General features: G+C 43.9%; 55 protein-coding genes (1 of these 55 only partly in view). 10 read left to right on the forward strand and 45 right to left on the reverse strand.

Annotated features, from left to right (window positions below; genetic code table 11):
* Positions 1 to 580, reverse strand: partial view of an ABC transporter permease gene (locus tag C1G49_RS07420; RefSeq protein ID WP_105125186.1) — the 5' portion only. The gene continues 458 nt to the left of window position 1, outside the view; only the first 580 of its 1,038 coding nucleotides appear in the window; it begins with the start codon at positions 578 to 580; its stop codon lies beyond the left edge, outside the window.
* Positions 577 to 1,311 carry an ABC transporter ATP-binding protein gene (locus C1G49_RS07425; RefSeq protein ID WP_105125187.1) on the reverse strand — a complete coding sequence of 245 codons (735 nt, stop codon included), beginning with the start codon at positions 1,309 to 1,311 and terminating at the stop codon, positions 577 to 579. Before C1G49_RS07425 ends, C1G49_RS07420 begins: the two co-directional genes overlap by 4 nt.
* A 61-nt stretch (positions 1,312 to 1,372) precedes the next feature.
* Between C1G49_RS07425 and C1G49_RS07430 the strand changes: the two genes are divergently transcribed.
* Positions 1,373 to 1,786, forward strand: coding sequence for an HIT family protein (locus C1G49_RS07430; RefSeq protein WP_105125188.1), 414 nt, complete (start codon positions 1,373 to 1,375; stop codon positions 1,784 to 1,786).
* A gap of 1 nt (position 1,787) precedes the next feature.
* Positions 1,788 to 2,081, forward strand: a complete 294-nt coding sequence (locus C1G49_RS07435; RefSeq protein WP_105125189.1) for a chemotaxis protein — start codon at positions 1,788 to 1,790, stop codon at positions 2,079 to 2,081.
* A 43-nt stretch (positions 2,082 to 2,124) separates the two neighbouring features.
* On the opposite strand, the gene C1G49_RS07440 is transcribed toward C1G49_RS07435, so the two are convergent.
* From C1G49_RS07440 to C1G49_RS07490, 10 genes are all read right to left on the reverse strand, one after another.
* Positions 2,125 to 3,357 (reverse strand): LCP family protein, encoded by a 1,233-nt coding sequence (locus tag C1G49_RS07440; RefSeq protein ID WP_105125190.1) that lies wholly within the window; start codon positions 3,355 to 3,357, stop codon positions 2,125 to 2,127.
* Positions 3,357 to 3,881 (reverse strand): GNAT family N-acetyltransferase, encoded by a 525-nt coding sequence (locus C1G49_RS07445; RefSeq protein WP_105125191.1) that lies wholly within the window; start codon positions 3,879 to 3,881, stop codon positions 3,357 to 3,359. Before C1G49_RS07445 ends, C1G49_RS07440 begins: the two co-directional genes overlap by 1 nt.
* The gene (gene tsaE / locus C1G49_RS07450) at positions 3,874 to 4,314 is read right to left on the reverse strand and encodes a tRNA (adenosine(37)-N6)-threonylcarbamoyltransferase complex ATPase subunit type 1 TsaE (protein ID WP_105125226.1); all 441 of its coding nucleotides are present in this window, start codon (positions 4,312 to 4,314) and stop codon (positions 3,874 to 3,876) included. Before tsaE ends, C1G49_RS07445 begins: the two co-directional genes overlap by 8 nt.
* 100 nt (positions 4,315 to 4,414) lie before the next feature.
* Positions 4,415 to 6,079 carry a DAK2 domain-containing protein gene (locus C1G49_RS07455; RefSeq protein WP_105125192.1) on the reverse strand — a complete coding sequence of 555 codons (1,665 nt, stop codon included), beginning with the start codon at positions 6,077 to 6,079 and terminating at the stop codon, positions 4,415 to 4,417.
* 2 nt (positions 6,080 to 6,081) lie between these two features.
* Positions 6,082 to 6,447, reverse strand: coding sequence for an Asp23/Gls24 family envelope stress response protein (locus tag C1G49_RS07460; protein WP_002939192.1), 366 nt, complete (start codon positions 6,445 to 6,447; stop codon positions 6,082 to 6,084).
* Positions 6,448 to 6,571: 124 nt separating this feature from the next.
* Complete coding sequence (locus tag C1G49_RS07465) at positions 6,572 to 7,474, reverse strand: ABC transporter permease (protein ID WP_105118296.1); 903 nt, start codon at positions 7,472 to 7,474, stop codon at positions 6,572 to 6,574.
* A gap of 13 nt (positions 7,475 to 7,487) precedes the next feature.
* Positions 7,488 to 8,444, reverse strand: a complete 957-nt coding sequence (opp4B, locus tag C1G49_RS07470) for an oligopeptide ABC transporter permease (RefSeq protein WP_105125193.1) — start codon at positions 8,442 to 8,444, stop codon at positions 7,488 to 7,490.
* A 1-nt stretch (position 8,445) separates the two neighbouring features.
* Positions 8,446 to 9,387, reverse strand: a complete 942-nt coding sequence (locus C1G49_RS07475; protein WP_105125194.1) for an ATP-binding cassette domain-containing protein — start codon at positions 9,385 to 9,387, stop codon at positions 8,446 to 8,448.
* Between the two features lie 3 nt (positions 9,388 to 9,390).
* The gene (locus C1G49_RS07480; RefSeq protein ID WP_105125195.1) at positions 9,391 to 10,389 is read right to left on the reverse strand and encodes an ABC transporter ATP-binding protein; all 999 of its coding nucleotides are present in this window, start codon (positions 10,387 to 10,389) and stop codon (positions 9,391 to 9,393) included.
* Between the two features lie 378 nt (positions 10,390 to 10,767).
* Positions 10,768 to 12,558, reverse strand: a complete 1,791-nt coding sequence (locus C1G49_RS07490; RefSeq protein WP_105125196.1) for an oligopeptide ABC transporter substrate-binding protein — start codon at positions 12,556 to 12,558, stop codon at positions 10,768 to 10,770.
* A gap of 211 nt (positions 12,559 to 12,769) precedes the next feature.
* Here C1G49_RS07490 and pbp3 point away from each other — a divergent pair, with 211 nt between their 5' ends.
* Positions 12,770 to 14,011: a D-alanyl-D-alanine carboxypeptidase PBP3 gene (pbp3, locus tag C1G49_RS07495; RefSeq protein ID WP_105125227.1), complete on the forward strand. Its 1,242-nt coding sequence runs from the start codon at positions 12,770 to 12,772 to the stop codon at positions 14,009 to 14,011.
* A gap of 1,074 nt (positions 14,012 to 15,085) precedes the next feature.
* Here pbp3 and sufB read toward each other — a convergent pair.
* From sufB to C1G49_RS07540, 8 genes are all read right to left on the reverse strand, one after another.
* Positions 15,086 to 16,501, reverse strand: coding sequence for a Fe-S cluster assembly protein SufB (gene sufB, locus C1G49_RS07505; RefSeq protein WP_002938151.1), 1,416 nt, complete (start codon positions 16,499 to 16,501; stop codon positions 15,086 to 15,088).
* Positions 16,502 to 16,850: 349 nt separating this feature from the next.
* Positions 16,851 to 17,291, reverse strand: a complete 441-nt coding sequence (gene sufU / locus C1G49_RS07510) for a Fe-S cluster assembly sulfur transfer protein SufU (protein WP_053867467.1) — start codon at positions 17,289 to 17,291, stop codon at positions 16,851 to 16,853.
* Positions 17,278 to 18,501: a cysteine desulfurase gene (locus tag C1G49_RS07515; RefSeq protein ID WP_105125198.1), complete on the reverse strand. Its 1,224-nt coding sequence runs from the start codon at positions 18,499 to 18,501 to the stop codon at positions 17,278 to 17,280. Before C1G49_RS07515 ends, sufU begins: the two co-directional genes overlap by 14 nt.
* A 3-nt stretch (positions 18,502 to 18,504) precedes the next feature.
* Positions 18,505 to 19,767, reverse strand: a complete 1,263-nt coding sequence (sufD, locus tag C1G49_RS07520; RefSeq protein WP_105125199.1) for a Fe-S cluster assembly protein SufD — start codon at positions 19,765 to 19,767, stop codon at positions 18,505 to 18,507.
* A 16-nt stretch (positions 19,768 to 19,783) separates the two neighbouring features.
* Positions 19,784 to 20,557: a Fe-S cluster assembly ATPase SufC gene (sufC, locus tag C1G49_RS07525; RefSeq protein ID WP_024376584.1), complete on the reverse strand. Its 774-nt coding sequence runs from the start codon at positions 20,555 to 20,557 to the stop codon at positions 19,784 to 19,786.
* A gap of 79 nt (positions 20,558 to 20,636) precedes the next feature.
* On the reverse strand, positions 20,637 to 21,824 hold the full coding sequence (locus tag C1G49_RS07530) for a glycosyltransferase family 4 protein (RefSeq protein WP_105125200.1): 1,188 nt from the start codon (positions 21,822 to 21,824) through the stop codon (positions 20,637 to 20,639).
* Positions 21,821 to 22,546 (reverse strand): adaptor protein MecA, encoded by a 726-nt coding sequence (gene mecA, locus C1G49_RS07535; protein ID WP_105125201.1) that lies wholly within the window; start codon positions 22,544 to 22,546, stop codon positions 21,821 to 21,823. The genes C1G49_RS07530 and mecA overlap by 4 nt, the downstream gene beginning before the upstream one ends.
* A 125-nt stretch (positions 22,547 to 22,671) precedes the next feature.
* Positions 22,672 to 23,508, reverse strand: coding sequence for an undecaprenyl-diphosphate phosphatase (locus C1G49_RS07540; protein ID WP_105125202.1), 837 nt, complete (start codon positions 23,506 to 23,508; stop codon positions 22,672 to 22,674).
* Between the two features lie 126 nt (positions 23,509 to 23,634).
* Between C1G49_RS07540 and C1G49_RS07545 the strand changes: the two genes are divergently transcribed.
* Both C1G49_RS07545 and C1G49_RS07550 read left to right on the forward strand, forming a co-directional pair.
* The gene (locus tag C1G49_RS07545; protein WP_105125203.1) at positions 23,635 to 25,200 is read left to right on the forward strand and encodes an ABC transporter substrate-binding protein/permease; all 1,566 of its coding nucleotides are present in this window, start codon (positions 23,635 to 23,637) and stop codon (positions 25,198 to 25,200) included.
* Positions 25,193 to 25,936 (forward strand): amino acid ABC transporter ATP-binding protein, encoded by a 744-nt coding sequence (locus C1G49_RS07550; RefSeq protein WP_105125204.1) that lies wholly within the window; start codon positions 25,193 to 25,195, stop codon positions 25,934 to 25,936. Before C1G49_RS07545 ends, C1G49_RS07550 begins: the two co-directional genes overlap by 8 nt.
* 102 nt (positions 25,937 to 26,038) lie before the next feature.
* Here C1G49_RS07550 and C1G49_RS07555 read toward each other — a convergent pair whose 3' ends face one another.
* The 6 genes from C1G49_RS07555 to C1G49_RS07580 form a co-directional block, all read right to left on the reverse strand.
* On the reverse strand, positions 26,039 to 26,248 hold the full coding sequence (locus C1G49_RS07555) for a hypothetical protein (RefSeq protein WP_009910800.1): 210 nt from the start codon (positions 26,246 to 26,248) through the stop codon (positions 26,039 to 26,041).
* Between the two features lie 83 nt (positions 26,249 to 26,331).
* Positions 26,332 to 27,237 carry an SPFH domain-containing protein gene (locus C1G49_RS07560; protein WP_105125205.1) on the reverse strand — a complete coding sequence of 302 codons (906 nt, stop codon included), beginning with the start codon at positions 27,235 to 27,237 and terminating at the stop codon, positions 26,332 to 26,334.
* Between the two features lie 9 nt (positions 27,238 to 27,246).
* Positions 27,247 to 28,497 (reverse strand): threonine ammonia-lyase IlvA, encoded by a 1,251-nt coding sequence (gene ilvA / locus C1G49_RS07565; RefSeq protein ID WP_105125206.1) that lies wholly within the window; start codon positions 28,495 to 28,497, stop codon positions 27,247 to 27,249.
* A 986-nt stretch (positions 28,498 to 29,483) separates the two neighbouring features.
* On the reverse strand, positions 29,484 to 30,506 hold the full coding sequence (ilvC, locus tag C1G49_RS07570; protein ID WP_105125207.1) for a ketol-acid reductoisomerase: 1,023 nt from the start codon (positions 30,504 to 30,506) through the stop codon (positions 29,484 to 29,486).
* 190 nt (positions 30,507 to 30,696) lie between these two features.
* Positions 30,697 to 31,173, reverse strand: a complete 477-nt coding sequence (ilvN, locus tag C1G49_RS07575) for an acetolactate synthase small subunit (protein ID WP_105125208.1) — start codon at positions 31,171 to 31,173, stop codon at positions 30,697 to 30,699.
* The gene (locus tag C1G49_RS07580) at positions 31,166 to 32,869 is read right to left on the reverse strand and encodes an acetolactate synthase large subunit (protein WP_105125209.1); all 1,704 of its coding nucleotides are present in this window, start codon (positions 32,867 to 32,869) and stop codon (positions 31,166 to 31,168) included. The genes ilvN and C1G49_RS07580 overlap by 8 nt, the downstream gene beginning before the upstream one ends.
* A 223-nt stretch (positions 32,870 to 33,092) precedes the next feature.
* On the opposite strand from C1G49_RS07580, the gene C1G49_RS07585 reads away from it, so the two are divergent.
* From C1G49_RS07585 to C1G49_RS07605, 5 genes are all read left to right on the forward strand, one after another.
* On the forward strand, positions 33,093 to 34,145 hold the full coding sequence (locus tag C1G49_RS07585) for a bifunctional glycosyltransferase family 2/GtrA family protein (protein ID WP_105125228.1): 1,053 nt from the start codon (positions 33,093 to 33,095) through the stop codon (positions 34,143 to 34,145).
* Positions 34,132 to 35,067, forward strand: coding sequence for a phosphodiester glycosidase family protein (locus C1G49_RS07590; protein WP_105125210.1), 936 nt, complete (start codon positions 34,132 to 34,134; stop codon positions 35,065 to 35,067). The genes C1G49_RS07585 and C1G49_RS07590 overlap by 14 nt, the downstream gene beginning before the upstream one ends.
* Complete coding sequence (locus C1G49_RS07595; protein WP_105125211.1) at positions 35,042 to 35,464, forward strand: hypothetical protein; 423 nt, start codon at positions 35,042 to 35,044, stop codon at positions 35,462 to 35,464. Before C1G49_RS07590 ends, C1G49_RS07595 begins: the two co-directional genes overlap by 26 nt.
* A 159-nt stretch (positions 35,465 to 35,623) precedes the next feature.
* On the forward strand, positions 35,624 to 37,339 hold the full coding sequence (ilvD, locus tag C1G49_RS07600; protein WP_105125212.1) for a dihydroxy-acid dehydratase: 1,716 nt from the start codon (positions 35,624 to 35,626) through the stop codon (positions 37,337 to 37,339).
* Between the two features lie 54 nt (positions 37,340 to 37,393).
* A complete protein-coding gene (locus tag C1G49_RS07605; RefSeq protein WP_105125213.1) occupies positions 37,394 to 37,780 on the forward strand; it encodes a DUF6176 family protein in 387 nt (128 codons plus the stop codon).
* A gap of 29 nt (positions 37,781 to 37,809) precedes the next feature.
* Here the strand turns inward: C1G49_RS07605 and C1G49_RS07610 are convergent, their stop codons facing one another.
* From C1G49_RS07610 to C1G49_RS07700, 19 genes are all read right to left on the reverse strand, one after another.
* Positions 37,810 to 38,151 (reverse strand): metal-sulfur cluster assembly factor, encoded by a 342-nt coding sequence (locus C1G49_RS07610; protein WP_105125214.1) that lies wholly within the window; start codon positions 38,149 to 38,151, stop codon positions 37,810 to 37,812.
* Positions 38,152 to 38,282: 131 nt separating this feature from the next.
* Entirely contained in the window at positions 38,283 to 38,735 is a 453-nt protein-coding gene (locus C1G49_RS07615; protein WP_105118318.1) for a pyridoxamine 5'-phosphate oxidase family protein, read from the reverse strand.
* A 264-nt stretch (positions 38,736 to 38,999) separates the two neighbouring features.
* A complete protein-coding gene (locus C1G49_RS07620; protein WP_105125215.1) occupies positions 39,000 to 39,671 on the reverse strand; it encodes an amino acid ABC transporter permease in 672 nt (223 codons plus the stop codon).
* A gap of 91 nt (positions 39,672 to 39,762) precedes the next feature.
* Complete coding sequence (locus C1G49_RS07625) at positions 39,763 to 40,641, reverse strand: transporter substrate-binding domain-containing protein (protein ID WP_105125216.1); 879 nt, start codon at positions 40,639 to 40,641, stop codon at positions 39,763 to 39,765.
* A gap of 127 nt (positions 40,642 to 40,768) precedes the next feature.
* Entirely contained in the window at positions 40,769 to 42,217 is a 1,449-nt protein-coding gene (locus C1G49_RS07630; protein WP_105125217.1) for an amidase, read from the reverse strand.
* Between the two features lie 20 nt (positions 42,218 to 42,237).
* On the reverse strand, positions 42,238 to 43,263 hold the full coding sequence (locus tag C1G49_RS07635) for a lipoate--protein ligase (protein ID WP_023369321.1): 1,026 nt from the start codon (positions 43,261 to 43,263) through the stop codon (positions 42,238 to 42,240).
* Positions 43,254 to 44,150, reverse strand: coding sequence for an SIR2 family NAD-dependent protein deacylase (locus C1G49_RS07640; protein WP_105125218.1), 897 nt, complete (start codon positions 44,148 to 44,150; stop codon positions 43,254 to 43,256). Before C1G49_RS07640 ends, C1G49_RS07635 begins: the two co-directional genes overlap by 10 nt.
* Positions 44,128 to 44,949: a protein-ADP-ribose hydrolase gene (locus C1G49_RS07645; RefSeq protein WP_105125219.1), complete on the reverse strand. Its 822-nt coding sequence runs from the start codon at positions 44,947 to 44,949 to the stop codon at positions 44,128 to 44,130. Before C1G49_RS07645 ends, C1G49_RS07640 begins: the two co-directional genes overlap by 23 nt.
* Positions 44,942 to 45,274, reverse strand: coding sequence for a glycine cleavage system protein H (locus tag C1G49_RS07650; RefSeq protein WP_053864394.1), 333 nt, complete (start codon positions 45,272 to 45,274; stop codon positions 44,942 to 44,944). Before C1G49_RS07650 ends, C1G49_RS07645 begins: the two co-directional genes overlap by 8 nt.
* Positions 45,271 to 46,266: an MsnO8 family LLM class oxidoreductase gene (locus C1G49_RS07655; protein WP_105125220.1), complete on the reverse strand. Its 996-nt coding sequence runs from the start codon at positions 46,264 to 46,266 to the stop codon at positions 45,271 to 45,273. Before C1G49_RS07655 ends, C1G49_RS07650 begins: the two co-directional genes overlap by 4 nt.
* The gene (locus tag C1G49_RS07660; protein WP_105125221.1) at positions 46,256 to 47,458 is read right to left on the reverse strand and encodes an NADH-dependent flavin oxidoreductase; all 1,203 of its coding nucleotides are present in this window, start codon (positions 47,456 to 47,458) and stop codon (positions 46,256 to 46,258) included. Before C1G49_RS07660 ends, C1G49_RS07655 begins: the two co-directional genes overlap by 11 nt.
* An 8-nt stretch (positions 47,459 to 47,466) precedes the next feature.
* Positions 47,467 to 48,294 carry a lipoate--protein ligase family protein gene (locus C1G49_RS07665; RefSeq protein WP_105125222.1) on the reverse strand — a complete coding sequence of 276 codons (828 nt, stop codon included), beginning with the start codon at positions 48,292 to 48,294 and terminating at the stop codon, positions 47,467 to 47,469.
* A 127-nt stretch (positions 48,295 to 48,421) separates the two neighbouring features.
* Positions 48,422 to 49,558: a molecular chaperone DnaJ gene (gene dnaJ, locus C1G49_RS07670; protein ID WP_105114409.1), complete on the reverse strand. Its 1,137-nt coding sequence runs from the start codon at positions 49,556 to 49,558 to the stop codon at positions 48,422 to 48,424.
* 729 nt (positions 49,559 to 50,287) lie between these two features.
* Positions 50,288 to 52,111 (reverse strand): molecular chaperone DnaK, encoded by a 1,824-nt coding sequence (dnaK, locus tag C1G49_RS07675; protein WP_002943084.1) that lies wholly within the window; start codon positions 52,109 to 52,111, stop codon positions 50,288 to 50,290.
* 225 nt (positions 52,112 to 52,336) lie between these two features.
* Positions 52,337 to 52,849: a nucleotide exchange factor GrpE gene (gene grpE, locus C1G49_RS07680; protein ID WP_105120421.1), complete on the reverse strand. Its 513-nt coding sequence runs from the start codon at positions 52,847 to 52,849 to the stop codon at positions 52,337 to 52,339.
* 12 nt (positions 52,850 to 52,861) lie between these two features.
* A complete protein-coding gene (hrcA, locus tag C1G49_RS07685; protein ID WP_105125229.1) occupies positions 52,862 to 53,896 on the reverse strand; it encodes a heat-inducible transcriptional repressor HrcA in 1,035 nt (344 codons plus the stop codon).
* Positions 53,897 to 54,065: 169 nt separating this feature from the next.
* Positions 54,066 to 54,566, reverse strand: coding sequence for a DUF2812 domain-containing protein (locus C1G49_RS07690; RefSeq protein ID WP_079267735.1), 501 nt, complete (start codon positions 54,564 to 54,566; stop codon positions 54,066 to 54,068).
* Positions 54,553 to 54,843: a PadR family transcriptional regulator gene (locus tag C1G49_RS07695; protein ID WP_050573140.1), complete on the reverse strand. Its 291-nt coding sequence runs from the start codon at positions 54,841 to 54,843 to the stop codon at positions 54,553 to 54,555. Before C1G49_RS07695 ends, C1G49_RS07690 begins: the two co-directional genes overlap by 14 nt.
* A 77-nt stretch (positions 54,844 to 54,920) precedes the next feature.
* Positions 54,921 to 55,154 (reverse strand): DDE-type integrase/transposase/recombinase (locus C1G49_RS07700; RefSeq protein WP_010722260.1); only part of this gene is annotated, 234 nt, incomplete at its 5' end.

Raw genomic sequence — 55,154 nt, forward strand, 5'->3', positions numbered from 1 at the left:
CGGTCGCACTAATTCCTTTAACGGTCGTAAAAAGAGCAAAGAAGCGCAGGATAGTTTGCTTTCTCTTCTGCTCATCCTGAATGGCTGTTGACCAGTTCAAAACACCTTGTTGCTGGTAGGTTGCTAGCTGGTATTTTACTAGAAAATACTTGGCAACAAGCAAGACCACTATATAAACAACCACCATCCAGATTTCCAAACCCAGCTTCAGATAAATGGGTAAGAGCAGAAGCTGGAGCAAGACCTGCAAGCCAGACCATAGCAGATAAGAACGACGACTTGCAGCTACCAATTCTTCCAAGACTTCCTTCTCCCTAGTTAATAGGAAAATCTGGTCAGCTTCTTCCAAATAAGTCGCCATTCTACCTGAAAACAAAATCAAGAAACTGATGGCAAGAACAATCAGAATAATGGGCCAGGTATTTTCAGGAAAAGCTATCAAGAGTTGTCGATACTGCAAACTCAAGAAGCCCAAAAAGACCATGAGAACCAAGACAAAATGGTCATTCAGAACATAGCGCAGGTACTTGGAACACCGTTCTAGAAAATCACGTCTGCGTTTTTGGAACAATCCTTTCATCCAACTGCTCCTTCTTGGGTCAAGGCTAGGTAAATATCATTCAGACTAGCACCTGCCATGCCAAATTGGCTCTGCAAGTCTGCCAAATTCCCTGTCGCTCGCACCTGTCCTTGGTGCAAAATCACAAAAGAATCACACATTTTTTCCGCCGAGTCCAAAACGTGAGTGGACATGAGGATAGAAGTCCCCTTTGCCTTTTCCTCTTCCAAGAGAGCAATCAAATCTGCAATGGCAACTGGGTCCAAACCCAAAAATGGCTCATCAACGATTAACAAGCTCGGCTCTACCAGGAAGGCACAGATAATCATGACCTTTTGCTTCATGCCCTTGGAAAAGTTGACCGGATACCAATCTAATTTCTCATCCAAACGAAAGATTTTCAGCAATCTCTCTGCACTCTCCCAAGCAGCTTCCCATGGCAAATCGTAAGCCATTGCCACCACTTCCAAGTGCTCTTTTAGCGTCAACTCCTCGTATAAACTAGGTGTTTCAGGGATAAAACCAATCTTCTTCCGATAAATTTCAGGAACCTGAGCTAGCCCTTGGCCATCAATCAAAATCTGACCTTGATAGGGCGTCAATAGACCGATAATTTCCTTGATAGTGGTTGATTTCCCAGCACCATTTAGACCAATCAAGCCAACCAATTGACCATTTTCAACCGTGAAGGTAACATCTTTCAAGACAGGGATATTGACATAGCCCCCTGTGACATTTTTAACTTCTAACATACATTTATTCCTATAATTTGATATAATTATTATAACAGAAATCCTAGAAAGAGGGCGTATTATGTCAGATTGTATCTTTTGTAAAATTATAGCTGGAGAAATCCCAGCTTCCAAGGTCTATGAAGATGACCAAGTTCTTGCCTTTTTAGACATTACTCAGGTCACCAAGGGACATACCCTAGTCATTCCAAAAAAACACTATCGTAATGTCTTAGATATGGACGCCGAGGCAGCTGGACAACTCTTTACTGCCGTTCCAGCTATTGCCCGTCAATTGAAGGAAAAATTGGGCGCTAGCGGTTTAAATATTGTCAACAACAATGAAGAAGCAGCTGGACAAACCGTTTTTCACACCCATATCCACCTCCTGCCTCGCTTTGACCAGAACGATGGTCTGGATATTCAATTTAAGGTCAATGAACCTGATTTTCCTGCCCTAGCCAATTTGGCTCAAGAAGTCTATCTAGGAGAATAAGATGAAACTTCGCAACCTCCTCTTAGCCCTATCTGCTGCTAGTGCTACCTTTCTGGCCATATCCAACCGAGAAAAAATTGCCAAAGAAGTCAAGGATACCAAGCAAATTATGACTGATATGGAAACAAGCAAAGCCAATATCCAGGAACAACTTGCCATCATCCAAAATTTCAAAGAGCCACTAGAAAGTCTAGCAAATGATTTACAGTACAAAAGCCGCGTCTATCAGCAAAGTATTACAGGAAATCTGGAAGAAATCCAGAAAGTAATGGCAAAATATAAAAAAGAAGACTAAAGTTAGGACAAAGAAAATGAGATTGGAAATCCAACCTCATTTTTTATTGTCCTTCTTCTGTTTGTGTTTCTATTCCAACTTCAGTCGTTTCAGTTCCTTCTAGTTCAGAAGAATTTGATGGTAGGTTTGGCGAACTTGCAGTCCCTTCTGGCAAATCGCTGGCAGATGTCCCTGTAAAAGCCTCAATATCAACCGCTTCCGCCAACGGATCTGCTTCAATCTCCAAAAGTTCGGTATAAGCATTATACACATCGATGGTGCTAGGCAGACCGACCTGTCCCTCATATACCTTGACATTGGTTGTAAGATCTGTCTTAGCGTCCAAACCAATAGAAGTTCTCAAGACATTTTGCATTTCCAATAAATGCTGGGTCGGAGGCAACTGGTAGTAAACCTCCTCAACTAGCTCATCCAGCCCCCTCAATTGATAGGAATGCAAATTCTTGATCGAATCCTTATAGCCCAACAACTCTGGAATGGTTACTGTGCTAATTTCAATATTGGTCCGCATATTGTTGGAAATAGCTGTTAAAATCTTCTTGTATTGAGTAAAACCATCTAGTTGCAAGAGTTTCTTGACAATAGCAGTAATAACCTCACGCTGACGACGTTGGCGACCAATATCTCCTTCTGGATCGTCGTAACGCATGCGAGCATAGACCAGAGCCTGGTCCCCATTTACCAGACGTTTACCAGTTGGAACAATGGATGTATAAGCGGGTTCATATTCTGAAATAGAAATTGGGAAGCCTAATGTGTTATTAACTTCAATCCCACCTACTGCATCAACTAGCTCGACTAGACCGTCCATATTGATTTCAATGTAACGATCAATGTTGATGTCCATCATTTTTTCAATGGTAGCAATAGCCATAGGAGCCTGCCCGTAGCTATAGGAGTGGTTAAGTTTTTCTACCGTTCCTGTTGATTCTCCATTGGCTTCAGCGATCTCCACCATGATGTCACGTGTCAAACTCATCATCGTGGTTTCCTTAGTTTTGGGATTGACCGTCACCAAAATCATGGAGTCACTTCGACCTTCCTCCCAAACGCCACCACGAGTAGCCTGGTCCATATCCACCCCCATCAAAAGAATGGTAAGAGGCTCCGTTGCATCGATAGGCGTAATTTCCTCTTCTCCATCTAACTGCCTAAAGGTTTTTGAAATCGCATCTGTCGAAAAGTTTAATAAACTAATCCCATAGGCAAATCCAGCTCCAAGTGTCAGAACTATAATCGCCAACGACATTAAGACTATTTTTTTTCCAATTGTCATCATTCACCAATCAGCCTGCCCATGTAATAGAGGTCAAGCCATTCCCCTTCATCTGTTCTAGCCCCTCTCACCTGGGTCCCTTCAATCACAAAGCCCATCTTCTGATAGAGGTGGACTGCCGCTTGATTGCGCACCTGAACAGTTAATTCCAGACGCTTGAGGAGGTCCATTTCCTGAGCCCACTCGATGACCTCATCCAGTAAAATGGTCCCCAAGCCATGTCCCCAGTAATCTTTTTTTATCGCAATGAAAATATTTCCGATATGGCTGATCCGAAACTGCTTAGAAGACTTGACTGAGATGGCACCGATAACCTCCGAACCAACTTTTGCCAGCAAACACAGTTCACCAGGATTTTCAATGCCAGCTTCAAATATTCTTTCCATCTCTTCCGGACTAAAACGAAAGCCTGATTCATCCATGACCAGATAATCCGTTTCGCTAGCCACTTGGTTCATAAAATCAATAAAGGCTACCGCATCAGCTGGCTCAGCCTCGCTAAAATATACTTCTTTTTCAGTCATTCTGTATTTCCTCAGCTAACCTTTGACTCTTAGACCCATGAGCCTCAAAAGTCAGACGACGACCGTCTTCTTCCTTTTCGATACGAACGAGCAAATAGTCATCCAATAGGCTTGCATCCAACAATTCTCCCCATTCGATAACCGTCACACCACCACCATAGAGAAAATCATCTAGATCAATAGAATCCGGATCGTCACCAATCCGATAGACATCCAAGTGATAGAGAGGCATTCGACCTTCATACTCTCGAACAATAGTATAGGTCGGACTTTTAATCATCTGGTCAATATCCAAACCCTTAGCCAAACCCTTGGTCAAAGTGGTCTTGCCTGCACCTAAATCGCCCGACAGGACTAGCACTTGATTGGCCTTACAAGCCCTACCAATTCGCTCACCGATTGCAATCAATTCATTTTCATTTTGACTATACATACTTGTTATTATACCATAGCCATTCGGCTTTGTCATAGGTCTACTGGAAATTGTAGACAAATCTACAGAAAAAATCGCAAGCCTAGGCCTGCGATTTTGTTTATTCTACGCTAAAAAGATATGGATAAACCGGTTGATTTCCTTGATGGATTTCAACCTCGATATCTTCAAATTGTTCTTCTAGCTGTTCAGCAAGTGTCTGTGCCAATTCTTCATCACCATCTTCACCGATATAGATCGTTACGATTTCACTATCTTCATCCAGCATTTTCTCAAAGGTAGCAACAAGTGTTTCCATCATTTCTGGATTGGACACCACAATCTTGCCATCAACCATACCAAGGTTATCATTCTCATGGATTTCAAGACCATCGATGGTTGTATCACGGACCGCAGTTGTCACGCTACCGCTTTTCACCTCTGTAAGAGATGCCGTCATAGCCTCAAAGTTGCTGTCCAAATCACGACTTGGGTCAAAGGCAAGCAAGCTAGTAAAACCTTGTGGTAGGGTCTTGGTTTCTACAACCTTAACTGCCACTTCTGCCACCTCAGCAGCCGTCTGAGCCGCCATCAAGATATTCTTGTTGTTTGGCAACAAGATGACATTGCGGGCATTGACCAATTCAATAGCATTGACAAAGTCTTCTGTTGATGGGTTCATTGTCTGACCACCTGAAATCACATAATCAACGCCTTGTGATTTGAAGATCTCTGTCAATCCTTCTCCAGCTGCAACGGCAATAATACCATATTCTTTTTGCTCAGCTGGTTTTTGGAAAGCTTCTTCTTTTTCAACTTGCGCTTCATGTTGTTCACGCATGTTGTCCACTTTTACCTTGACCAAGCTACCATATTGAAGACCTGCCTGCATAACCAAACCTGGATCTTCTGTATGGACATGGACTTTAACGATTTCATCATCGTTGACAACTAGGAGAGAATCCCCAAGATCGTTGAGGTAGTTACGGAATTCTTCATAATCAAAGTCTTTAACGTAAGTAGGTCCTTGGCGAAGGGCCACCATGATCTCAGTACAGTAACCGAAGGTGATGTCTTCAGTCGCTACATGGCCGGCTACAGACTTGTGATGCTCTGCATTGATCATTTCTGTCATAACAGCTGGTGTCGCTTCAAAATCCTCTGAAGCAATGTATTCACCAGTCAAAGCTGACAAGAAACCTTCGTAGATATAAACCAGACCTTGACCACCCGAATCGACAACCCCAACCTCTTTCAAGACTGGCAACATTTCAGGAGTTTTCTTGAGGGCACGGTTGGCACCTTCAAGGGTTGCACGCATAACTTCAACCGCATCATCAGTTTCTTCTGCTTTTTTTAGGGCCGCTGTTGCAGCTCCACGAGAAACTGTCAAGATAGTTCCTTCAACTGGTTTCATTACAGCCTTATAGGCCACTTCTACACCGTGTTGGAAGGCCTGCGCCAAGTCTTTACCGTCCAATTCAATCTTGCCTTTAACAGACTGACCGAAGCCACGGAACAATTGCGACGTAATAACACCAGAGTTTCCGCGAGCACCCATAAGCAAACCTTTTGACAAGATTTGAGCGACTTCACCAACCGTATTTGCAGGCTTGTCTGCCACTTCTTTGGCACCATTGGTGATGGTCATGCCCATGTTGGTTCCCGTGTCGCCATCTGGAACAGGAAAGACGTTTAATGAGTTTACATATTCGGCTTGTTTATTCAGACGAGTAGATGCTGCCTGCACCATTTCTTGAAATAAACTTGTTGTAATTTTAGACACAATTATTCTCCTACGACTTTAATATTTTGGATAAAAACATTAACGGCATCAACAGAGATACCCAATTGATTTTCCAAGTTGAATTTCACACGTTCTTGGATATTGCGAGATACTTCACTGATTTTCACACCGTAACTCATAACAGTGTAAACATCGACTGCAATGCGACCATCTTCCAAGGTCTTAATAACAACACCTTTGGAGTAATTTTCCTTGCGTAAAAGGGCCTGAAAATTATCCTTAATCGCAGACTTACTAGCCATACCAACAACACCGAAAATCTCAGTCGTAGCACCACCGACAACTGTGGCAATCACGTCATCAGTCAATTCAATCTGGCCGTCTTTTGTATTGATTTTTACAGTCATAATTCCTTACCTCAAATAGTTTTATCACTCCATTTTACCACATTTTCTGTATTCTGTAAAAGACAAGCTTGTGACAGCTGAAAGGAAGAGAAAAAGAGTTCCCGAAGGAACCCTTATATGTTTGTTAACCCAAACGTTGTTTTGCATCGGCAGCACGTTGGAAGGCTTGACCGACATAGTTGATACAAAGCATCATAACAAGGATAAAGATAGCTGCTGGCAACCAAATCCAAGTCTTGTTTTCCAAGATGTCTGCATTACGGGCATTTGAAATCAAGGTACCCAAACTTGGAACTGTCGACGGAAGACCGAAGCCTAGATAAGTCAATGATGTTTCGATACCAATATTTCCTGCAAAGTTGAGGGTCAAGTTGACAATAATCAAAGAACTCAAGTTAGGCAAAATCTCACGGAACATGATCATAAAGTCACTTGTTCCAAGTGTTTTCGATGCATTGACATAATCCAAGCTAGCCTCAGACAAGGTTCTTGTACGGAAAAGGCGGGCCTTAGCTGTCCAATAGAAGGCACTCATGATTAGGATAAAGTGATAAATGGTATAGTTTTTGATAACCGTTACGAAAACGATAATGAGCATCGTAACAGGTAGAATCATAATGAAGTCTACAATCCGCATCAAGAAACCATCCAAACGACCTCCATAATAGCCTGAAATCAATCCGACCGAGATACCAACAATACTTGTAATAATGGTAATAGTAAAACCGATAACAATGGAGTTTCGAGCACCAATAATCAACTGACCAAAGATATCTTTACCACCTTCATCCGTTCCCAAGATATAACCATCAACTCCAGGTTCCAAGTAACGTCCCAAAAGATTGACTTTCATCACTTGCTCTTGATCCAAGACCAGGGCACCGATGAAAACAGTCAAAAGAACTGTCACCAAAATGACCAAGGAAGCTAAAGCTAATCTATCCTTCAAGAACTCCCGCGCAATAACGCGAAAACCACCTGGAGGAGTTGAAGCTGATTGTACTTGTTTTTTGTTTTCTTTACTCACCTTACTCCTCCTTCTATTTCACACGGATACGTGGATCTACAATACTCATGATAATATCTGAAATCAAGGTTCCCAACAAGGTTCCCATACCAAAAATTAACAAGAGCGCTAAGATAACACTATAATCACGGCTAGAAATCGAGTTGAAGAACAATTGACCGATACCAGGATAGGTAAAGATATTTTCAATAAAGATAGACCCACCAATCAAACCTGTCAATTCATACCCCAAGAATGATGCAATTGGCAAGATTGAGTTACGGAAGATGTGACGGTTGTATACCACACGCTCAGGCACACCTTTGGCACGTGCTGTACGAACATAGTCCTGACTCTTGGCATCAATAATACCTGTACGAAGATATTGGATAGTTACTGTTGTTGATAGAATAGCCATGGTAATCGCCGGCAAAATCATATGGTGAAGACGACTAAAGATAAGTGACAAACCTTCCACATCTCCGCCAACTGATCCACGTGTTGGGAACCAACCTAAAGTAAAACCAAACAACCACAACATAAGAATAGCAAATACAAATGTTGGAGTTGAAAACGTTAGGAAGTTATATACTCCAATCACCTTATCAGCTAGAGAGTTTTGGTAGCGACCAGCAATCATCCCCAAAGGAAGAGCGATAGCATAGGTCAAAATCATGGTCAAGAGCGACAACCAAATAGTATTGTTCAAGCGTTGCATGATAACATCCAAAACTGGTTGCTTAAAGAGGAAACTCTGACCAAAATCACCCTGCAAGAGGTTACCAACCCAGCGGAAGTATTGAATATGAATTGGGTCATAGTACCCTGCTGCAATCCGTTTTTGTTCGATAATGGCTGGATCGATATTGGGATCAATCATACCCGTAAAAGGATCCCCTGGCATCATCTTAGCCACGAAGAAAGCGATAATACTCAAAATGATAATTTGAGGAATCATCATGAGCAAACGACGTAAAACTGTTTTCCACATCTTAGTTCTGACCTCCTTTTGGAAGGGCTACCTGATGAGTTGCTGAGAAGGTTTGTAAATCGTAAACTCGACCATTTTCATCATAGTATTGACCTTGTTTTTCTTGATACTCTTTTTCAGCAACCAAGCGTTTTTCCTTGTTTTTCAAACGATTAACTGGATCAATCGATGGAATAGCTGACAAAAGACGTTTGGTATAGATATGCTGTGGATTGTTATAGATGTCCTGCTTGTTACCCGTTTCTACGAAGCGACCACGGTACATGATAAACAATTCGTCACACATATGTTGCACAACACCAAGATCATGAGAAATAAAGAGGTAGCTGAGTTTAAACTCATCTTGGATACGTTTCATATAGTTCAAAACCTGAGCTTGAACAGACAAGTCCAAGGCAGAAACAGGCTCATCGGCAATAATGAGACGCGGATTACTTGCTAGGGCACGGGCAACGCCGATACGTTGACGCTGACCACCTGAAAATTCATGTGGATACTTGATCAAGGCTTCTTCGTTCAGACCGATGGTATCCAAAAGTTGAAGGACTTTTTTCTTCTCCTCATCTGGAGAAAGACGGTCAAAGTTACGAATAGGCTCAGCAATAATGTCTAAAATACGTTTTTTAGGGTTGAAACTAGAAAGCGAATCTTGGAAAATCATTTGGACATCACGATTAAAGTTACCTTTTTTACTGCGTGATTTGTTGGTCACATCCTGACCCTCATAGATGATTTGACCAGATGTAGCCCGCTCCAAACCAATAATTGCCTTACCAATTGTTGACTTACCAGAACCTGACTCGCCTACCAAACCATAGGTTTTTCCCTCTTCAAACTCGAGATTGACACCATCCACGGCATAAACATGGTCTGTGACACGGTTAAAGAAGCCACTTCGAATTGGATAATGGACTTTTAAATCTTTTACTTCAATAAATCCCACTATTTAGGCCTCCTCTTCAAAATAGAATGTTTCGTGACAAGTACAACGCACAAAGTGGTTTGGTCCTACTTCATGCATACCTGGATTTTCCTCGTGAGCACTTGCTTCAATCCAAGGAATACGTGGTGCAAAACGGCAACCTTGACGCAACATTTTGGTAATCGGTGGTACGATACCTTCGATAACGTGAAGATCCCCACCTTCGCCACCTGATTGCGGATTTGACTTCAAGAGCGAACGTGTATATGGATGTTTTGGATTGGTAAAGAGTTCCTCAACAGGAGCCACCTCAACAAACTGACCACCATACATAACGGCTACACGATCAGCCGTTTCTGCCACTACACCCAAGTCGTGGGTAATCAAAATAATACCAGAACCTGTTTCTGCTTGAATGTCGTTCAAAAGATCCAAGATTTGGGCCTGGATGGTCACATCCAAGGCTGTCGTTGGTTCATCTGCAATAATAATCGGAGGTTTACATGATAGAGCCATGGCAATAATGATACGCTGACGCATACCACCTGACAATTCATGTGGATACTGTTTAAAAGTCCGCTTAGGATTTGGAATACCAACTTGGGCAAGGAGTTCCAATACACGCTCTGTACGAGCCGCTGTATCCAAATCAGTATGATAGAGGAGTGCCTCATCAATCTGCGCACCGATGGTCATCAAGGGATTCAAAGAAGCCAAGGGATCTTGGAAAATCATCCCAATATCATTTCCGCGTACTGTATTGTACTTAGCTTCATCCATCCCGATCAACTCCATGTCGTTGTACTGGATACTTCCTGTTATTTTTGTGTTTAATGGATTGTGCAAGCCCATAATGGTCGTTGCCAAAGTAGATTTACCACATCCTGATTCTCCAACGATTGCAAGAATCTCATTCTTCTGCAATGAAATATCAACGCCATCAACAGCATCAAAATAATCATCAGCAATACGGAATCCGACGTGTAAATCTTTAATATCTAAAAGCGGTTTTTCAGTAGCCACGCTTCGTCCTCCTTTGTCTATCGGCTAATCAAGCTCAATCATTTCGAACTCTATAATATCAACATCATCCAGTCTTTGATTAACCAATTCATATATTAAAAAGCAAATCACTCTTTTTTGTGTACTGGTTCTACTATACCATAATTATCTGAAAATTCCAATAGCCATCTGAAAAAAGGGAGTGGGAAAGAACTCGACTAGTATAAAAAGAGTTCGTCTTCCCACCCCCGCACAATTGATTAGAGCAGATTTGGAGCGTGAAACACGAACAAATCTGCCAATCAACCACTGCGCTGAGATGTTGACACGAACTCTGAAAAGCGAGGCTGGACTTTCTGCCCAGCCTCTTTTTCAGATTCTATTGTTATCTACTACAAATTATTCTGCTGCTACACCTTTGTCAGCTGTCAATTCGATATTTTCAAGTGCAATACCTTTTCCTGAAGCTGAACCGTAGTTAGAATCGTAGTTCTTCACGCGCTTGTTAAGTGCTGTGATTTCTTCAGATTCAAATGTTGGGATCGCAAATGCTTGTTCAGCAGCATATTTTTGCCATGCCTTGTAGCTTTCAAGGTTTTTCTTCTCATCAAATGATTCAACTGAGCCGATTGCATCCAACAATTTAGTGTTTTCTTCAGATACGAAACGTGACATGTTGAATGGAGCAACTTCTCCCCAAAGTCCGTTAGGGTTTGGATCGAAACCTGTTGACCATCCACCAGCATACATATCGATAGCAGGATCATTTGCTTGAATCGCATCGTAGAATGTATTTACTTCAACAGTACGACCAGTGTACAATTCAACATTCAAGCCAACTTCTTTCCACCAAGCAATGTATTGTTGTACGAGGGCTTCGTTAGCTTCTGTACGTTTACGAGCTGCGAAAGTGATCTTGAATTCTTTACCGTCTTTGCCTTCACGGATACCGTCGCCGTTTGTATCTTTGTAGCCAGCTTCATCCAAGAGTTTTTTAGCTTTTTCTGGATCGTAGGTATAACCTGCTAATTCAGAATCATGAAGATCGCCAAAGAATGAGATAATCAATGATTTTGCTGGGTGGTACAAACCGTTGTACAATTTCTCACCAGCTGTCTTGGTATCAATTGCATAGGCAATCGCTTGACGAAGTTTCACATCGTTCATCTTAGCGTTTTCGTCCATAACGTTTTTGCCCGCTGCTTCATCAAATTTACCAAGGTTGAATGAAATATATTCGTAAGCTGAGTTAAGTGAACCAACGATGTTCAAGTTAGACAAGTCTTTGTATGAATCCAATTGGTCAACTGGCATTTCAGCGATATCGTAGTTACCAGCCTTCATCTCAGAAACGATTGTATCAGGTGATACGATATCGATCTTCAATGAGCTTGTTTTTGGAGTTGTTCCCTTGAAGAAGTGTTCGTTTGGAACGTAAGTGATAGACTCACCGTTAACGATTTCTTTAATCTTCCATGGACCCATACCTACAAGTTTAGCAGTACGTGAGTACTCGCTCTTTTCCCAATCAGCCACAGGAATATCTTTATAGATGTGTTCTGGCTGGATATAGGCAGGTACATCACCACCAGCATACATCATAGAAGGTGACATTTCTTTCACAGTCAATTCTACTGTGTAGTCGTCAACTTTCTTGATACCAGAAATATCAGATGCTGTTCCAGCCACAAATTCTTCCATACCAACGATGTTCAAGAATTTATCATCAAAACGCACACCTGTATAGTCTTTGCTTGCCAATGACTTGATTGTGAAGATGTAATCATTGATTGTGAATGGCTGACCATCAGACCACTTGTAGTCTTTGCCTGTCAAGCTAACAGTGATTTTTTTGTTTTCGATATCAAATTCAGCCTTAGCAAGACCTGAATCGTCCAATTTACGATTTCCATCATAACCGAACATTGAGATATCGACCATTCCACCAAAAGTTGAGTCTGTGTTATTCTCAGTCAATTCATCAATCAAAAGACCTGATGAGGTTGTTGGCGACACCCAAGCGTATTTCAACTGTGCATCAGCCACAGCAGTTCCGTCTTGTTTCACTTCTGACGGGAATGACAAGTTTTGTTCTGTTGAGCTTGATGATTTAGAACCACAAGCAGCAAGTACAGATGCAGAAAGAAGAGTCACACCTGCAAGTGCAAAGAGTTTTGTTGTCTTTTTCATAAAACACCTCTGTTTTCTTTTTGTTTGACACATAATTGTATGTCTTATAAAATTCATTATATCATAATTTTTTCTTAAATAAAGTCTTTTTGTCAGAAAATTTTGTAAAAACATAAATTTTCGTTATTTTCTATTATTTTTCACGTTTTTTCCTTATTTTTCTTACAAACCATGTGATATAATGGAAGAAATGACAGACAAAGGAATGTTTATGCGTAAGTTAATACTTCTATTATTGGCAACCTTTAGTTTTCTTATCGGAGACCCCGCTGTCCTAGCGGACGATTTCTCGGTAGCAGCTAAACATGCTATCGCGATTGAGGTTGATTCAGGAAAAATCCTTTTTCAACAAGATGCTGAAACCAAAGCCAGTGTCGCCTCCATCAGTAAGCTCTTAAGTGTCTACATGGTCTACGAAGCCTTGGAAAAAGGCGAAATCAACTTGGATACCATGGTGGACATTTCAGACTACTCCTATAGCTTGACTGCCAATATCGAACTCAGTAACGTCAATTTGGATGAGCGCACTTATTCTGTCCGTGATCTATTGAATGCCTCTCTCATCACTTCATCCAACAGCGCCATCATTGCTCTGGCTGAAAAAATAGCGGGTAGCGAAGCCGCTTTTGTAGATCGAATGAAGGCAAAAGTTCAGGAATGGGGCATTACAGATGCTAAAATCGTTAACGTTTCTGGATTGGATAATGCTGATTTAGGAGGTAATATCTATCCTGGTTCCAGTCCTGAAGATGCCAATCACTTTTCAGCACTCGATATGGCTACTATTGCACGTCGGCTCATTCTTGACTATCCGCAAGTCCTAGAGATTACCTCACTCAACGCCTATGACTTTGGTGGCTATACCTACTATAGCACCAACCAAATGCTGAGTGACGGAACCCATGCTCGTGGGGGAGTGGATGGGTTGAAAACAGGGACCTCAAACTCTGCTGGTTCAGGTTTCTTGGCCACAACCCAACAAGCTGGTATGCGTATCATTACAGTAGTCCTCAATGCCACGGACGGTTTGGCTATGCCTGATAATCGTTTTGTTGCAACCAATGATTTGATGAACTATGTCTATGCCAATTTTTCACGGGTTGCAATTGCCGAAAAAGGAAAAACCTACAACAATAGTAAAATTAAGGTCTTTAACGGAGAAAAGGAAACCAGTCCCGTCGTTGCTGCTGCAGACCTATACATCGTTCAGCGCAACCAGGCGGAAACAGCTGCTACTGCAACCTTTATTCCAACTACAAATGAAATCGACGCACCCTTGACTGCTGGTAGCGTTGTTGGAAAACTACAATTAAAAGACCAAGACTTGATTGGAAAAGGTTATATTGGAGAGCAAGCCAGTGTGGAAATGGTCCTCCCAAATGATATGAAAAAAGCTCCTTGGCCAGTTTCCTGGTGGAATAACTTCGTTCGATATGTGAACGAGAAATTATAATACAAAAATACTATGCCAGATAAGCACTCGGCATAGTATTTTTATGTTATAGGCTTGTAGAGTTCCTGCAGGGAGCAACATCAGTGAGGTAATCTAATCTCCCAGACTAGTTTGCTAAATTTACATAGTAGAGCGACTGCCATCGCTCCTCATCTCCAACCTCGGTTGGTGAGAGCTCCTGCGGAACTCCTCACTACATATCGTTTTCTTACAGAAAACGACGAGCGTGGAAGGAATAGGATTTTTATAAGATTACAAAGAAGAGCGACTGCCGTCGCTCCTTATCTCCAACCTCGGTTGGTGAGAGTTCCTGCGGAACTCCTAGCTACATATCGTTTTCTTACAGAAAACGACGAGCGTGGAAGGCACGGAATTGTGATAAGGTTATTAAAATTACAAAGAAGAGCGACTGCCGTCGCTCACTATTTCCAACGTCGGTTGGAGATTGAGTTGGAGGGAGTTCCTGCGGAACTCCTTATTACATATCGCTTCCTGTAAGGAAGCGACGTCAGTAGGATAATCTAGTCTCCCAGACTATGTTATTTATAGAAAAGAGCGATTTCCATCGCTCCTTATATCCAACTTCAGTGGGGAGTTTGACGGGCTTGAACAGCTTTAAGGCTGTTTTTGTCTGAATTACAAAGAGGAGCGACTCCCGTCGCTCCCTATTTCCAACGAGCGTTGGTATTTTAATGTAGAGTAGCATTCGCTACTCCCTATCTCCCACCTCGGTTGGATAGTAAGTTGGAGAGAGTTCCTACGGAACTCCTTACTACATATCATTTTCTTGCAGAAAATGACGAGCGTGGAAGGCACGGAATTGTGATAAGGTTATTAAAATTACAAAGAAGAGCGATTTCCAACGTCGGTTGGATAGTAAGTTGGAGAGAGTTCCTACGGAACTCCTTATTACATATCGTTTTCTTACAGAAAACGACGAGCGTGGAAGGCACGGAATTGTGATAAGGTTATTAAAATTACAAAGAAGAGCGATTTCCATCGCTCACTATTTCCAACGTCGGTTGGAGATTTTTGGGCTTTTAGCAAACTCATGTTTGCTAAATTGCCAAAAATCTAACCAACCGACCCCTCCATTTCATAGGCAATCAGTCTGTTGAGTTCGACTGCATATTCCATTGGGAGTTCTTTGGTGAATGGTTCGACAAAGCCCATGACAATCATCTCTGTGGCTTCGGATTCGGATAGGCCACGGCTCATGAGGTAATAGAGCTGTTCTTCTGAGATTTTTGATACTTTGGCTTCGTGTTCCAATGCCACTTGTGAGTTGTGGATTTCATTGAATGGGATGGTATCTGATTTGGAAATATCATCCATGATAATGGTGTCACACTCAATGTGGCTGATTGACTTGGCTGAGTTTTTAGCAAAAGTCACTTGGCCACGGTAGTTGACTTCTCCACCGCCACGGGCAATGGATTTGGATACGATAGACGATGAGGTCCGTGGTGCATTGTGGATCATCTTAGCACCGGTATCCTGTACCTGACCCTTGTTGGCAAAAGCAATGGACAACATAGTTCCACGAGCTCCTTCGCCTTCTAGGTAAACCGCCGGGTATTTCATAGTCGTCTTAGCACCAAGGTTTCCGTCAATCCACTCGACAGTGGCATTTTTCTCCGCACGAGCACGCTTGGTTACCAGGTTATAAACGTTGTCTGACCAGTTTTGAATAGTCGTGTAACGCATGTAGGCACCTTCGTGGGCAATGATTTCCACAATAGCTGCGTGGAGGCTGGCTGTTGAGTAAGTCGGAGCGGTACAGCCTTCTACATAGTGAACACTTGCTCCTTCATCCACGATGATGAGGGTGCGTTCAAACTGACCTGTTCCTTCGTTGTTGATACGGAAATAGGTTTGGAGTGGAATATCCAGCTTAACACCTTTTGGTACATAGATGAAGGTCCCACCTGACCAAACCGCTGAGTTGAGGGCAGCCAGTTTATTGTCTGACGGCGGAACGAGTTTTCCAAAGTATTTTTTGAAGAGTTCTGGATGTTCCTTGAGAGCCGTGTCGGTATCTGTAAAGATAATACCGTGCTTATCGTACTCTTCCTTCATGTTGTGGTAGACCACTTCTGATTCGTACTGGGCAGAAGCTCCTGCCAGGTAAGCACGCTCAGCTTCTGGAATACCGATGCGTTCAAAGGTTTCCTTAATTTTGTCCGGTACATCATCCCAGCTACGTGCTGGCTTATCCGACGGTTTTTGATAGTAAACAATATCATCAAAATCCAGTTCAGACAAGTCGGCTCCCCAAGTCTGCATCGGCATTTTCTTGAAGGTTTCGTAGGATTTCAAACGGAATTCCAACATCCATTCAGGCTCGCCTTTGATACGGGACATTTCACGAATAACTTCTTCGTTCAACCCCTTACCAGTCGAAGCCACCAGTTCCACGTTTTCATCATGGAATCCAAATTTGTATTCCCCAAGATCAATCGGGGTTGGTTCAATTCTTTCTTCTGACATAATATAAGATACTAAGCCCCTTAAGAAAGCAAATGAAAAATAGAGAATTGATTTCGTGTGCAAACACACAAGGAGATTTATCTTTTTTCAACAGCTTTTAGGGCGAGTTCAATTTCAATTCCAATCAGAAACTGAACAATCCTTTCTGTATGATTTTCGTTTTTGTTATTTTATTGGTTTTCAGTCAGCACTGTCACTGCGTTCCAGTGCTTTCTTCAAGACACTAAACTTGGTTGGGACTAAAGTCCCTAACCAAGTAACGCAAGGTTCTAATCAACCTTGCTAAGTGGCTTACTAACTCGCTGATTTTGGTATTATCGACCAAAATCGCTCATATCGCAGTCCCCCTTCATTCAGCACTGTCACTACGTTCTAGTGCTTTTTTCAGGGCATTCCATGGTAGTGTGGCACATTTGATGCGTTGGGGGAATTTGGCAACGCCTGCGAGGAGGGAGGCGTCTCCCAGTTCCTTCTGGCGTGCATCTTCTTGTCCTTGGACCATTTGTGAGAAGATTTCTGCCAGTTCTTGAATCTGACTGATTTCTTTACCAAGGACTGCCTCGGTCATCATAGAAGCCGATGCGGTTGAAATGGTGCACCCAACTCCGTCAAAAGCAATGTCGGTAATCACATCTTTTTCAATCTTGACTGACAGTTCAATCACATCGCCGCAGGTTGGGTTGTGGAGTTCTAACTTTTCCACTCCGTCCAAGCTCCCGCGGTGACGAGGCGACTTGGAGTGTTCAGACACAACTGCCATATAAAGAGAATCTAATCTAGATAGGGCCATTGAAAAACTCCTTTGTCTTGATGATTGCTTCAACCAACTTATCACAGTCAGCCTTGGTATTGTAGATGTAAAAACTTGCTCGTACAGTAGCAGGCACCTGCAAATATCTGAGAAGTGGTTGAGCACAATGGTGACCGGCCCGCACAGCAACCCCTTCATAGTCCAGAGCAGTTGCCACGTCATGTGGATGCAAGTCGTCCAAGTTAAAGGCGATAACCCCCGTCCGCTTGGACAGGTCCTGACTGCCATAAATGGTCAAGCCTAGAATAGCCTGCAATTTTGGAAAGACATAGTCAACCAGTTCCGCCTCGTGGGCCTGGATAGCGTCCATACCAATTTCGGTCAGATAATCAATGGCCGCTCCCAGCCCAATGGCACCTGCAATATTAGGCGTTCCTGCTTCAAACTTCCAAGGCAATTCCTTCCAAGTGGCTGACTGCTCATAGACAAAGTCAATCATCTCGCCACCGAATTCAACAGGCGACATGAGATTGAGCAATTCTTCCTTGCCGTAGAGAACACCAATTCCTGTTGGACCTAACATCTTATGACCTGAAAAGGCATAGAAGTCCACGTCTAATTCTTGCACGTTGACAGTCATGTGGGGAACGGACTGGGCTCCGTCCACCACCAAGTAGGCACCGACTTGATGCACCAGCTCTGCTATTTCCCCAATAGGAGCCACGCTGCCTAAAACATTGGATACGTGTGCTAGGGAGACGAACTGGGTCTTAGAAGATAGTAGTGACCGCAGGTGGTCCATGTCCAGCTCGCCGTCTTTTAGGGTCACATAGCGGAGCTTAGCACCTGTTTGCTGACAGGCTTGCTGCCAAGGGATGATATTGGAGTGGTGCTCTTGAACCGAGATGATAACTTCCTGGTCTGGCTGGAGAATTTCCTTTGCAAACTGAGCCACCCAGTTAAGACCGGTGGTCGTTCCTCTGGTAAAGAGAATTTCCTTACTAGACTTGGCCTGGATAAAATCTGCCACCTTCTGCCGAGCCGCTTCATAGCGAGCCGTTGCCCGTTCCGACAGGGTATGAACGCCACGATGGACATTGGCATTGTCTTTCTGGTAATAGTCTGCCAACACATCCAGTACCTGCTGCGGTTTTTGAGTGGTGGCCGCATTGTCCAAATAGACCAGCGGCTCATCGTTAACAACTTGGTCTAGGATTGAAAAATCCTTGCGAATGCGTTCCAAATCCATATCTTATCTCTTTGTTAGTTTTTCTTCAATTACGGCAATCAGTTGGTCACGAACTTCCTTGACAGGAATTTCGGTAATGACTGCGCCAAGGAAACCGCGAACAACCAAGCGTTCAGCAGTTGCTCGGTCCAGACCACGACTCATGAGGTAGTACATATCTTCTGGGTCAACCTGACCGATTGAGGCTGCGTGTCCAGCTGTGACCTCATTCTCATCGATAAGGAGAATTGGGTTGGCATCGGAGCGAGCTTTATCAGACAACATAAGAACACGGCTTTCCTGCTGAGCATCCGCGCCTTTGGCACCACGAACAATGTGTCCGATACCATTGAAGGTCAAGGTTCCGCTTTCTAAGATAACCCCATGTTGCAGGATGTGACCGACCGAATTATGACCGTAGTTGGTCACGCGGGTGTCGACACCTTGTACCTGACGACCAGATGAAAGGCCGACTACTTTGAGGTTGGCATGACTGCCGTTTCCTTTCAATTCGCTGTCCAAATCGGCAACTACATTTCCTTCATTGAGCAGACCAATCGCCCAGTCAATCGTTGCATCGTTTCCGAGATAGCCACGGCGGTTGAGGTAGGTATCCAGGTGCTTACCAAGGCGGTCAATGGCCGCAAACTTAATTTGGCTGCCTGCAAGAGCAATCACTTCCACAACAATATTGGCTGAAGTCGCTACTGCTCCATTACCTAGACTTTCAAAACGTTCCAGGTAATTAAATTTAGTATTTTTCCCAGCGATGATGAGAACACGCTTGTTAAAGGCAACTGGACTAGTGCTGTCTTGGTAGAAAAGGGCCTCAACTGGCTGGTCGATTTCAACATTATCTGGTACGTAGAGGACAGCTGTTGCGTTAAAATAGGCTGTGTTGTAAGCCGCTAATTTGTGCTCATCGTAGGCTACGGCAGTACCAAGGTATTTTTCAAGCACATCTGGAATGACATCCATAGCCGATGCGAAGTCAGTAAAGACTACACCTTTCTCTACAAGGTCAACCGGCAACTGTTCTAGAACCGTTTGGCTGCCAACTTGAACCAGCATGGGATTGTCACCGATAGCTGTGAAATCTGGAACAGCCCCGATTTCATCATTTGTGGCTAGGCTTCCGTCACCCAGATTCCAACGGTGAAATTTGACCCGCTCGATAACCGGCAAGTCCAGCTCTGCTATTTTGTCAAAAGCCTTAAGACGCAGGTCTGTCAACCAAGTTGGTTCTGCCTGCAAGGCTGAAAATTCTTGAATTTTATCTTTGGTCATAGGGTCCTCCAAAGACTTAAATGTCATCTTCTTTGTAGTCGATGCCAAGCTCAGCTGCGACTTGGACATAACCTTCTTTTTCCAAGCGTTGTGCCAATTCTGGTCCGCCTGAAAGCACGACACGGCCTTCCATCATGACATGGACAACATCAGGAGTGATGTAGTTGAGCAAGCGTTGGTAGTGGGTGATAATCATGGCACCAAAACCTTCACCACGCATAGCATTGATACCTTTTGATACAACTTTAAGGGCATCAATATCCAAACCTGAGTCAATCTCGTCAAGAAGAGCGAAAGTTGGCTCTAACATGAGCAACTGGAGAATTTCATTGCGTTTTTTCTCACCACCTGAGAAGCCTTCGTTGAGGTAACGCTCTGCCATTTCCTCTTTCATGTTGAGGAGTTCCATCTTTTCATCCAACTTGGTAATGAAATCGCGGACAGAAATCTTGTCTTCATCTTCCTTGCCAGCGTTCATTGCGGCACGAAGAAATTCCGCATTAGTAATCCCTGGAATTTCTGACGGGTATTGCATAGCCAAGAAAAGTCCCATACGAGCACGCTCGTCCACTTCCAACTCCAAAATATTAACACCGTCAAAGAGAACTTCCCCTTGTGTTACTTCGTAGCTTGGATTACCCATGATAGCTGCGGAAAGGGTGGACTTGCCTGTTCCGTTTGGTCCCATGATGGCTGCAATTTCACCTGTTTTGAGGGTCAAATTGACACCTTTGAGGATTTCCTTACCTTCGATTTCAACATGAAGGTCTTTGATTTCTAATACTGACATCGTATACTCCTTTATTTATTATCTTTCTCATTATATCAAAAAAAGAGCCTAAGGGCTCTCTTCTTGTTTAGAAAGATTCTTATTTTCTTTTCTTGGCTTGCTGCTTACGAAGACAGCGCTTTTCCTTACAATCCGCTATGCGTTCCTGACGATAACTGCTATTTCCAATGAAACGAAGGAGATTGAGCAGGGGCATGCGATTTTCACCAAAAATACCTATCAACTCACATAAGACCTCTACACCCAGTCCCATGGTTAGAACCAAGAGAACACCACCTAGACGACTGGAAACATTGAGCAAGAGCGAGGTTAAAGAAAATAGGAAGGAAATGGCATAGATAACTAAAACTGTACCACGATGGGTCAAGCCTAGAGATAGCAAACGATGGTGTAAATGCATCTTATCCGCCTCTGAAATTTTTTTTCCAGACAATTTTCGACGGATGATGGCTACAACCGTATCTGTAATTGGAACCCCCAATATAATCATGGGGGTAACTACCGCAACAGCTGTAGAATTTTTCAATCCTTGGAGTGACAAAACTCCAATCATGAAACCAATAAAGAGAGCTCCGGTATCACCTAGATAAATAATAGCTGGATTATAATTATAAGGTAGAAAGCCTATAATAGCGGCCACTAAAATAAAAATAGTCAGGGTCAAAAAGATATTGCTATCATGTAAGAAAAAGTAGGAAACAATTCCCATGGTCGTCAAGGAAATGATAGACACCCCTGACACCAAACCATCCAGACCATCGATCAAATTAACGGCATTAGTAATTGCCACAATCCACAAGACAGTTAAAAAGAAGGATAGCCAGCTTGGAAAAATGAGCAAGGGCCCACCGAATGGGATCTTGAAGCTATCAAAGTGGAATTCCGTAAAAAACCAGATCAGGGTTGCTGCAAGAACAATTCCAAACATCTTTGGAGCTGGACCCAACTCCTTCACATCATCAATATAACCTGTAATAATAATGATAAGCGAAGACAAAATCAAGGGTAGGACGTAGTGTAGATACGTTCCATGGTAGTTGACATGGGTAACAATTCTAGGCAAAAATACCAGACTTGCCAAAGCGAATGCTATAAAAATAGCCAAGCCACCGGCCGATGGCATAGGCACCTTATTGATCCTACGGGCGTTGGGATTGTCGACTGCACCTACTCGAAAGGAGAGGAACCTGACCAAGGGCGTAACAACTGCAGCTACAACAATGGTCGAAATAATGACCATAATATATTTTAAAGCGAAAGGAATCATGCCAAGGATACCTTTCTAAGTTCCTCAAGTGCAGCCATTGGCAAAATAGTCACTCCATGTTCCTGTAAGACTGGTCTGGTCAATTTGGTATCGTTGGCAAATTCTAACATCCGTGACAAAAGGTAGTCTGGATAGCGTTTGGAACGTTCCTCAACGTTGATCAAGACAGTCATATAATAATGTCCGTCCATCTTATAGAGCTCTGATTCTTCAATAGGATAATCTACCGTTCCTACAAAAGTCATCAACTCATCCATATTAGGAAAATCAAGGATGTAGTAGATATAGCCCTCTGTTTCCTGCTCCTCAGCTTCTTCCTCAGCTTTTTCGACTTCCTCTAAGTGACGAACAGCGGCCATATCCTTATTACTATGTTCTCTAACTGTCTGCTCCAAGCTCTTAAAAAACTCATCTGGACTCATGCTTGAAACATCCCCTAAATCAGACAAATCTGCGAACTCGTCAAAATTCAAATTCTGATCCAAGTCCGACTTGGTCACAAAAATATCCACCCTATCTGGTTTAGGAGTGACACGAAAACTGAGCATGCCACTTTCGCGGAAAGTTAAAGGCAACTCCAACTCGTCTAAAACTGTATAGAAAAATTCTTCTGTCTTTTCTTGAGGAATAAGAAAATCTGCCAATTCCATCCCTCTCTCTTCCAAATCATCCATTTGAATAGTGATTTTCAAGGTTGAATCACTAATTTGTTTTACTTTCATACTTACCTCTTATTCATGAACAGCTCTCGAAAAATTTACCATTCATTTTCAATTCTCATACATATCTCTTTCCATTATACTAAATGACCGCTTGAAAGACAAAAGAAAAGCAGGTCCCCCTGCTCTTAAAATAAAAATGTGATAAAGGAATAGACTAGCAGAATCGCTCCCAAGATAATGCGATAGTAGCCAAATACGGTGAAATCATTTTTCTTAACAAAGTCCGTCAAGAAGCGAATCACCACCAAGGAAACAAGATAGGCTGTCAGACTGGCAACCAAGAGAATGAGACCTTGCTCCAGGTTTAAACTGTTTCCATCCAAGAAATACTTGACCGCCTTTAGACCACTATAACCAAACATGGTCGGGATTCCAAGGAAAAAGGTAAAGTCAGCAGCAACTGTTCGACTGGTCCCCAGAATAATCGCACCCAGAATAGTCGCACCTGAACGGCTGGTCCCTGGTACAATACTCAAGACCTGAAAGCAACCGATTAGTAGGGCTGTCTTATAAGACATTTTCGCCAAGTCTGTCACCTGCGGCTCTACATCCTTATTGCGTTTCTCAATCCAGATAAATGCAATACCGTAGACAATCAAAGCAATGGCAATAGGCACCATAAAGTTAAAGTGTGCTTCAAACCAACTATCTAAAGGGACAGCTATTAGAATAGAGGGAATGCAGGCTATGACAACCTTTGCCCACAATTGCCAGGTCAACCGTATCTCACGCTTGGTCTTACCCGGCTGGAAAGGATTTAACTTTTTGAAGTAGATGGTCATAACCGCAAGGATGGCTCCCAACTGGATGACAATATTGAACATCTCTACAAAGCTAGCACTTTGGTTGAGTTTCATAAATTCTTGAACCAAGATCAAATGCCCTGTAGATGACACTGGCAACCACTCGGTCACACCTTCGATAATCCCTAAAAAGATGGCTTTTAGTAATTCGAGTAACATATTACACTCCTTTATTGTAAGTCTTTTTATTATATCATAAAAAAAGTTCCTTTCATAGTACAAGGATATTGAAATTTGTCAGAATTTTTAATAAAATGGTGTAATACCATTTAATAAGGAGAAATCATGAAACATAAATTTAGTATCTTTCTGCTGACACTGGTTGCTATTTTTTCTATGGCAACAGGCGTAAAAGCAGATGAATACCTCCGAGTCGGTATGGAGGCTGCTTATGCCCCTTTTAACTGGACTCAAGAGGACAACAGTAACGGAGCTGTTCCGATCGAAGGAACCAACCAGTACGCTAATGGTTACGATGTTCAAATCGCTAAAAAAATTGCCGAGTCCTTGGACAAGGAGCTCTTAGTAGTTAAAACCAAGTGGGAAGGTCTTGTTCCAGCTCTTACTTCTGGCAAGATTGACATGATTATCGCTGGTATGAGCCCGACCGAAGAGCGTAAGAAAGAAATCGCATTCTCAGATAGCTACTACACTTCTATTCCGACCCTTGTAGTTCGTTCAGATAGTGAGTACGCCAATGCAAGTAGCCTAGCTGAATTTTCCGGCGCGAAGATTACTGCCCAACAAGGGGTCTACCTCTACGACTTAATCGACCAAATCCAAGGTGCTGACAAACAAACGGCCATGGGAGACTTCTCTCAAACCCGCCAAGCTTTAGAATCTGGTATTATCGATGCCTACGTTTCTGAGCGTCCCGAAGGCCGAACAGCCGAAGCTGCCAACAAGGTCTTCAAAATGGTGGAATTAACAGATAGTTTTGAAACCAACGCTGAAGATGTGACCATTGCAGTCGGTATGCGTAAGGACGACAGCCGTATCACCCAAGTCAATCAAGTCTTGGCGACTCTTTCTGAAGAAGAGCAAATCGCTCTTATGGACAATATGATTGAAAACCAGCCTGTCGAAGAGGCAAGCGAAGAGGAAACACCAAGTTTCTTTGCCCAAGTGTGGAACATCATCGTCAACAACTGGCAACAATTACTTCGTGGCACTGGAATGACCTTGCTGATTTCTATCTTAGGAACTGTCATCGGTACCCTTATCGGTCTTCTAATCGGTGTCTTCCGTACTGCTCCAAAAGCTGCCAACAAGGCTCTTGCTATTGGTCAAAAAGTTCTCGGTTGGTTCATCAATATCTATATCGAAGTGTTCCGTGGCACACCAATGATTGTACAATCCATGGTTATCTACTACGGTACTGCCCAAGCCTTCGGACTCAATCTTGACCGCACACTTGCAGCTATCTTCATTGTATCCATCAATACCGGTGCCTACATGAGCGAGATTGTCCGCGGTGGTATTTTCGCCGTTGATAAGGGACAATTTGAAGCCGCAACGGCTCTTGGATTTACCCACAACCAGACCATGCGCAAGATTGTTTTGCCACAGGTTATCCGCAATATCCTCCCAGCTACTGGTAATGAGTTCGTTATCAACATCAAGGATACTTCTGTATTGAACGTAATCTCAGTTGTTGAATTATACTTCTCAGGAAATACCGTGGCGACACAAACCTACCAGTACTTCCAAACCTTTACCGTCATTGCCATCATTTACTTTATCTTGACCTTTACTGTGACCCGCATCTTGCGAGCAGTTGAAAAACGCTTTGACACAGACACCTATACAACTGGTGCCAACCAAATGCAAATCGAGGTGCCTCATGACTAATAATGTAATTCTTGAAATTAAAAACCTAAAGAAATCCTACGGACAAAACCAAGTCCTAAAGGATATTTCTGTGACAGTTGAAAAAGGGGAAGTGATTTCCATCATCGGTTCATCAGGTTCTGGAAAATCCACCTTCCTCCGTTCGATCAACCTTTTGGAAACTCCAACCGAAGGACAAATCCTCTACCATGGTCAAGATGTCTTGGCCAAGGGCTATGATTTGACCACCTACCGAGAAAAACTAGGTATGGTTTTCCAATCCTTTAACCTTTTTAACAACCTCAATGTCTTAGAAAATGCCATCGTGGCACAAACTACTGTATTGAAACGCGATAGAGCAGAGGCTGAAAAGATTGCCAAAGAAAACCTCAACAAGGTCGGCATGACCGAGCAATACTGGCAAGCCAAACCAAGCCAACTCTCTGGTGGTCAAAAACAGCGGGTCGCTATTGCCCGTGCCTTGTCTGTCGACCCAGAAGTTATTCTCTTTGATGAACCAACTTCTGCCCTAGATCCAGAAATGGTAGGCGAGGTGCTCAAGACCATGCAAGACTTGGCCAAGTCAGGTTTGACCATGATGATTGTTACTCACGAAATGGAATTTGCCCGCGATGTTTCAGACCGCGTCATCTTTATGGACAAGGGCGTCATCGCTGAAGAAGGCACTCCACAACAAATCTTTGAAAATCCGCAAGAAGAAAGAACCCGCGAATTCCTGCAACGTTTCCTTGGATAAACACCTCACTTACCAGCATTCACCTGCTGGTAAGTTTTTTTGACGTCAAAAAAGAGGGCTCGATGACCCTCTTATGCAATCGTCTAAATACTATGATTTAGATTAGTTTTCAAATTTCTTGTGGTTTTTGTCGTAAAAGTCAATCAACCCCAAGGCAGTCGCAAATGAAATGTTGTCAATTTTAGCGCGTCCTTGTGCAAGAGCGATAACTGACATCTCACGAGCATTTGTTTCCTTGCTGATACGGTAGCCAGTGATTTTCTTTTCGCGTACCCAGCCGACAACAGCGGCAACTTTTTCGTAACTAGTCATTAGGAACCCCTTTCCAATTTATTCGTGCAATTTAGTATAATACAAATTGCCTTGAATTGTCAAGTAAAATGTTCGGATTTTACTCAATTTTTAACCTTTAGAGCAGATAATATTTGTGTACGTACATCCTCCACTCCGCCAGCATTCGCTGGTAAAAAGATTGTTTGATTACCTCCTTGCGCAAAATTATTTAATGTATCCAAGTATTGGTTGGTCAACAAGATAGACATAATCTGCTCTTCCGTCATGCTGATGTTAGACTCTTTCAATTCACGAATAGAATCTGCTAGTCCGTCTACAATTGCCTTCCTTTGTTGGGCAATCCCCACACCGTGTAGGCGGTCTTTTTCAGCTTCTGCTTCAGCAGCAGTGACTATTTTAATCTTATCGGCTTCTGCCAATTCTTGGGCCGCAACCCGTTTCCGCTGAGCTGCGTTGATTTCATTCATTGATTGCTTAACCTCGGCATCTGGCTCAACCTTGGTAATCAAGGTCTTGACAATAACATAACCGTAGGTCGACATCTCTTCCGCCACCTGCTTTTGTACTTCAAGGGCGATTTCATCTTTCTTCTCGAAGAGTTCATCCAAGGTCAACTTCGGAACTGATGACCGCAAGGCATCTTCAATATAGGATTTAATCTGAGCCTCTGGATGCATGAGTTTGTAGTAGGCATCTGTGACATTATTTTCATTGACACGATACTGCGTAGCCACATTCATGGTCACGAAGACATTGTCCTGGGTCTTGGTTTCTACCACGATCTCACTCTGTAGCATCCGCAATTGGATACGGGCCGCAATCACATCTACACCAAAGGGGATTTTAAAGTTAATACCAGAGGTAGAAGTCTTTTGGTACTTCCCAAACCGCTCTACAATGGCAACTGTCTGCTGCTTGACCACATATAGCCCCGAAATAACCAAAACCAAGGCAAGCAATACAACAAATAAGAAACTAACGATAAAAATAATTGAACCAAGAGCCATCATTTCCTCCTAAACAAGCATCTTATAGAGAGAATCATTCTCATGAAGATTGATATACTGAGGATCGAAATCTTCTAGGCGAGAAAGGAATTGGACGTAGTCTTCCTTATTGCCCAGGGCGATCCCGATCAAGACTGGACCTGTACCTTTATTGGCACGTTTGATGTACTCAAAGCGAGTAATATCATCATTTGGCCCTAAAATATCATTTACAAATTCACGCAAGGCACCTGGACGTTGTGGGAAATTCACTACAAAGTAATGTTTAATCCCTTCATAAATGAGGGCACGTTCTTCCATTTCTGGCATACGGTTGATATCATTATTACCACCAGAGATGATGCAGCAAATGGTTTGCCCCTTAATCTTGTCTTTAACGACTTCTAGAGCTGCTACAGTTGCTGCGCCAGCAGGTTCAGCTACAATCCCAAGTTTTGAATAGAGGTCTAAAATGGTGCCTGAAATCCAGCCCTCATCTACTCCAATCAGCTTATCAACATGCTTACGGGCTACAGCATAGGTTGTGGCTCCAACCTTTTGAACTGCAATCCCATCCGCAAACTTATCAATGCTTGCTAACTTAATAGGGCGACCCTTATCAAATGCAGCCTTCATGGAACGAGCCCCATTCGCTTCAACACCGATAATCTTGATTTCTGGTGCATGTTCTTTGAGATAGGCAGAAACACCCGCAATCAAACCACCTCCACCTACAGGTACGAGGATTTGATCAAAGCTGATCGTCTGCTCTTGGGCTTCTTCTAGGATTTCATAAGCAACTGTCCCTTGACCTGCCTGAACATCGTCATCATCAAAGGGATCGATAAAGGTCTTACAAGTTTCTTTGGTATATTCCTGTGCAGCTTGAGCTGATTCGTCAAAGGTATCCCCCACTAGACGAATGTCTACACAGTCCCCTCCAAAGAAACGAACCTGTCCGATCTTTTGTTGAGGAGTTGTAATGGGCATAAAAATCGTCGCTGGAATCTGCATTTCTTGACAGGTATAGGCCACCCCTTGGGCATGGTTTCCGGCTGAGGCGCAGACTACACCTAGCGCCTTTTCTTCATCGGATAATTGCGATATCGCATAGTAGGCACCTCGAATTTTAAAAGAGCGAACGTGCTGCTCATTCTCACGTTTGATATAGATGGTGGCTCCATACTTCTCTGATAAGTAACGACTGTAATCCAAAGGAGTCCGGACAACCACTCCTTTCAGAACTTCATAAGCCTGTTCTATGTTTTTTGCTGTAATCATTTTTGCACTAATTTCTTTCTATCAATCATATTGTACCAGTATTTTCAAAATAATACTAACAATTATACGCATATTTAAAATAATATTATATATTTCGGTCAAATACCGAACTTTTTAGCTATAGTATTCTTCCTTGAGTGGGTCAAAGTAACCTCTCTAATGATGGATCGAATTACACTTAGACATAGGGATCCGAAGAAAGCAAATACTATCTATTGAATGACTATAGCATAAATAGACGGTCAAAAGAGCTGGCCCCACCAGCTCTTTAATATGTCTTGTCTACTAAGCTTTCCCAAAGCGCTCTAACTGCAAAAATAGGATAGGGAAGCAAAAGCTTTTCCAACTACCTATTTCTAGGGGAACTGCTATAGATTGGAGATAAATCTTGCGACAACAAGTGTCAATTAGACCCCCGGACTTGCCTCGCTTTCTCGTTTTCAGGCGAGGGTTCCAACAGTTTGGGGAACTGTTGGAAGCAGGAAATAAAACTTGCGACAGCAAGTGTCAACTAGCCTATCCGTAGGCTGCCTCGCTTTCTCGTTTTTAGGCGAGAGCGTATGGTCGCTCTCACATTTCTAGGCGACCAGCTGAAAGAGTCTAGCCCCAGACTCTTTCACTCCACTTCAACTGCCTTGCTTTCGTATTTCTGGGCAAGGGCTAGAATAGCCTATCCGTAGGCTGCCTCGCTCTCTTGTTTTCAAGCTCGGGTTAAAATAGTCCACTGGACTTGCCTCGCTTTCTCGTTTTTAGGCGAGGGCGTATGGTCGCTCTCACATTTCTAGGCGACCAGCTGAAAGAGTCTAGCCCCAGACTCTTTCACTCCACTTCAACTGCCTTGCTTTCGTATTTCTGGGCAAGGGCTAGAATAGCCTATCCGCAGGCTGCCTCGCTCTCTTGTTGTCAAGCTCGGGTTAAAATAGTCCACTGGACTTGCCTCGCTTTCTCATTTTCAGGCGAGGGCTAAAACAGTCCACTGGACTGTTTTAGTTATAAATCTTGAACGAATCGTCGTCGTTGCGGCTGACGAATGGCATTGCTTTGCGGAGTTCTGCTCCGACTTTTTCGATTTCAAGTCCTTCTGCTTCTTTGCGGTAAGCTTCCATACGTGGACGACCAGCCTTGTAGTCGTTGACGAAGTCGTTGGCGAATTTACCAGACTGGATATCCGCAAGAACTGCTTTCATGTTTTCTTTAACTTGGTCTGTAATCACGCGTGGACCTGATACATAGTCACCGAATTCAGCAGTGTTTGAGATTGATTGACGCATTTTCTTGAAACCACCCTCGTAAACAAGGTCAACGATAAGTTTCATTTCATGGAGAACTTCAAAGTATGCCAATTCTGGTGCATAGCCAGCTTCTGTCAAGACTTCAAAACCAGCTTGCATAAGGGCTGTCAAGCCACCGCAGAGAACTGCTTGCTCACCAAACAAGTCTTCTTCCGTTTCTTCCTTGAAGGTTGTTTCCAAAAGACCTACACGGGCTGAACCAACACCTTTTGCCCAGTCCATAGCGATGTGTTTAGCATTGCCAGTAGCGTCTTGGTAAACTGCGTAAAGGGCTGGTACACCGAAACCTTCTTCAAAGGTACGGCGAACCAAGTGACCTGGACCTTTTGGTGCACACATGAAGACATCCACATCAGCTGGAACCTTGATAAATTCAAAGTGAACGTTGAAACCATGAGCGAAACCAAGGGCATTTCCTGCTTCCAAGTTTGGAGCAATTTCGTCATTGTAAAGGTCAGCCTGGATTTCGTCTGGAGCCAAAATCATGATAACATCTGCTTGTTTTGCTGCTTCTGCTACTTCAAAAGTTTCAAAACCGTCTTCTTTTGCCTTGTCAAATGATTTACCTGCACGCACACCGATGATAACATCGTGTCCTGTATCACGCAAGTTTTGGGCATGAGCATGACCTTGTGAACCATAGCCGATAACGGCGATACGCTTACCGTCAAGTGCTGCTACTGTTACATCTTTTTCATATTGCATTGCTACTGTCATAAAATTCTCTTTTCTATTTTTTATTTGTGGTTTTGAGCGGTCTAGGAAAATGAAGGCTCTTTAACATGGTCTATCATGTACATTCCTAGTTGCTCATCTTTCTTTTAATTCTAGGCAGCGAGGCAAAGGCTATACTAATGGTATGCCAAGCCGAGCTAACGACGAAGTAAAAGACAAGTGTGCGACTAGGTTAGTCGCGGCTAAAGCCAGTTGCCCCCGTCCTTGCGATATTTTTAATACCATAAGGCTGAATCACACGCAGAAGGGCGTCAATCTTATCTCCGTCACCAGTCATTTGGATGGTAATGGAGTGGGGTGCTACATCAACAACGCTGGCCCGGAAAGGTTGGATAATGGCTAAAATTTCTGCCCGCTTAGCTGGTGGAGCAACAATCTTAACCAAGATTACTTCCCGTTCCAAGTGGGGAATATCTGTCAAATCACGGACACGAACCACATCAATCAAGCGATTGAGCTGTTTGATGATTTGCTCCACTTCATCCATGGTTGCCACATCGACAATCACTGTAACTCGGGAAATGCCATCTACTTCTGTCGGACCAACAGATATGGACTCAATATTGATTTGCCGACGAGATAGGACACCTGTAAAGCGGTTGAGGACGCCTGATGAATTTCGTAATTTTGCTGTTAACATTCTACGCATTGAACTTCACCCCCAACATCTCTGCATTGCTCTTACCAGCTGGCACCATTGGTTGAACGTGTTCTGCTTTGGAAATATGCACTTCAATCAACATAGGCTTGTCTTCCAAAATAACTTTCATATCTTCAGCCAGGGTCGCTGGATTGTCAAAACTGTAGTGAGCAATTCCGTAGGCTTCCGCTAGCAGCTGGAAATTCGGCTCTGCATCAAAGACAGACTGGCTACGACGTTTGTCATAGAAGGACTCCTGCCACTGACGGACCATGCCGAGCGAGTGGTTGTTAATCAGAACCACCTTAATCGGTACACCATAGCCGTTGAGAATGGCTAATTCCTGGTTGGTCATCTGGAAACCACCGTCCCCAACAAAGCAGACAACTTCCCTGTCTAGATTGGCTAACTTGGCACCAATGGCTGCTGGAATACCAAATCCCATAGTTCCCATGCCACCTGATGTCACTAACTGGCGAGCATGTTTATAAGGATAGAACTGAGCGGTCCACATCTGGTGTTGCCCGACGTCTGTGACCACAATCGCATCTCCTTTGGTTAATTGACCAATTAATTCAATAGCCTGTTGTGGTTTGATAAATTCAGAATCTCCCTCATACCAGAATGGTGCTCTGCGTTTATTTTCTAAGACCTGGGCGGTCCAGTCAGCGTAATCTGTTTCCACAGTTTCCAGCTTGAGCAAGGCTTGGAGAGTTGCCTTAGCATCTCCTACGACTGGTATGGCTGTTTTCTTAACCTTACCGATTTCAGCTGGGTCGATATCAATATGGGCAACGGTTGCGTTGGGTGCATAGCTGAGAGGATTACCTGTCAAACGGTCATCAAAACGAGCTCCGATATTGATGATATAATCCGCATCATTCATAGCCATATTGGCAGCATAGGAACCATGCATACCACCCATACCTAGTGCTAATTCATGCTCAATCGGCATAGCACCTAAACCTAGCAAGGTAGAAACAACTGGAATCCTATAACGTTCCGCAAAGGCAATCAGCTCTTGATTGGCATCTGCGTAATTGACACCTCCACCAGCAAGAATAACAGGTTGCTTGGCTTGGGTCAGTTGTTTCAATACTTTCTTGACCTGCAAGCCATTCGGCTCAACTGTTGGTTGATAACTTGGAAGTTGAACAGTTGGATCGTGATAAAAATCAACTAATCTCTCTTGAATATCTTTTGGAACGTCAATGACAACCGGACCTGGACGACCTGTTGTTGCGATATGAAGAGCCTCTGTAATGACACGAGGAATATCAGCGGTATCTCTAATTTGATAATTATACTTGGTAATTGGCATGGTCATTCCCAAGACATCGGCTTCTTGAAAGGCATCCTTACCGATACCTCGTGTAGCCACTTGACCTGTAAAGACCAAGAGGGGAACACTATCTCCCATAGCGTCCGCTATTCCTGTGATGGCATTTGTTGCTCCTGGACCAGAAGTTACAATCGCTACCCCCACCTTTCCTGATGATTTAGCGTAACCTTCTGCCTCATGCACTGCACCTTGTTCATGACGAGCCAAGATATGTTGAATACCCTCATATTGGTAAATCGCATCATACAAAGGTAAGACCGCTCCTCCTGGATAACCAAAGACCAGGTCTACCCCTAATTGATGCAAGGTATCCAAGATTAGATAAGACCCCGAACGTGGTTGGTCTAATTGAATTTCTTGCACGAATACTCCTCCTCTCTGCAAATGTTATCTACTATAATATCACAAGGAGATAGAATGTCAAGGAATTTTCTGAAAATTCCTACATTTGTTTGTTTTCTTAAATATTTCCGAAAAAATTCTTAAAGCAAACTTAAGCAAATCGCAAGTCCTGTCTAGTTTTAGCTTGCTTTTAGGAAAGGCCCGTATAGTAGACTCATCAAGAAAAACACACGAGGTTTATGATATGTATTATGTAGTGATACCGGCTTATCAGCCAGATGAAAAATTAATCCAACTCTTAGAAGTAATGAAAAATAGACTGAATTGCCAGATTATCGTTGTGGATGATGGAAGTACAGGCGAATCAAGAAATATTATTGAAATCGCCAAAACTTATGCCATTGTTCTCCACCACGATGTCAACAAAGGAAAGGGACAAGCCCTACGAACAGCTTTTAGCTTTATCCAAGATTTGAGAAAGCCAGGTGTCATCGTTACAGCTGATGCGGATGGACAACACGCTGTCAATGATATTGATCGGGTAGCACGCGCAGCAATGAATTTACCAAGTCGCCTCATCCTTGGTGTTCGTCAATTTACCAAAGACATCCCTCTCCGCAGTCGCTTCGGTAACAAACTAACCAGAGTATTGTTCAGACTACAAACCGGTGTCAATGTAACAGACACACAAACAGGCTTACGTGGTTTCCATACCGATTTGATTCCCCTTATGTTAGGAGTTGAGGGAGATCGTTATGAATACGAGATGAATATGCTGACCCAGGCCAGTCAACGCTATAAAATCACAGAAGTTCCCATTCAAACCATCTATATCGATGACAATGCTAGTTCACATTTTCGTCCTATCAAAGACGGACTACTAATTTATAAGAATCTCTTCAAGTTTGCCCTGGCATCATTTGGTGGCTTTCTAGTAGACTACGGTGTGTATGCTCTGGCATTGTTGTTGCTAACAGGACTACCGACTGCCGCACGCTTGTTAGTCGCGAATAGCATTGCACGCATTTGTAGTGCTAGCTGTAACTTTGCCCTTAACAAGAAGTTAGTCTTTAAAAATAAAGAAAGCGTCACTCGTACTGGAGCCGGCTACTTTACTTTAGCCCTTATCCTCTTCCTTTGTGACACTGCGCTTCTTTATCTCTTCCACCAAATTCTAGGACTCAATCTCTACATTGTCAAACTGGCAGTTGGTCTCTTCCTATTCCTAGCTTCATGGTTTGTTCAAAAAAATATCATCTTTAAAGAAAGGAAATCATTTTCCCATGAAATTGCTTAAAAAACCCTTTGCTTACGCTTCAATCTTCGGAATGCTCTTAACCAGTGGATTCACCTATTCTATGCTCAAAACCTTCGTCATCTCAGAGGCCATCTCAACAGTAGCTGCAAGCAATACCACAGCAAGTAGCCAAGATACAACTACCTCTTCTTCATCGACAGCTGCTACCACCGCAACAAACGTATCTACGACAGATACCAGCTATAGGGATGACAATATCCAAATCAACTTGGAAACCATCACAACCAACAATACAACTGTCTATGTAGCAGATATCCAAGTTAGCTCGCCAGAGTATTTAAAAACAGCCTTGGCTCAAAACACTTACGGTACAAACGTAACAGCCAAAACCTCAGAAACAGCTGCTGCAAACAATGCTATCCTAGCGGTTAATGGTGATTACTACGGAGCCAACTCAACTGGTTATGTTATTAAAAATGGTGTTCTCTACCGTGATACTGTTCGCGACAACGCATCTTACGGTGACTTGGCTATCTACGCAGACGGCTCATTCGAAATCATTTATGAAAATGAGATTACTGCCCAAGAATTGATTGACAAGGGTGTGGTCAACCTCTTAGCCTTCGGACCAACCTTGGTTGAAAATGGTGAGATCGTTGTCGATACATCAACAGAAGTCGGTCGTGCCATGGCATCAAACCCTCGCTCTGCTATCGGTATCATTGATGAAAACCACTACATTATCGTTGTCGCAGATGGACGTACTTCAGAAAGTGAAGGACTCTCACTCTATCAAATGGCCGAAGTCATGAAACAGTATGGCGTGCAAACAGCCTATAACCTTGACGGTGGGGGTTCATCTACGCTTTACTTCAACGGTCAAGTAATTAACAACCCAACAACAAACGGAAATACTATCTCAGAAAGGGCGGTGAGTGACATTGTCTACATCGGTTACTAATCAAACATCAGGGCGTACTGCACGCACCTTCATCACATACTTAGCTACAACAGCCTTCCTCTTCATCTTCAGCCGAATCTATGAAAGCCTTAGTTATGGTGAAGTCTCTGTCTTTATGCACTACATGTTCTGCGTGACCCTGATTGGTGGTGGGCTACTCCTTGGCTTGCTCACTATCAAGCCAAACCTATCACGTCTGACTTTCAATCTCTGGAATTCAGGTGTAGCAACTATCACAGCAGGCTTCCTACTCCGTGGTATCATTAACCTATCTGGTCGTTCGACAACCTTGGACCAACCCTATTGGTTTGTCGGTGCAGGATTCTTAGTTCTTGCCTTGATTAGCCTCTTCTTTACCGGAAACAAGAAAGCACAGCTCCGAGCAACTGCTCAGTAACAAGAATAAACTAGAACAGCCTTTAAAACATCCAAGGCTGTTTTGTTTTATTTTTGCAAAATTCAGAAATTTCGCATCATTTAACAAATCCTTTTTCATTTCCCTCAGAACTATGGTATAATAAATAAAATAACTTTCAAAAGGATAGGGAGAAGAGTAATGACCGATAAAGATACACTAAAAAACCTCCGTCATCGTAGTTCTGTCTACGATTCGATGGTCAAGTCGCCCAACCGTGCCATGTTACGAGCAACAGGAATGACCGACGATAGTTTTGAAAAACCGATTGTTGGGGTTATTTCGACATGGGCTGAAAATACACCTTGTAACATCCACCTTCATGACTTTGGAAAATTAGCCAAAGAAGGGGTTAAAGATGCGGGTGCCTGGCCTGTTCAATATGGTACCATTACCGTTGCAGACGGAATCGCTATGGGGACTCCGGGAATGCGTTTCTCACTGACTTCACGTGATATCATTGCAGATTCTATTGAGGCAGCTATGGGAGGGCATAACGTGGATGCCTTTGTCGCAATCGGTGGCTGTGATAAAAACATGCCTGGTTCTATGATTGCTATCGCCAATATGGACATTCCTGCCGTATTTGCCTACGGTGGAACCATTGCACCAGGAAACCTCAATGGAAAAGATATTGACCTCGTTTCTGTCTTCGAAGGAATCGGAAAATGGAACAATGGCGACTTAACTGCTGAAGAAGTTCGTCAGATTGAGTGCAATGCCTGTCCTGGTCCTGGTGGTTGTGGTGGTATGTACACTGCCAATACCATGGCTACTGCCATTGAGGTAATGGGCATGTCCATTCCTGGCTCTTCTTCTCACCCAGCTGAATCTCCTGAGAAGAAGGCTGATATTGAAGAAGCTGGTCGTGCTGTTGTTCGCATGCTAGAACTGGGCATCAAACCATCTGATATTATGACTCGTGAAGCCTTTGAAGATGCTATCACTGTTACCATGGCTCTGGGCGGATCAACTAACGCTACTCTGCACTTACTGGCCATTGCCCATGCTGCCAACGTTGATTTGACCTTGGAAGATTTCAATGATTTCCAAGAACGCGTGCCTCATTTGGCCGACTTAAAACCATCTGGTAAATATGTTTTCCAAGACCTCTACAATGTCGGCGGTGTTCCTGCAGTTATGAAATACTTGCTCAAAAACGGCTTCCTTCATGGCGACCGTATCACATGTACAGGTAAAACCGTTGCTGAAAACCTTGAAGCTTTTGCAGACTTAACTCCAGGTCAAGATGTCATCATGCCACTTGAAAATCCAAAACGTGCAGATGGCCCACTCATCATCCTCAAAGGTAACCTTGCTCCTGAAGGTGCCGTTGCCAAGGTTTCTGGTGTGAAAGTCCGCAACCATACAGGTCCAGCCAAGGTCTTTGATTCTGAAGAGGAAGCGATTGAAGCAGTCTTGACCGATGAAATCGTTGATGGCGATGTGGTGGTTGTCCGCTATGTTGGACCAAAAGGTGGTCCTGGTATGCCTGAAATGCTATCGCTTTCTTCTATGATTGTCGGAAAAGGCCAAGGTGACAAGGTAGCCCTTCTGACAGACGGTCGTTTCTCTGGTGGTACCTATGGACTGGTTGTTGGACACATCGCACCTGAAGCTCAGGATGGTGGTCCAATTGCCTACCTCCGCACAGGTGATTTGGTGACGGTTGATCAAGATACCAAAGAAATCACCATGCACGTTTCTGACCAAGAAATCGAAGAACGCAAGAAAACTACTGTTATCCCCCCACTCTACTCTCGTGGGGTTCTCGGTAAATATGCCCATACCGTATCATCTGCCTCTAAAGGAGCCGTTACCGACTTCTGGAGACCAGAACGAAGCGGTAAAAAATAAAAAGAATTCAACCCCTGTCACACAATGACCGGGGTTTTTAAAGGAGTAAATGGAATGAAACTAAACGTCGAACTATCCCGCTTTCGCGTTAAGGAAGGCAAGACTGCCAAAGTAGATGAATGGATGGCCTTTCTCAACGAACACATGGAAGACACCCTTCTAACACTTGAAGGTGAGAAAATGTATGTCGAAACTATCTTCCGTGAAGTTCTGGACGGCCGCGAATACCTTTACTGGTATTCTGTCCAAGCTGAAGGAGGGATTGAAGTCGAAGATTCAGAATCCTATATTGATAAAAAACACATGGAATATTGGGAAGAATGCATCGACCCGAGCTATGGTATGGTCGATTTGGATCCACAAGTTATCATGATTCCTAAGCCTGTTTATGAAACCATGGAAGAATTAGACAGACAATACGACGAAACATTTAAAAAATGAGTTGCTTAACAATGCAACTCATTTTCTTATTATTTCGGACTGATGCCAAGTGTAATACGGCCCAGACGACTAATACGGGTCATCTTCCAAGCAGGTGACCAAACGATCTCGACTTGAGCATCTTCAATGCCCTCAATTGATTTTAAGGCTGCTACCAATTCTCCTGGCATGGTATCGGTACAGGAACAGCCTGCATCCGTAAAGGTCATGATGACCTTACAGAATCCATTCTCATCCAAATCAATTTCATAGACCAAGCCTAAATTATAGATATCCAATTCAATTTCCGGATCATAAATATTCTCCAGGACTTCGATCAATTGACTTGAAAGTGCAGCTGCTCGATCATTGATTTTTATATCATCTCTCATTGGAATTCTCAACTTTCTTGTTTTTATCATTTTCTCATATTTTTCATAATTTTTCAAGAAAATGTAGCTTAATTGTCTGAATATTCAAAAAGAAGCTCCAAAGAGCTTCTCAAAGTTTTCTGTCTAGAGAATTAGATCGCTCTCATCTCCTTCGACTGACCTTCTCCAATCTGGAAGACATACTTGTGACCTTGGGTCAAGCTATGGTAGAAACCTTTCCCCTCATAAAGTTGAAAAATTTGCATGGTCTTGCGACTTTCCTCGTCCTTGTAAACATGTTGAACATAAGGATTGTCCGCAAAGACCTTTTCCAAGAGTTCTTGACTTGCCGGTCTAGCCTTTCCTTCAATTCGAATGACTTGAATAAGATAATCCTCCTCAGATAAGGCCGTGACGGCTAGGCGCTCATCTCCCATCAATTGGTGGTAAAAATGAGTTTCCGATCCTGTCATAAAGAATACACCATCTTCCGTCGCAGCTGTAATATGAATCGGTCTGGAATGAGGATTGCCCGCCTCATCAACCGTAGCAAAAATCCCTACCTTCATTTCTTCCAAAATGTCCATGATATCTTTCAATTCCATAGCACACCTCCTAGACTTCTTTCTACTTTGATTATAGCAAATTCTAGCAAGAAAGTTAAGAAAAATTCCATTCATTTAAATAGATAATAAGAGGAGAAAGTAAGCTTGCACATTCTAACAAGACAGATACCTAATATCTGATACTAGCTTCTTTTGACACAGGTAGACCATAAGACTAGAACTAGCTGTTTTCATTAAAAAAGATTGAAAGAATGATCATTCAACGACCATCCCTTCAATCTCCAATCTTGATTTAACTGTTTTTTAATAGGTAGCCAAGCGTTTTTCCAAGTGTACTTGACCGACAGCATATAACGTACAGATAACCCAATAAATGAGGGCAACACAGATATAGACTGTCATATAATCCGACTTGGCTCCACCGACTATCTTGGCCTTATTGAAAATCTCTGGTACAGTAATCATGGCTGTCAGAGAGGTACTTTTAACCATGTCCAAAAGCACATTGCTAAGAGGTGGCAGGGCAATTCGGAAGGCTTGGGGAATGATGATTTTTCTGTAAATCACATTGGTCCGCAAGCCCAAGGAACGCGCCGCCTCCCACTGTCCCTTATCAATCGCTGAAAGAGATGCACGAATAATTTCAGAAATGTAGGCACTGGACATGGAAGTAAAAGCAATTATGGAGGCCGAAATCGCATCTAACTGTAGACCCATGAAGGGCAGACCAAAATAGATGAAAAAGAGGAGAACCATGAGAGGAATGCCCCTCATGAGAGAAATATGTGTCATCGCCAGCCAACGCAAGGGCGCTAACTTGGACATTCTAAGTAAGGCAACAAAGAAACCACAAAAGGTACCCAAGGCAAAACCAATCAAAGACAGAGAAAGAGTGTAAGGTAAGCCTTCCAAAATCTGCGGAACGGCTTCCTTCGCAATCTCTGCATTAAAAACTGCCTGCCAGTTGATTTCCATATCTTCTCCTCTTTCCTAAAAACCAGATAGACCTTGCCAGTCTTTAACTGACAAAGTCTATACAACATACAATTTAATTTCTTACCAAGTCTTATTCAACTTCGATAACTGGCAATTTATCAGCATTTTCAACAGGGACTGTCAAGTCTTGTCCTGCATAATATTTCTCAGAAATTGCCTTCAAAGTTCCGTCAGCTTTCATCGCTTCAAGAGCTTCGTCAATTTTTTCTTTCAAGCTTGTGTCAGCCTTGCTCATAACAATCCCTTGTTCTGTTGGGTTGTATTTAGCATCACCCATCTTCACCTTGATGTCTGGGAAGTTAGCATTTGCCCACTTGATAGCCATTACTTGTGTATAGTAGTCGTTTGGAATGAAATCTGTACGACCTGTTGATACATCACGCAAGTAAACATCGTTGGTTACGTTGTCATAGATAACTGGCTCCGCACCTTGCTTTTCAGCAATTTTCATGTACTGAGTACCTGCGCCACCACCAGCTTTCTTGCCAGTCCAGTCGCTCAAGTCAGCTGCTTCGATCCCTGATGAACCATCTTCACGGACGATATAACCACCAACTGAATACTTGTAAGGGATAGAGAAGTTATACTTTTCCTTACGAGCTTCGGTCATGTCAAAGTTGTTAACAGAAATATCTACCTTACCACTGTCAACCGCTGTAAAGGCTTCTGCCACACCGATTTCTTGGTATTCAATTTCCAGTTTCAAACGCTTACCAATTTCATTGATCATGTCAATTTCATAACCGACCAATTCTTTGGCATCGTTGTAGTAAGAAGTTGGGAAGAGGGTTCCTGGTGTAGCAACTTTCAAGACACCTGCTTCTTGTACTTTTTCCCACTGGGTTTGGCTAGCTGAAGAAGAGCTTTCTGTGCTTGTTGAAGTATTTGAACAAGCTGCAAGAGTAATTGATGAAACAAGCAGGGCTGATGCCAACAATTTTTTCAACATAGGTTCTAATCTCCTTTGGAAGCTTGGGCTTCTCTGTTTTCTTTTTCTCGGTGTTAACCCACCAACTTTTATAGGGTAACACTTTTAAGGAGATTTGGCAAGTATTTTATCTGAAAAATGTATTCCCTTACAAGTTGAGTAAACCTGCTGCCTCCATCTGGTCTGCCAACTGCAAGAGTAAATCCTCTCGTCCCTTGGCTGCTGTGAATTGAATGCCGATTGGCAAGCCGTCAGCCCGCACATAAGTTGGCAGAGAAATAGCTGGCTGACCACAAATATTGGCCTGCTGCGTAAAGGGGGTTAGGGCCAGACTATCCTCGAACATTTGCCAGATCAGGTCCTGCTGCTCTTCCATAGAATAATTCTGGGTCTGCTTGAGGCGGTCCAGCAAATCTGCTGGCAGGTCAAATTGCCCATGCTTGGGCGCTACATCCGCCACTGTCGGCGTCAGGAGCAAGTCGTATTCCTCATGGAAACGTGCCATTCTGGCTCCAAACTGGTCCCAGTCCAAGAGGGCCTTGGAGTGCAATTTGGCTGGAATGGTTTGCCCGCTCTGGTAAATAGCCCAGGACATGACTTCCATGTCATCCAAGGTCATCTGACGCCCAAAAGCTGCTTCGATGTCGTCAAACATCTGGGCTGTGTCCACGCTGTTCATCAGGTAGAAGGATTTCATCAGGGCCACTCCATCCAGAGGATATTCTGATAATTCCACCACTTCATGCCCCAAATTTGCCAAGTGATGACAGGCTTTTTGAACCGCTTCTACCGCTTCAGGACTGACCTTGCTGCCTACTGGCGACTTGGTATAATAGGCAATTTTAAGGGGGCGTGAACCTTTTCCAAAAACCTCCTCTTCACTCAGCTTGGCAAGGGGAAAGGGAGCTTCTAGCTGATAGTCCTGGAAATGATAGAGCAGGCGCTGGGTATCGCGTACCGACTTGTTCAGGGCAAAATTGACAGATGCCCCCTGCCAGCCACGATAGGACTTAGGTCCAACTGGAATCCGACCACGACTGGTTTTGAGCCCAATTAAGCCATTGAAGGAGGCAGGGATGCGAATAGACCCCCCGCCATCCGATGCAGCTGCAATAGAAACCATGCCTGAAGCTAGTGCTGCGGCTGCACCACCACTTGAGCCACCGGCATTACGGCTAGTATCCAAGGGAAGATTGACTGCTCCATGTATGCTGGCGTCTGAGATATTTTTGAAGCCGAATTCTGGCGTGTTGGTTCGACCGACAATGATAAAACCCAAGTCCTTCAAGCGTTGGACATAGGTATCGGTATGGCCTGCTGGTCGACCAGCAAGCAGGCGAGAACCTGCAGAAGATGGCTGCCCCTTTTCATTTTGCCCCAAATCCTTGAGCAAGAAGGGAACCCCTGCAAATGGCTTACCCAGATAGTCTTCTTTTTCCGCTTCTTTCAAGGCTTCTTCATATTGCTTGCTGACAACCGCATTGAGGGTGGGATTGAGTTTTTCTATTCTGTCAATCGTTTCTTGTACCAATTCCTTGGCAGAAACCTGTTTCTGATTGACAGCCTGAGCCATGGCTGTCGCATCTTTCCATTCCATAAGGACCTCTATTTCTGTTTTTATCCTTCACTCAGCATCAAGCCGACCAATTCTTCCGCACTAATCTTACCAAAATAATGGGCCATATCCAAATCTGCCAAGGCTGCTTGAAGGTCTTCTTCGAGCAAACGTGTACCGATTAGCTTGTTTTCGACTTCGTCAATATTGCCCTTGGCAAAGAAATCTCCGTAAATACGGCATTTGGCAATGCGGCCTTTTTCAACTTCGAGGTGAATATCCACGGTTCCCCCAGCAAAACGACCATCACGGTGGTAGCTATACTGTGGCGAATTGCCGTAGTTCCATTCCCAGTTCTTGTACTTGTCTGCCACCAATTTGTCAATAGCTGCCCAGTCTTCCTCAGTCAAGACATAGCGTTTGGCCTGGTCGATGGAGTCAATACCCAATAACTTGCAAGTAATGAGGTTCTTAAATTCCTCTGTTGTGACCGACTGATATTCTTCTGCCAGATATGGACGGATGGTTCCCACACGGCTTTTGACAGACTTGATGCCTTTTGATTCAATCTTTTTCTTATTGGGATTGAGGACCTTGGACATGGCTTCTTCGTCAATATCCAAAAGAAGAGAGTAGCCACCATAGACACGGTTGTTGCTGATGGTCATGGCTGCACCTGATACCTTTTTCCCTTCAATCACCAGGTCATTTCGTCCTGTTTGCTCTACCTCAACAGCTCCTAGCTCATGTAGGGCCTTGATGGCAGGCTGGTAGGCACGTTTGAAATCTCCGAAAATCCCGTTGTCCTGAATCAAGTAGCAGACATTGACAGAACCCTTGTCCACATAGATGGCACCGCCACCTGTATCACGACGGACTAAGAGAATATTGTTCTCTTTGAGGTAGTCTTCATTGATTTCGACCAAGGCATTTTGGAACTTGCCAATCTCTACCTTGGGGTCACAATAGTAAGGGAAGAGAATGTCGTCATCCAAGAAGACATTTTGTTGAACATAGACCTGCATAGCTAGAGCAACTGCTCCATCGCTGACATATTGACCGTTGCGGATTGGTTCGATTAGGTACATGGGGTATCTCCTTTAAAATAAATTTTATGGGTTTCTTTTAATAATTGGGCACTGTCTTCTGCCAGGGTCAAACTTCGTTCCCTAATAGGCAGAGGCAGGCGATAGTGTTTTTGATTAAGACAGACATAGAGGGCCTGGGGATTTTGCTGAACTCTTGTTTGAAAAGGTGTCTTGATAAACTGCGGCGTGGTAAAGCCAATCCCAATTTCCAGATAGAGAACCTTGCCTGTTTGATAGCTTTCCAAAAAGGCATCGTAGCGGGCTTTTTGGGCAAAGAAATCTGGTGATTCAACCATGCCCTTCTCTGCATTGCGTTTGTTAATCTCGAAAGGAGCATCACAGACTGGACAACGCGGAATCAGGTCATAGGGAATCTTCATATCCTCCTGCTCTGCTACCATACGGCGAATGAGGGCATCATCGCGATAGGTCTGGTCATGGCAATGACGACTGCATTGCCAGAGACCGTATTCCCCTTGAATATGGAAAATCTTATTTCTATCGTAGTCGGCCACCCAAAAGGCATTGTCTGCATTGGTGGTGATGATATGATAGGGCTTGGTTTCTAAAAGCTCCCGCAAATGAATATAGGAAGCACCGACAGGCTGGTCCAGATAATTAAGGGCAACAAAGCGGCTCTGAAAGGCCCAGTATTCCTCCGTGCTTTCAAAGTCAAAAAGGCTGGCCTGCAACATATCCAAAAAGCCGTACTTGGCGATAAAATCAGGAAAGGCAGCTTCGAAACGAGGACCGATGTAGGTAAAGCCATCCGCCGCAGACATGCCTGCTCCAATGCCCACCACCACCGCATCAGCTTCAGCCAGCAAGCCAGCAAGCAGCTCTGCCTGAGTTTTTTCTTCTTGTTTAAGCGTCTGCCACATGGACATCCTCCTTTTCTCCTAATAAGGCTGTATAGTAGCCCTGGTCTTCCACCGTATAGGTCGAAAAAATGACATTTAGGGGATAGGCTGTTTCCACCAACCACTTGCGGACAGTAGGAACTGCCACTTCTGCCGCCTGGTCCTTAGGATAGCCAAATTCCCCTGTTGACAGGGCTGGAAAGGCAAGTGTCCCCAGTCCACGCGCCATAGCCTCCTCTAAACAGGACAAGTAGCACTGCTCCAAAAGTCCTTTTCGAATAGGTGAAACAGACTCGCCTTCTGGAATAAAAGGTCCCACCACATGGAAAACCAAACCAGCTGGCAGGTGAAAACCAGGTGTCACCATGACCTTGCCAACTGCTGCTGGAAGACCTTGGTCTTCCATTTTCTTGGCACAAAACTGGCGTAACTCCAAACCAGCAAAGGTATGGAGGGCATTGTCCAGACAGGCGTGGTTGGGGATAAAACAGCCTAGCATCTGACTATTGGCAGCGTTGACCACTGCATCAACCTGCAAATGACACAAATCTCCTGGATAGAGAAAAATCTGAGGATCGCTCGTCGGCTGACAGACTGACACATCCTGCATATGTTCCTCATGATAGGCTGCTAGAAAGGCCTCCTCCGCTACCAGATAGTCCGCCCCAATCGGTCCCGCTGGTCGTTGATTGACCAAACCTCTCCAAATCGGAAGAGCCTCTTCAAGACTAGTCAATTCAAGCTCCGCTGACTGTAGATCACCCTTCTCAGTCTTCAAGATGGCAATCATAGACCTCAGCAAGTCCAGCATCTCTTCCTTAAGCATCTTCAAGTGCTAAAAAGGCTTCTTCAGACACATCGGTCAAGCGAATCAACCAGTTTTCCTCTGGTTTTTCCGAATTGAGCAGGGTTGGTTGTTCCAGAGCAGCCGTATTGCGCTCTACCACCCGACCTGCAATAGGGGTCAGGATAGCCATAACTGTTTTTGAGGCTTCGAGATTGAGAATCTCATCATTGACCTCCAAGACTTCCTTGTCGGAAAAAATAACAAAACCAAGTGTACCGACATCATCCTGCAACTCTGCTGTCATACGAATAGTGTACATAGCATCTTCTTTTTCTACCCAGAGGTAGTTGGCAATTTTTTTCATAGTGTCTCACTTTCTACAATTTGTGCTAGTAATTCGATGGCTTTCAAGCGATTATCAATTCCTGAAACCAAGGGGATAAAGAGGAGTTCGTCTGGCTGACAAGCTTCAACCAGTCTTTCAAGTTGCTCCTTGACTTCTGCTGGATTGCCGATTATCATCCTACTACGGTGCTGGGTAATTCTTTCCCTATCCTGCTCCGTCAGTTCATAGGCCTGATAGGTGGCTAGGCTTGGAAAATGGGTAAACTCATTAAAATCTTGCTTGCCCAACATCCAAATATCTAGTGATTTTGCTAGGTCTTCTGCCTCCTGACTGGTTTCCGCAATCACGACAAAGAGGGCCAGGGCAAAATGCGGTTGCGCCATGATGTCTGACGGCTGAAACTCCCTGCGGTAATCCTGAGCCAATTTTCCAGCTGTTTCCACAGGATCATGGGGAATGTAAGGGAAGCTACCAAAGACATAGCCCAAGCCCTCCTTAGCAGACAGGGCCATGGACTGACCACCCATCCCTAAGGTGAAGATTTCTGGGTAGCTTGCAGGCTTGGGCGACAGACCAATGGCTTCATCTTTTCCTGTTAGATAACCTGTAAACTGCTGGACCCATTGATCAAATTGACTGGGTTGAAACTGGCTACGCATGTGCTCTTTAACCAGAGCCGTTCCAGTAGAATTTCCCAAGCCGATGTCCACCCGACCTGGAAAAAGAGTTTCCAAACTGGCTGCCAGCTCTGCTATTTTATAAGGCGAATAATGCAAGCCCATGATACCGCCCGAACCCAGATGAATCCGCTGGGTCTGACTGGCCAAGTAAGAAATCACGACCTCGGGACTGCCGATGGTCAGGGCATGGACATTGTGGTGCTCCGCCAACCAAAACCGATGGTAGCCCAAGCGATCCGCCGCCTGCACCAGCGCCAAACTATCCTGCCAGGCCTCCTGGTAGGTCCGCCCCTCATCCAAAAGCCCATAGTCCAAAAGACTAATTTTCATACCTTTCCTCCTCGTAGTGTTTTTCTAGGCTACGGAAAACCTCTCTCGATTCTTTCGGCAACGACTCCCCATAGTCCATCAAGGGAACAATATCCTTGAAAGAGGCCTGGGGAATAGCCAGCTTAGATAGGTCTTCTGGCTTGATCCGCAATTGGATGTCTTCTGGCTTGCCGGCCGCAATCTTGTGAACAAACTCAGGATCGGTGATAAAAGGTGTTGACAGACCAACCATATCCGCATGCTCCAAGGCCTCAATAGCCTTCTCCGCCGAATTGATACCCCCTGTCGCCATAACCACCAGCCTATCCTTTAAGGCATCGTGGACCACCTGATTAACCAAGCGCCCCTGATGACGCCCAGATCCTCGAACCTGATTACGAAAGACATCATGCCCCCATGAAGCGATGGCTAGGTAGTCAATCCTTGCGACATCCAAAGCCATGTCCATGAACTGTAAAAATTCCTCGATAGAATAGCCGATACTGGCTCCCCTTGTTTCCTCAGGCGTTGCCCGAAAACCAAGGATAAAGTCAGCTGGCGCCAACTGGTCAATCACTTCCTGAACCTTCCGCAAGACTTCTAAACCAAAACGGGAACGATTTTCCAAGTTTTGACAGCCATAGCGGTCCTGACGTTGATTGGAAAAGGTCGAAAAGAAGGTCTGAATCAGCAAGCGCTGGGCAGAAGAGATCTCCACTCCTGCAAAACCCGCCTCAATAGCCCGTCGCGTCGCCTGACCATAGGCCTCTACCAGCTCTTCCAGCTCTGCTATGGTCAACTCCTTGACCTCATGGGGAAAGGGAGCATGGAGTTTCATGGGACTGGGACCATAGACCAGCTTGTCCCGCTGAAGGGTGTGGCTGGAAAAACGACCAGCATGGGTCAGTTGCAAGATTGCCTTTGCACCCTTGGACTGCATGACCTGGGCCAGTTTTCGCAAACCATCAACATCCTCATCCTTGGCCACGCTAAAGCCAAACTCGAACAATTGTCCCTTGGGGTCCACATAAGCCGCCCCTGTGATTTGCAATGGAGCCGCATCCGCCCGCCGCTCCGCATAGTCCAAATCATCCTGGGTCACCAAGCCATCCGCTGTGGAGGAATTGGTCACCATGGGCGACAGGACAAAACGATTGGCTAGGACGGTTTGGTGCAATGGCAGAGCTTCAAATAATGCTTGATAGGTTTCCATATTTCCTCCTAGATACCATATTTTTCCATAGACTGCTTGATGGTCTTTCCGAGCGCCATAAAATCAGCCATGTTGTCCGACGAGGGATAAAAGGTGGTTAGAAAAGCCCCGTTTTCAATCAACACACGCTCAATTCGTGTTTTCATATCCTCCACCGTCAAAGCCTGACCGACCAAGTCTGACAGATTAGCCATCGAATTCGGATTTACTTGCGGAAATCTGTCCGATACTGCTTGCGGAGCAAAACTTGCCGCATAAAAATCAGCCACCACTTGCCCCCGTTTCATTTGATTGCCCGATACACTGATATAGGCAGAAATAGCAATAGCTTCTTGATAAATCCTCTGAGCCAACCCAGCAAACTTCCGCCCCTCGATACTAAGGTCGTAGGTCCCAGGACAGTAGGAAGTTGCCACCTCACCACTGACCACATCGAAGGGAAAATCCGAAAGCGCCTGGGCAATCAAATCCACCATGACCTGATAAGACTCCCGCAAATCAACCTTGTGACCAGAAGGATTGGGCAAAATCAGAGTGACATTTAAAATCCCTTCATCCGCAACGACTGCCAAACCGCCCAAACTCCGAATAATAGGACTGTAGCCTGCCTGACCAATACTGGCTAAGCCCTTGTCCAGCTGGGCCACCTGACTGTCCATCATCCCCAGAATGACCGTTTGGTCCATGGGCCAAAAATGTAAAATTCCTGTATTGGACTGACGATTGACCTCGCGCAAAAAGACCTCTGTCCACACCAACGGCCCTTGTTTCAAACCTGTCAAGCCAGACCGATCTTCGTATTTTTTTATGGTTACATTCTCAACCCAAGATTTCATCCGTAAGCGTTCTCTTTCAATTTGCTATCCCTATTTTAACACAAAGCGATTTAATACAACCGAAAAAATGTTATTTCCTTTATGAAAAACAGAAAAAGACTAGATAAAATCCAGTCTTAATCTTGATTTACAATTCTTCAAAAGCATCTTTTACCTTGTCAAAGAAGCCTTTTTTATGGGGTTTGATATCAATGTTTCCTGCCGCTGCAAATTCTTTAAGAGCTGCACGTTGACGGTCGTTCAGACTTGTAGGAGTAACAATATTAACCGTCACATACTGATCACCGATAGCCCCGCCACGAACACTTGGAGCCCCCTTGCCTTTCAGACGGAAGGTCTTACCTGTCTGGGTTCCTTCAGGGATCACCATATCCACATCACCGTGAACGGTTGGCACATGGACCGTATCACCCAAGGCTGCCTGAACAAAGTTGAGGTCTAATTTATAATAAATTGTTGTCCCCTCACGCTCAAACTTATCTGAAGCCTGGACTTGAATGACCACATAGAGATCTCCGTAAGGACCTCCATTAAAACCTGCTTCCCCCTGACCTGCCAGACGGATTTTCTGACCAGTTTCCACACCTGCTGGCACCTTCACTGTTACTGTATGGGCTTGTTTTTCATGACCGGTTCCGCGACAAGTTGTACATGGATCCTTAATTTGTTTCCCACGACCATGACAAACATCACAGGTCATCTGACGGCGCATGGTACCAAGTGGTGTTTGCGTGTCCACATTGATAATCCCTGAACCGTGACAGCGTCCACAGGTTACTGGACTAGTACCAGGTTTAGCACCTGAACCCGTACAAGTCCGACAAGTAGCTTCACGGTGATAAGAAACTTCTTTCTCTGCGCCGAAAATTGCCTCTTCAAACTTAAGGTTAACACGGTATTGGAGGTCATCCCCTTGACGAGGAGCATTAGGATTGCGGGTCGCACCGCCACCACCAAAGAAGCTTGAGAAGATGTCTTCAAAACCACCGAAACCAGCTCCATCGAAACCACCAAAACCACCAGCTCCGCCGCCGAATCCACCGTTTGCCCCAGCTGGACCAAACTGGTCATAGGCAGAACGCTTCTGCGGATCACTCAAGGTTTCATAAGCCTCTTGAACTTCTTTGTATTTATCCTCCGCACCCGGATCTTTGTTAATATCTGGATGGTATTTCTTTGAAAGCTTCCGATAAGCCTTCTTAATCTCATCTGGCGAAGCATTCTTAGAAACCCCCAGACGATCGTAAAATTCTGTGTTGTTCATATAAGATACTAAGGGCGTAAAGCGGACACAGCCAAAATAGGAGTTTTGACGTAGGACCTCACCGTCCTAGGAAAAACTATCTTTTTGGCACAGTCCGTAGCCCGTGTTCGATTACGAACACTTTCCTTTCTATCATGGTTTTGGAAAAGTGAAAACAGGAAACTGACGCAGTGTGTAAAACACACTAGGAAGTTTATCTTTTTCACTAGGTTTTTAGCCTGTGTTCGAATAAACGAACTTGTATTCCTTTCTTTGAAAATTAGAAAATAGCCCGTATTCGATTACGAACACTTTTCTTTCTTTAAAAGTTAGAAGGGTTATTTACCCAAAAACAGAGGCTGGGTTGCAACCTCTGTGATTGGAATCTTGATTTAATAATGATTTCTATTCTCGAGAAGATAAGAACTGAGTTCGAGCTAAGAACTTCGGAAAAAAGATAACTTTCCTTGTTCTAGATACTCAAAGAAATTCAAGACTAGGCTAGGCAACTGGACGAAGATTGAACCGGAGTTCATCGAGGAGAGTTAACGAAGCCTAGTAAAGAATTTCGTGGCTCGGGATAAAACAATCACCCGGACCAACCGCTCGTTTCTGAATTCCCATTCTCGATAGGATGAGAACTGAGTTCGAGCTAAGAACTTCGGAAAAAAGATAACTTTCCTTGAATGCAAGCATTCAGCGTCAAGTTCCTATTTTTCTGTCGTTCTCTTAACGCTCTCACATCTTAACTTACTTTTCAGTAAACTCGCCGTCTACAACATCATCGCCTGCGTTGTTAGCTGTTTGGGCACCTTCTTGGCCTGCGGCTGCTTGTTGTGCTGCTGCGGCTTGCTCGTAGAGTTTCACTGCAAGGGCTTGAGCTTTTTCGTTGAGGTTTTCAAGTTTAGCCTTCATGTCGTCCAAGTTGTTGGCTTCTTGTGCTGCTTTCAACTCGTCAAGAGCTGCTTGGGCTTGGTCACGTTCTGCGTCAAAGCCTTTGCCTTCAGTTTCTTTAAGAGTTTTCTCAGTCGCAAAGATTGCTTGGTCAACATCGTTACGAAGGTCTACTTCTTCCTTACGTTTCTTATCTGCTTCGGCGTTTGCTTCTGCATCTTTCATCATGCGGTCGATTTCTTCGTCAGTCAAACCTGAGTTAGACTGGATAACGATAGTTTGTTCTTTTTGCGTACCAAGGTCTTTGGCTTTTACAGAAACGATACCGTTCTTGTCAATGTCAAATGTTACTTCGATTTGTGGAATACCACGAGGTGCTGCAGGGATGTCAGTCAATTGGAAACGACCAAGAGTCTTGTTGTCCGCTGCCATTGGACGCTCACCTTGAAGCACGTGGATATCAACAGCTGGCTGGTTGTCTGCCGCAGTTGAGAAGACCTGTGATTTAGAAGTTGGGATAGTTGTATTGCGGTCGATGAGTTTTGTAAATACGCCACCCATTGTTTCGATACCAAGTGACAATGGAGTTACGTCAAGAAGAACAACGTCTTTGACATCACCAGTGATGACACCACCTTGGATTGCTGCACCCATAGCAACAACTTCGTCAGGGTTTACAGATTTGTTTGGCTCTTTACCAGTTTCAGCCTTAACAGCTTCCACAACGGCTGGGATACGAGTTGAACCACCGACAAGGATAACTTCGTCAATTTCTGACAAGCTGAGTCCAGCATCTGAAAGGGCTTGACGAACAGGAACTTTTGTACGTTCTACAAGGTCGTAAGTCAATTCGTCAAATTTCGCACGAGTCAATGTCATTTCCAAGTGAAGCGGACCAGCTGCACCTGCAGTGATGAACGGCAAGCTGATTTGAGTTGATGTTACACCAGAAAGGTCTTTCTTCGCTTTTTCAGCCGCATCTTTCAAACGTTGAAGGGCCATCTTGTCAGCTGACAAGTCGATACCGTTTTCTTTCTTGAATTCTGCTACCATGTGGTCGATAATCTTTTGGTCAAAGTCGTCACCACCGAGCTTGTTATCACCTGCTGTTGCAAGTACGTCGAAGACACCGTCACCAAGTTCAAGGATAGATACGTCGAAAGTACCTCCACCAAGGTCGAATACCAAGATTTTTTCATCTTTGTCAGTCTTGTCCAAACCGTAGGCAAGGGCTGCTGCAGTTGGTTCGTTGACGATACGTTCAACTTCAAGACCAGCGATTTTACCAGCGTCTTTGGTTGCTTGACGTTGTGCATCGTTAAAGTAAGCAGGAACCGTGATAACAGCTTTAGTTACTTTTTCACCAAGGTACTCTTCAGCGTAGCCTTTCAAGTATTGAAGAATCATAGCTGAGATTTCTTGTGGTGTGTATTCTTTGCCGTTTGCTGAAACTTTTTCAGAAGTTCCCATTTTTGATTTGATAGAGATGATAGTATCTGGGTTAGTTACTGCTTGGCGTTTTGCCGCGTCACCAACGATGATTTCACCATTTTTGAAAGATACAACAGACGGAGTTGTGCGGTTTCCTTCTGGGTTTGCAATGATTTTGGATTCAGTTCCTTCAAGAACTGCAACTGCTGAGTTTGTTGTACCTAAGTCAATACCGATAATTTTAGACATGTGTGTTACCTCTTATTTTAGTTTTCTTTTATTCATTCATAGTTTACCGTCATTGCAGACGAGGTTTTTTCATAGTTTTCGAGTAACTCTTGTCGCTTTAGCGACCTTAGAGTTACCGACACAAAGTTTGCCCAAGAGCTAGGAGCCTCGCGACGAAGCGATTGGTTGCAAACTACTGTGCATGACATTTCGGTCAAGTTTCTTTTTGGGGAAATAGCAGAGCGACTACTCAGACACCACCACCATAGCAGGTCTCAGCAGACGTTCATGCAACTTGTAGCCTTTTTGGAAGACTTGTGCGATGTGTTCTGCTGGGCAGTCGTCTGTGGCTGGAACAGTTTGAATAGCCATGTGAAGATTTGGGTCAAAGACATCTGTTGCGACTTCTTCCACCCCTTCTTCTTTGAGGGCTTGAATCAAACTTTCTTGTACCATCTCCAAGCCTTTTTTGACATCTTCTGTCAGGCCTTCGACTTGAAGGGCACGCTCCAAGTTATCCAAGCTCGGCAAGATTTTCTTAGCCAAGTCTTGCGAACGGTAACGCTGAATGGTTTGGCGTTCCTCGTTAGCACGGCGTTGGATATTTTGCATTTCAGCATGGGCACGGAGGTACTTGTTTTCAAATTCCTCGGCACGCTCAATTGCCAAATCCAATTCTGACATTTCAGGCGTTTCCACAACTTCTTCTGTTGCTTCAACCTCTTCTACGATTTCTTCGTTTTTGATTTCTTCTGACAAAGCATTCTCCTTCTAATTGACTTCGTAATGATTACTGCTCAAATAACGGTAGTAATCGGTTAATTTCATAAATAGGACGCGGCTGATGATGTTAATCAAGCTCATCTGCCTGCGGTAGTTCATGTCAACAGGACCAAGCAAACTCATCTGGGCCATGCCCCGATAGGGGATTGGAAAGCGATGATGAATAACTGTCACATCCGCTAGGGCTGGATCACGATGTTCCGCCACGGAAATGCTGGTCTGCTGGTCTGGAGCCAAGCCCTGCCGCAACTCTGGGGCTAATAGCTGTGGGCTATCCAAGAGCTGATAAGTAGCTAGATTGCCGTAGGTCAGCGAGGCAACTTTTCCACTGATAAAGACCGATTCTTGGAAGAGATTGGAAAAGATGTAGTCCATCAGGTCTAAGACATTGTCCGTCGTGGTGAAGTAACGTTGCACCACCTGGGGAATCTCCGTCCGCAGCTTGTAGTGAATGGACAAGACTGTCTGTCCAACGAAGCGTTCATCCACCAGGCGTTTGAGCACTTCCAAGTCCCTAGTCAAAAAGTTCTTGGGAATGGCAAACTGGACAGTGACTGGTTTAGACTGGTCCAAAGTCAAGACTGCCAGAGCATCGTGGCTACTGAGCTGCACGATGTCAAAGGAAGTCAGCTGCTGACTGGTCGGCTCCACATCTAAAATGACCGAGGTATAGCCTGTCAAATCCGCTAGGACTGTACTGGCCCGCTCCAAGATGTCTTCCAGCTTGAAGGCTTCAAAGTCGAAGGCCTTGACCACCTGATAAACATCTTCTTCATTGATGTGTTCCAGATTGAGCGAGTGGTTGACAAAGTATTGAAAACCAGCCCGACTGGGCATCCGACCACTTGAAGTGTGGGCCTTTTCTAGCAAGCCCAGCTGCTCCAGCTTAGCCATGTCATTGCGAATAGTAGCAGAGCTGGAAGCAATCATCTCCTGTAAGGTCTTAGAACCAACAGGCTCATGATGGCGCGTAAATAATTCAACAATCAGATTCAAAATATCATTTTGACGTTGGGTAATCATCTCCGCTCCTTTCATGAACATGGTTGATTTCTTAGCGTTAGCACTCTTGTATGTCGAGTGCTAAACTATATACTCTCATTATACGCCGAAAAAATGGATTGTCAAGAGAAAAAGACAAAAAATTAGCACTCTTTTACCTAGAGTGCTAAAAATCAGTCTGAGGACCTAGTTACTCTTTTACCATACGATAAAAACGGATGCCTAGTAATAATAAAAGCGGAATATAAATGATAGAAATACCTAAGACAAAACCTGGACGCGAACGCAAACTTGTTCCCAGTAGAATGCCGTACAGTCCCAAAGATGGCAAATAGCGTCTTTGGAAGATTGTTTTCACAAACTCCACTTTATTTTCTCTATCACCATATAATTCAAGCTCTCCCATCTTCGCAGGTTTCCTAAAAATATTGAAATTTTGGCAGGATACGACAAACTCCCATCCATATTCCTCGTACATATGCAGATAGTTTTCTCTATCTTTATTTTTTGCTTTCTTGAAATCAACCTGATACACAACCCCTTCTGGCAGGCATTTTTCAAAATGATAAAACAAGAGCCAGCTAATCTTAACTAGTTTCCACCCTTGCTGATGCATCTCACTGAGATAGTCTGCTTGCTGACTGAAATCTGTGATAAAAAATACCTTGAACTCTGTCCTAGTCTCCATCATTTTCTCCCTTGCTATTTCGATAGAGCCGTTCAATCCGAGCCAATTCTATGTCTAGGATTTCTCGACCTGTTTCTGTTATCCGATAAAACTTCCGCTTATCTTCTTCCCTGACAAACCGAATCAAGCCGTCCTTTTCCATTTTCGACAGGGTGCCGTACATGGTTCCAGGGCTAATCACGACTTGCCCTGCCGTGACTTCCTTAGTCTTCTGTGTAATATCGTAACCATGTCGTTCTTTCTGTAAATGAAAGAGAATATAGAAGGCTGTTTCTGTCATGGGAACATAGACACGTTTTAACTGGTTCTGTTGCAAAGTTTTAAATAAAGAATAAAATCCCTTACGGTATCTATGATTTAAGCTGGGATTCCCAATAATACCTTGATTTCAGTACAGACCGAAAACCCGAAGAGAGTGCCTTCTTTTCGGGTTTTCTTATATAATCCTCGGATGGCTTCCATACCTTTAATCGTGGTAGAGGCAGTGCGTAAACTTCGATAGAATTTATTGCGTCTCTTTACTGGACGATGGTCTTGTTCAATCAAATTATTCAGGTATTTAATGGTACGATGTTCTGTCCCTTGATAAAA

Origin of the sequence: Streptococcus suis (genome assembly GCF_002960625.1) — a bacterium.
GTDB lineage: Bacteria > Bacillota > Bacilli > Lactobacillales > Streptococcaceae > Streptococcus > Streptococcus suis_T.

Coding starts and splice junctions, on each gene's coding strand:
- C1G49_RS07425 (WP_105125187.1), bottom strand. CDS start 1,311: ATGTTAGAAGTTAAAAATGTCACAGGGGGCTATGTCAATATCCCTGTC.
- C1G49_RS07430 (WP_105125188.1), top strand. CDS start 1,373: ATGTCAGATTGTATCTTTTGTAAAATTATAGCTGGAGAAATCCCAGCT.
- C1G49_RS07435 (WP_105125189.1), top strand. CDS start 1,788: ATGAAACTTCGCAACCTCCTCTTAGCCCTATCTGCTGCTAGTGCTACC.
- C1G49_RS07440 (WP_105125190.1), bottom strand. CDS start 3,357: ATGACAATTGGAAAAAAAATAGTCTTAATGTCGTTGGCGATTATAGTT.
- C1G49_RS07445 (WP_105125191.1), bottom strand. CDS start 3,881: ATGACTGAAAAAGAAGTATATTTTAGCGAGGCTGAGCCAGCTGATGCG.
- tsaE (WP_105125226.1), bottom strand. CDS start 4,314: ATGTATAGTCAAAATGAAAATGAATTGATTGCAATCGGTGAGCGAATT.
- C1G49_RS07460 (WP_002939192.1), bottom strand. CDS start 6,447: ATGACTGTAAAAATCAATACAAAAGACGGCCAGATTGAATTGACTGAT.
- opp4B (WP_105125193.1), bottom strand. CDS start 8,444: ATGTGGAAAACAGTTTTACGTCGTTTGCTCATGATGATTCCTCAAATT.
- C1G49_RS07490 (WP_105125196.1), bottom strand. CDS start 12,558: ATGAAAAAGACAACAAAACTCTTTGCACTTGCAGGTGTGACTCTTCTT.
- pbp3 (WP_105125227.1), top strand. CDS start 12,770: ATGCGTAAGTTAATACTTCTATTATTGGCAACCTTTAGTTTTCTTATC.
- sufB (WP_002938151.1), bottom strand. CDS start 16,501: ATGTCAGAAGAAAGAATTGAACCAACCCCGATTGATCTTGGGGAATAC.
- sufU (WP_053867467.1), bottom strand. CDS start 17,291: ATGGCCCTATCTAGATTAGATTCTCTTTATATGGCAGTTGTGTCTGAA.
- C1G49_RS07515 (WP_105125198.1), bottom strand. CDS start 18,501: ATGGATTTGGAACGCATTCGCAAGGATTTTTCAATCCTAGACCAAGTT.
- sufD (WP_105125199.1), bottom strand. CDS start 19,767: ATGACCAAAGATAAAATTCAAGAATTTTCAGCCTTGCAGGCAGAACCA.
- sufC (WP_024376584.1), bottom strand. CDS start 20,557: ATGTCAGTATTAGAAATCAAAGACCTTCATGTTGAAATCGAAGGTAAG.
- C1G49_RS07530 (WP_105125200.1), bottom strand. CDS start 21,824: ATGATTCCTTTCGCTTTAAAATATATTATGGTCATTATTTCGACCATT.
- mecA (WP_105125201.1), bottom strand. CDS start 22,546: ATGAAAGTAAAACAAATTAGTGATTCAACCTTGAAAATCACTATTCAA.
- C1G49_RS07540 (WP_105125202.1), bottom strand. CDS start 23,508: ATGTTACTCGAATTACTAAAAGCCATCTTTTTAGGGATTATCGAAGGT.
- C1G49_RS07545 (WP_105125203.1), top strand. CDS start 23,635: ATGAAACATAAATTTAGTATCTTTCTGCTGACACTGGTTGCTATTTTT.
- C1G49_RS07550 (WP_105125204.1), top strand. CDS start 25,193: ATGACTAATAATGTAATTCTTGAAATTAAAAACCTAAAGAAATCCTAC.
- C1G49_RS07555 (WP_009910800.1), bottom strand. CDS start 26,248: ATGACTAGTTACGAAAAAGTTGCCGCTGTTGTCGGCTGGGTACGCGAA.
- C1G49_RS07560 (WP_105125205.1), bottom strand. CDS start 27,237: ATGGCTCTTGGTTCAATTATTTTTATCGTTAGTTTCTTATTTGTTGTA.
- ilvA (WP_105125206.1), bottom strand. CDS start 28,497: ATGATTACAGCAAAAAACATAGAACAGGCTTATGAAGTTCTGAAAGGA.
- ilvC (WP_105125207.1), bottom strand. CDS start 30,506: ATGACAGTAGCAATGCAATATGAAAAAGATGTAACAGTAGCAGCACTT.
- ilvN (WP_105125208.1), bottom strand. CDS start 31,173: ATGCGTAGAATGTTAACAGCAAAATTACGAAATTCATCAGGCGTCCTC.
- C1G49_RS07585 (WP_105125228.1), top strand. CDS start 33,093: ATGTATTATGTAGTGATACCGGCTTATCAGCCAGATGAAAAATTAATC.
- C1G49_RS07590 (WP_105125210.1), top strand. CDS start 34,132: ATGAAATTGCTTAAAAAACCCTTTGCTTACGCTTCAATCTTCGGAATG.
- ilvD (WP_105125212.1), top strand. CDS start 35,624: ATGACCGATAAAGATACACTAAAAAACCTCCGTCATCGTAGTTCTGTC.
- C1G49_RS07605 (WP_105125213.1), top strand. CDS start 37,394: ATGAAACTAAACGTCGAACTATCCCGCTTTCGCGTTAAGGAAGGCAAG.
- C1G49_RS07610 (WP_105125214.1), bottom strand. CDS start 38,151: ATGAGAGATGATATAAAAATCAATGATCGAGCAGCTGCACTTTCAAGT.
- C1G49_RS07615 (WP_105118318.1), bottom strand. CDS start 38,735: ATGGAATTGAAAGATATCATGGACATTTTGGAAGAAATGAAGGTAGGG.
- C1G49_RS07620 (WP_105125215.1), bottom strand. CDS start 39,671: ATGGAAATCAACTGGCAGGCAGTTTTTAATGCAGAGATTGCGAAGGAA.
- C1G49_RS07625 (WP_105125216.1), bottom strand. CDS start 40,641: ATGTTGAAAAAATTGTTGGCATCAGCCCTGCTTGTTTCATCAATTACT.
- C1G49_RS07630 (WP_105125217.1), bottom strand. CDS start 42,217: ATGGAATGGAAAGATGCGACAGCCATGGCTCAGGCTGTCAATCAGAAA.
- C1G49_RS07635 (WP_023369321.1), bottom strand. CDS start 43,263: ATGTACCTAATCGAACCAATCCGCAACGGTCAATATGTCAGCGATGGA.
- C1G49_RS07640 (WP_105125218.1), bottom strand. CDS start 44,150: ATGTCCATGTGGCAGACGCTTAAACAAGAAGAAAAAACTCAGGCAGAG.
- C1G49_RS07645 (WP_105125219.1), bottom strand. CDS start 44,949: ATGCTTAAGGAAGAGATGCTGGACTTGCTGAGGTCTATGATTGCCATC.
- C1G49_RS07650 (WP_053864394.1), bottom strand. CDS start 45,274: ATGAAAAAAATTGCCAACTACCTCTGGGTAGAAAAAGAAGATGCTATG.
- C1G49_RS07655 (WP_105125220.1), bottom strand. CDS start 46,266: ATGAAAATTAGTCTTTTGGACTATGGGCTTTTGGATGAGGGGCGGACC.
- C1G49_RS07660 (WP_105125221.1), bottom strand. CDS start 47,458: ATGGAAACCTATCAAGCATTATTTGAAGCTCTGCCATTGCACCAAACC.
- C1G49_RS07665 (WP_105125222.1), bottom strand. CDS start 48,294: ATGAAATCTTGGGTTGAGAATGTAACCATAAAAAAATACGAAGATCGG.
- dnaJ (WP_105114409.1), bottom strand. CDS start 49,558: ATGAACAACACAGAATTTTACGATCGTCTGGGGGTTTCTAAGAATGCT.
- dnaK (WP_002943084.1), bottom strand. CDS start 52,111: ATGTCTAAAATTATCGGTATTGACTTAGGTACAACAAACTCAGCAGTT.
- hrcA (WP_105125229.1), bottom strand. CDS start 53,896: ATGATTACCCAACGTCAAAATGATATTTTGAATCTGATTGTTGAATTA.
- C1G49_RS07690 (WP_079267735.1), bottom strand. CDS start 54,566: ATGATGGAGACTAGGACAGAGTTCAAGGTATTTTTTATCACAGATTTC.
- C1G49_RS07695 (WP_050573140.1), bottom strand. CDS start 54,843: ATGACAGAAACAGCCTTCTATATTCTCTTTCATTTACAGAAAGAACGA.